This is a genomic window from Streptomyces sp. NPDC102259 (genome assembly GCF_044766465.1).
Classification (GTDB): domain Bacteria; phylum Actinomycetota; class Actinomycetes; order Streptomycetales; family Streptomycetaceae; genus Streptomyces.
This window is the reverse complement of record NZ_JBIWMA010000035.1, coordinates 1-56041: the sequence shown is the minus strand read 5'-3', so window position 1 is coordinate 56041 and position 56041 is coordinate 1. Positions and strand designations below refer to the sequence as shown.

The window sequence follows — 56041 nt, the reverse complement described above, 5'->3', positions numbered from 1 at the left end:
ACAACACAGCCCACTCGGCATCCGAAAGCTCATGACGACGCACCACGACAAACATGATGCCTCATTACCTGACCACCTTTGAAGACGATCTCTAGAACCGGGCAGGAACCCGCCATGCGCCACTGGAGCCGGGAAGGCCCCGGTGCTGCGGGAAGGCCCCGGACCGTGGCCGGACGCTGTCGGCGAATCGTCTCGACGTGCGGGAACGGGCCGACGCCGAGCGGTGAAGCCGCAGGTAGCCGTCCGTGACCGGTCCGGGGCATGGTGGTATCCCGCCAGGTGGTGCAGCTGGTCGGCCTTAACGGCTTCGCAGGTCGCGGCGGACTCGGCCCGGCGGCCGGGGTTTTCGCCGCCTGGCCGGCTCGTGGAGCGGCGCGGAGCTTCGGCTGAGCCGACGGATGACAGGCGCACCGGACCGTCGTGGCCCGCCCGTGCCTGCGCTGATGGTCCGCAGGCGTCCGTGGTTGTCCGCCGCTGTCGTCCGTCGGCGGGTGGCGGTCTGCTGATGTGAGAGCAGTGCGGCAACGGCTTGGACGATGTCGCTCATGTGCTCGCGGCGGCCAAGGTGCCGGGCGAGAGCCCGCCAGTTCTTGAGGTGTGCGATGCCGTGCTCGACCCGGATGCGTCGTGAGGAATGTGCCTTGCGCTGCTGCTCGTGCCTTTCCTCGTACCAGGCGGGAGGGTTCTTCTTGAACTTGCGACGTGGTGGTGTCAGCACGCGCCCGCCGGTCTGCGCGCCCATACCCTGGTAGCCAGCGTCCGCGAGGATCTCGAGGAACGGGCCGTCCGCCAGGAGCTGGGCCAGTCCCAGCTGCCGGGCCTGGGTGATGTCGGCGCAACTGCCGGGTCGAACCGGGCTGCAGAACAGCACGCGCCCCTCGGCGTCCGTGAGGACCATGGACTTCACGGCGTTCTGTTTGGTCTTGCCGGAGATGAATTTCTCCCGGTCCTTTCGGACTGCGGCGGGGCGTCGCACGCGGACCTCCGTGCCGTCGATGATGCCGGTCCCGCCGGCGCCCAAGTACTCGATGACCTCGGCGAGAGTGCGCAGCCGGATGCCCCGGGCGACGGTGCAGCCCCGTCGTGCCAGCAGGGGCCGCACCTCGCCGATGGCGCGGGTGATGGTGGAGCGGTCCACGCCGAACCAGCAGGCCAGCACGTCATGCGTGGTGCCGTGGCGCAGACTCACCAGCGTGGCCAGCAGCCGATCGATGAAGACGAACTTGTGCTTCGCTCCGGCTCCTACCCCCCGTTGCCGTGCTCGAGCAGTGAGGCGAGCCTGATGCAGCTCGTGCCACAACGGTCCTACCTCAGCAACGAGTTCAGCGATCACCGTCGGCGACAGCCCGGTGGCCCGGTACTCCGCCACGATCAACGCACGCGCTCCAGCCCCCACCATGCGCTGCTCAACGAGCTACCTGAACGCTGAGCCACGGCTAACTGTGCACGAGGTCGTTAGGGGGCCGCTTTTGATCGAGGCCGGGGTGCCGCTGCGGGTCGACGGTGGGGGGTGCTGCCGACCCGGTCAGCGTTTGACGCGGTTGCGGATGGCGAGGACGGCGAGGCGTGAGCAGGTCACTCATCCATTGGATGACGTGGTTCTAGTCCCAGCAGCAGGCACGCTTCACGAGCCAGCCCCGGGTGGAATCGCGGTTGCTGGCGACGAGTTGGTCCCACGTGGTGCCACTGAGCAGCTGGCGTCGACTTTGCCACGGCCGTCTGTGAGGTAGATCAGGTTGTTGTGGACCTCGGGCCTTCTCCCAGTTCCAATGGCGGACCTGGCTTGTGGGCCGGTCACGGGTTTCTCACTTGGTGGGGCACGGCACTCACATCGAGGCAGGAAACGGCAGGAATCCGGCTCGGACGCGGCCGCCCCGACCGCCGTTCTTCGCCGGACGGCCACTGTTGTGGACGTTCGCGTTATTCCCCAGGCGTAAGTTCACGTAATTCCCCAGGCCCCGGCCTCGCGAGGGCATTACGTTGGCCAGCGTGAACTTGCTGGGATGGAGCTATCGATATGTGGGACCGCCTGATCTGCGGGCCCTTGTTCGGCCAGAGGCTGAGGGCCGACGCATCCACTCGGCGGCGGACTTCGACGACTGGCTTTCGACTCTGACAGCGGCGGACTTGGCTGAGCCCTTCACGTTCGTCATCGACTCGGCAGGTGTGCTGCGGCTGGCGCCGCGCCGGAGCGAGCATGTGGTGTGTGCTGGCGGTGGCCCCGTTCTGGGTGCCGGGGAGATGAGCTTCCGCAAGGAGTCCGGGCAGTGGGTGGTCGGTGAGGTGAGCAATCAGTCGACCGGATACTGCCCGGACGTCAGCTCGTGGCCGACTGTCGCGAGGGCTCTGGACACAGCTGGGATTGATCATCCTGCCAGTTTCACCCACGAGGTGGTGTTCCGGCACTGTCCCGTCTGCGGTCAGCTGAACATCGTTCGGGGGGAGTGCTTCGTCTGCGTCTTCTGTGACGAGGAACTGCCGCAGGAATGGAACGTGGACGGGGCCGGGCGTTAGCGGACCGGGGACTTGGCGGACTTGTCGCTGGGGTTCTTGGGCCGCTTGTTCGGGCGGTAGCTGGGCCCGTTCATGATCACCTGGTGGCTGGTGTTGATCAGCCGGTCCAGGAGTGACTCGGCGACGACTGGGTTGGGGAAGAGGGGATACCAGTCGCTGGGTGCCCGGTTGCTGGTGATGATCAGTGACCGGCCCTGCCGCTCGGAGACGAGTTCGTAGAGGTCGTCGGCATGGGCGGCGGAGAGCTGACGCATGGCGAAGTCGTCGAGGATGAGCACGTCGGGCCGCACCAGTTCACGGATCCGCTTCTCCCAGGTGCGGTCCGCGTGGCCGTCGGCGAGTTCGGCGAGGACCCGGCTGGTCTTCGCGAAGCGGACGTGGGCACCCTGGCGGACGGCGAGGTGGCCCAGCGCCTGGGCGATGTGCGTCTTGCCGACCCCGACCGGGCCGAAGAGGATGACGGACTCGCCCGCGTGGAGCCAGCGCAGGGCGCCGAGGTCGCGGATCTGGGCTGCGGGCAGCTTCGAGGAGGCGGTGAAGTCGAACTCCTCCAGGGTGACCTGCTGCTCGAACTTGGCGCGCTGGAGCCTGCGTTGGAAGGCGACGGTCTCGCGGCGGGTGATCTCGTCCTGGCAGAGGACCTGGAGGAAGTCGAGGTGGCCGAGTTCGCCGCCATGGGCCTGGGCGAGGCGGGCGTCGAGGGTCTCCAGCATCCCGGACAGCCGCAGGGACTTCAGGGACTCGCGCAGGGCGGTGTCCATCACGCTCATCGTGCCGCCACCTCGTCTTCGCCGTGGACCTGGTCGTCGTGGGCGCCGTCCGGGGTGTCCGGGGGCATGACGGAGCCGAAGAGCCCTTGCGGGCCGTGGAGGAAGGCCGCGGCGCCCGCGTCTCCGCTGGTCTCGGGCTCGGGATCGGTCTCGGTGCCGGAACTCGAAAGGCGCGGTGTTCGTAGCGCTGACGAGTTCCTTCCGCCGTACAGGAAGGCAGCCGAACGGCTCGGTCTGACGAACGTGGACCCTGCCCCGAAGACCTTCGAGGGTTGGATCTACGAAGGGCGCAAGCCCCAGAAGACCTTCCGCCGGGTCATCGTCGAAATGCTCGGCTACAGCATCGATGACCTGTGGGCCGAAGTCCCCGAGGGGGCCGCCCCGGACTTCGTTCCCCTGGTCGGCACGTCTCCCATTGCACACCATGCCGAACCCGGCATGGACCTGAGCGAGATGAAAAGGAGCGGCGCAATGGCCGTTCGCCGTGCGCGGAACTACGTCCTCGAAGCGGACCGCGAAAGGGTGGGGGACAACCCGCTCCCGCTGCTGCACGACCAGGTCGCTCGGCTCGTTCGCGACTACCCGCGTGTACCACTGGCGTCGATCTGGGATGACCTGCTGGATGCCCAGGATCAGGTCATCTTCAATCTGGAGACCGGCAAACACCGTCCGTCCCAGCTCAGCGACCTCAACTTCATGGCCGGTGTGCTGGCGTTCCTGGTGGACAAGGGCTCAAACGACATGGAGGACCGCGAGCAGGCCAGGACGATGAGCCTGCTCGCCGGCGCGTTCGCCAAGGACACCGAACACCCGGGCCTGATGGCTCTGGTCAACGGTCTGCAATCGCTCATCGAACACTGGGCAGACCGGCCCGGGGACGCCCTGTTCTACGCCCAGAAGGGAACGGCCCTCTCCTCCGACCTCAACGGCACCGTCGGCCTGTGGCTTCTGGGCCTGCAGGCTCGCGCCGCGGCCGTCCTCGGCGACGAGGAGACCGTCCGGTCGGCGAACCTGCAGGCGGTCGATCGTCGTGGGAGCGTCGTCCTGGACGACCTCGATCAGCTCGGCGGCCTCCTCACCTACTCACCGGAGAAGCAGACGTACTACTCCGTGGAGTCCGAGGCGCTCCTTGGCCACGGCGATGCGGAACTCACGGTGCAGGCGGAACGGGCCGTGCAGGGGTTCAGCGACCGCGAAGACCCGAACTGGGCGTTCGGGGACCTGGCCGGAGCCCAGTGCAACCAGGCTCTCGTCCTCCTCTACAGCGGAGATGTGGACGGTGCCGCACACACCATCCGACCGGTCCTGGACCTCCCGCCCACGTACCGCAACAACGGCATCATCGTCTCCGCCCAACGTGTCCGGCAGGCACTCATGACCACCAATGTCCGTACCGCTGTTGTGGCCAGCGACCTGCGGGAGGAGATCGCGGTCTTCCCGCCTCGTCGGCCGGCGCTCCCCTCGGGAACGCAGCGCTAAGGTTCCCGGCATGTACCCGGTCCAGCGTTCCAGCCAGCGCCTCAACCTCCGCGAGCTCACCGTCGACGACGTCGATGCGGTGTTCGCTATCTACGGCGACCCAGAGGCAACGGAACACCTGTCGTTCGAGCCCCGTACCCGCGAGCAGGTTGGCCAGATCGTCGCCCGGTCCGTCGCCTCAGCGACGGCAGAACCGCGCAGCGAGTACGCACTCGCCATCGCCGAGCGGGACACGAACGCGCTGATCGGGTACGGACGTCTCGCCATGGACCCCCACCAGCAGCGCGCAGCCACGTTCGGCTTCGCGCTGCGCCCAGACGCTTGGGGAGTCGGCTACGGCCTGGAGACCGTCCGCCTGCTGTTGGGCCTCGGGTTCGAAGACCTGGGCCTGCATCGCGTCTGGGGCGCGCGCTCCCCGCTGAACGAAGCGTCAGCGAAGACCATGACAGCGGCGGGCATGGTCCAGGAAGGCACCATTCGCGCCCACATCCAGAAGGCAGACCGATGGCGTGACTCGGTGGTGCACTCGATGCTCGACGACGAGTGGAAGCCCTAGTGTCTGAGACTCCGCACCGCAGGGACCGGCTGTCGCAAGGTCCCCACCTTCTGTTCTGCTACGGCACCCTGCAGTTCGATGACGTCCTCAAGGGGCTGTTGGGGCGGATACCTCATCGAACTCCGGCGTCCGCTCCCGGATATCGGACGACCGCGCTCGAGGGCCGCGTCTACCCGGCAAGCGGGACGCGAAGCCGGTGCAGTAGTGGGAAGGCTCCCGCCCCGGCAGCGGCCGCAGCGGCTTGAAGCGGATGTACTCACGGTTGGTGGCCCTGCGGATCAGGCCTGCCGGACGCGAGAGCCGCAAGAACATCGACAGACCGGAACTGCCCGTGCGCTGGCTGCTGGCCGAATGGCCCGCCACCGAGCCCGAGCCTGTCCAGTTCTGGCTGTCCAACCTGCCCGCCGACATCCCGCTCGCCACCCTCGTGCGCACCGCGAAACTACGCTGGCGCATCGAGCACGACTACCGCGAGATGAAGCAGGTCCTGGGCCTGGCTCACTTCGAGGGCCGCACCTGGCGAGGCTGGCACCACCATGTCACCCTCGTCTCCGTCGCGCACGCCTTCTGCACTCTCCAGCGCATCACCCGGTGGCCTGGATCGGCGCCTGCCCCACCTGTTATCGCAACATGCCAGAACGTTGCCGGCCATGAGAGGCAGGGGTGGTGCGTTCAGGTCGTAGTGGTCAGCGCTGGCCGACAGCGGCGGGACTATCGGCCTGGTTTCAGCGGGCGCCCACCGGCCCGACTCCGTCCTGCTCGGGCCGACCATCGGCGCGGCCTGGCCGGTCCGGGGCACCCGTCGACGCGTCTGCTGGATGCCCGTATCGCCGGAATCTACGCTGCTGCGGTCCCGATCCGGGCTTCCCAACATGCGGATGTGCTGTCTTGAGTCCACTATGAATTGGGCGGGCGACGTGGCGGTGAAAGCACTCATCTTGCGTGCCCTACTCTGACTCCGTCTCTAAGATTCCCCTGCAGGATTGCTGCCAGGGACCCTCACGATCGTCCCACCACTTGAATTCCGGGAAGCGCAAAACAACCAGCGCGGGGAGCCAGACCGACATGGTGGGGAAACGGCCCGGGTGCATCCCCGAGTACGTCTGGGCTAAATTTGACAGTGCATTGCAACATGAAACTATCGCCGCTCGATGGGATCCTAACGTCGAACTGCCAGTAATGATGGTCATCGAATCGAGCAGGCCATCGGGGAGCAGCGGATCGCCAGCCGAGAATGTCGACCGCGACGCCGCTGTCGACGAGCTGCATGCCGCATTCTCCCGCAAAACCGAGCCCGTTGTGAATAGCCTTGTCGAGGCAGGCGCGAGTGACGTCCGTCTTTTCTGGATCAATCACACGATCGCTGCCACCATATCGTTGTCACCTTTGATCAAGGTCGCAGGCCTGCCGGAGATTCGGTACGTACTGCTGGATTCACGCCGAGCGATACAGCTGTAGGACGCGCGAAGGGGAATCGAGATGGCGATGCCACCGGCAGCCGGCGGCGGCTGGAGAGCCGCCGATATGAGCCGTGAGCAGGTCGACTGGTTCCTGAAGAAGCGGCGGCCTAAGCAGCAGCAGGAGTTGGCAGCTGCGATCGGTCCCGACACGATGCGCAAACTGCACCCATGGGTCGTGGGACGAATCCTCGACGAGCGAGAGGAAGCGAAGTTCGCTTCATGGACTGGCGCTGAAATCCCGGCAGAAGAGCCCGCACACGACGTAATGATCAACATGGAATCCGGCAAGGTGGCAAGAGCTGCGACTTCGGTCTCGAAAGCGGACAGGAGCGATGCCGTCAGTTCGCGCCAAGTTGAGGCCGATTTTGCACTGACGGGTCTGCGGGCAGATCTTGAACGGCAAGGAATTGAGATCCAGCAGGAATTTTGGCTCACCCACAGTGCATTGGCGACGCTTACCACATCCGAGGTCACGGCGGTCGCAGCTCGGGCAGACGTCAGCACAATCAGCAGCAATAAACTCCAGAATGTTCTCGGTCTGGATGTCAGCCGAGGTCACATCCGGGCAAATGTTGTTCCGCCGGGGCTTACTGGGGCCGGCATCAGCGTGGCGGTTATCGACACAGGCGTCGATGCCAGTCACCCAGCCCTCGCTGGGGCAGTAGGCGCACAGCAGGACATGACAGGCGCTGCCGTGATGCGGGACGATCACGGCCATGGCACGCATGTCGCGGGTATTGTCGCGAGTCGCGATCCGACCTACCGCGGCATTGCTCCCGGCGCCAGCATCATCGACATCCGTATCATGAATGCAGCTCCTCCGTTCACAAAGCCGTCCTGGTGCACGAACGGATTGACCGCAGCGGTGACTTCCGGTGCTGACATTGCGAACAACAGCTGGTGGTTTCCACATAAGGACGGCGGTTGGGTGTGCCCCAACGGAACATGCGTACTGTGCACAGCCGCCGACCAGGCCGTCGCGTTGGGTGTGGTGGTCGTCGTCATCGCCGGCAACGCGGGCGATGACATCTGTGGAACTTACGACACCTTTATCGGCTGCCCAGGAAATGCTCGCAATGTCATCACGGTGGGAGCCACCGATGATGTCGACTTCCTGGCGACCTTCTCCAGTAACGGCCCGACCCCGGACGGTCGGCTGAAGCCTGACGTCGCAGCTCCGGGCGTTGGAATCGCCTCGCTGCAGGCTAAGGGGACACTGCTTGGGACCGTGGTTGTACCGGGCATCGTCAGCGCGGACGGCACGAGCCAGTCCGCGCCACATGTGGCAGGCGTTGCCGCTCTCATGCTGAGCAAGAACGGCAGTCTGACTCCAGCTAGCGTCAAACAAATCATCGATAGCTTTGCCAATACGGTGCCCATTCAAAACGTACCCCTCGCCAGTTTCCATCGAATCGACGCACTCGCCGCTGTGAATGCAACGCCGTCAGCGCCATGACGGATCATCGATATTTGCTGATCGTCGCCGCAGGTCGATCACCGGAGGAGACTTTCCATGCCAGACGCCAACGCGCCCCGAGCCAGGAGTGTCACCCCGGGTGACCAGGCCCTGGCGACCCGAGCACGGCAAGTGATCAACACCTTCCGCGCAGAACATCCTGCCGAATATCAGGAACTGGTCCACGAATTCGATAGTCGCGACGGAAACTTGGCGGTGTTCGGGTTCGGGAGGATTAACGTGCGCATCACGAACGGCGAGGTGTCGGTTGAGCCGGGACTAGGACCAGGTGAGATGGCGCGCGGTATGATTTACATGGAGGCTCTTCAGGCAATCACGCAAGGTGTCCTTACGCCGTTGCAGGCCTACTTCCGGGGAGACGTCATTGTACGTGCGCCCTCTGGCGACCTGCACACCGCCTACGGCTTCTTTGTCCGGTTCGCTGAACTTGCCTTCGGGTCGGAAACGATGCGCACGCATTTCGACGAATTCCGCACCGAATTCCTCTGACGTCATGACCTCTTCAATCGAGTGGATTCAGACACGCGGGCTCGACCGCGTGATGCTCAATTCCGTAACGGCAGGTGATGCACGCCTCGACCGGATGTCCGCGGAGTTGATACAGCGGGGCGGAAAACGAATCCGCCCGACATTGTTGTTCCTTTCAGCTCGCATGGGCAAAGTACCCGATGCGCTGCTTCTGCCGGTTGCCGCAGCGATCGAACTCCTGCACGTAGCGTCGCTGTATCACGACGACATCATGGATTCCGCCGCAACCAGACGTGGTGCACCCAGTGCAAACAGCTTGTGGGGGAACACGAGTGCGGCGACCACGGGAACGCACATACTCGCGCGTGCGATGGCCCTGCTGGCCCCGCTGCCTCCGCAGGTGGTTTCACTCGTTTCAGAAGCCACGTTCACCCTGTGCACGGGTCAACTCCGCGAGACCGAACATGCCTTCGATCTGGAGCTGGATGAGGACGAACATCTGCAGATCATCGGGATGAAGACGGCGACGTTGTTCGAGTTGCCGTGTCGGCTCGGCGGTCAGCTGTCGGGAGTGGATCCGTCCCATGTGCAAGCGCTTGGCCGGTACGGGCGGAACCTGGGGATCGCGTTCCAGCTCACCGACGACATGCTCGATCTTATGGGAGACGCGACCGAGTTGGGTAAGCCGACGGGCACCGATCTGAGGGAGGGTGTGTTCTCACATTCGGTGCTCGTTGCTGTTCGGCAAAACCCGAAGGGCACGTTGGCGAGGCTGCTGGGTCGCGCGAGTCTGACTGCTGAGGAGGCCGCCCAAGCAGTCGCGCTCGTGCGGGAAAGTGGTGCCCTTGAGGTAACCGGTACAGTCGCTCGCGGGTATGCTGACCGGGCCGCAAAAGCGCTTGCCTCACTTCCGGAAGGCCCTGCCCGCACCTCCCTCCTCGCACTGACGAACCATGCTGTCGCCCGCACCCGTTGAGGCCCGGTTGCATATGAACGGCCCATACGATGCGATTGTTGTGGGAGCCGGACCAGCCGGCTCCACGGCGGCTTACCACCTGGCGATCAAGAGGCGAAGGGTGTTGCTCGTCGAAGCATGCCGCTTTCCCCGGGACAAGAGCTGCGGCGATCTTCTCACTGGGCGCGCCGTGCGAACCCTCGCCGAAATGGGCGTTCTTGCCTTGCTGCCGAATGCAAATGACCGAATACGCGGAGTGCGCGTACATATGCGTGGGCATGGATCTCGCGACCTCGACTACTCCGTGCATGTCGGCAGGGACCGCTGCGGGCTCGTCCTGCCGCGCTACGTCCTGGACGAGGCGGTTTGCCAGAGGGCAGTCGCAGCTGGTGCCACCTTGTGGGACGAGGCCACGGTTACCACGCCGGTGATCGAGCATGGGCGCGTAGTCGGCGTCCAGTTGCGCCACGCCGGCCAGCTGTTCGAAGTCCGTGCACCTGTCGTCGTGGCAGCGGATGGTGCACGCTCGGGGCTGGCGCAAGCTGTCGGCCTCTGTGCACCGGATTCGCCGGGATCCGGCGTCGCGATTCGGGGCTATATGGCCGAGGTTGATGATCTGTCGGACATCCAGGAGATCTTCCTCCCGCTCACGGACGTGACCGAGAGGAACCTATTGCCGTCGTACGGCTGGATCCACCCCATGGGAACGAGTAAGGCCAATATAGGCGTCGCGCTGTTCGAACCTTCACAGGAAGGGCACCTGCACGAGTTGCTCGACCGGTTCGTAGCGCGACTGCGGGAAGAGCGTGGTGGCCTCGCCTCCAGTCGTCTGGTGGGGGACTGGAAGTCCGCACCACTGCGCTTCGACTTCTCGCCGCATCGCTGCGTCGGTACCGGCATCATGCTTGTGGGAGACGCGGCCGGGCTCGTGAGTCCCTTCACCGGCGAGGGCATCAGTTATGCCCTCGAGTCCGGAAAGACAGCCGCAGAGGTCATCGACCGTGGTTTGAAGATCAGCCGTAGGAATATCGATCTGCTCGACTACTCCATGTTGCTGAAGGACTCGTATTCGGGCTACTTCGAGACCGGACAGCGTTCGACCCACAGGTACAAGCTTGCGTGGCGCGTGCTTGAAGGCACGTTTGGCAGCGAGAGACCACCCTTTGTCCTGTTCCGTCGAGCTGTCCTTTTGCCAGAAGGGGCGGGCGAACTCAAGACGAGTCGTCTCGTCGACGATGTTGATCCAATACTAGCGCCGGGTGTGGATGTGCGTAGCGCATTGTTGGGCGTTGGTGAGGTCATGACCACGGCGGTTCGTGACGAATGGCCCTTCCTGGGACGGCTCGCGTTGTCAAGTTGGGGAGATCCTGGCGTTCCGTTTCGACCGGCACTCCTCCTGTTGTTGGCGAGTTCCCTCGAAGGGCCGGATATCCGTTGTCTGATCGACGTGGCCGCTGCCGTCGAGTTGGGATGCTTGGCTGCGCTTGTACAACTGGGCGTGGAGAACAACCCAACCGTCCACGAGGCCGCACAGTCAGACCAAGAGCCGTCCCCGCATTCGAACTGGGGTAACAAATTCTCGATCCTGGTCGGCGACCTACTGTTGGCCAAGGCGCTGCAGCTTGCCGCTCACGGTGGCCCTACAGTTCTTGAGCTGATGTCTTCCGCGATCACGAGCGCCTGCACCGGGCAACTTCGCGGTACTGAGCATGCCTTCGATCTGGAGCTGGATGAGGACGAACATCTGCAGATCATCGGGATGAAGACGGCGACGTTGTTCGAGTTGCCGTGTCGGCTCGGCGGTCAGCTGTCGGGAGTGGATCCGTCCCATGTGCAAGCGCTTGGCCGGTACGGGCGGAACCTGGGGATCGCGTTCCAGCTCACCGACGACATGCTCGATCTTATGGGAGACGCGACCGAGTTGGGTAAGCCGACGGGCACCGATCTGAGGGAGGGTGTGTTCTCACATTCGGTGCTCGTTGCTGTTCGGCAAAACCCGAAGGGCACGTTGGCGAGGCTGCTGGGTCGCGCGAGTCTGACTGCTGAGGAGGCCGCCCAAGCAGTCGCGCTCGTGCGGGAAAGTGGTGCCCTTGAGGTAACCGGTACAGTCGCTCGCGGGTATGCCGACCGGGCCGCAAAAGCGCTTGCCTCACTTCCGGAAGGCCCTGCCCGCACCTCCCTCCTCGCACTGACTTCTTATGCGGTGACACGGAAGGTTCCGGAACGACCCGACCTCCTCACATTGCTCGACTGACTGCCTGTTCTCTATCCGCTCGCGCGGCCGGACAGGTTCGAACGGGCGCCTGTTTCGGGCGAGCTGGGCGCGGTAGCCGTCCCACTTCGGCTCCGCCGCCCAGCCCGGCGGCAGGTCGGGGTCGGCGGTCGGTGCGGTCAGCATGGGCTGGGGCAGGTGCCACGTCACCGGAGATCTCTTCCACCGGACGGCCGTGGCGTTCGGGTGCACTCCGCAACGGCTTGGCATGCGGCGCCAGGTGCTGACCGTCAGGCGCGGGTGCTGGTGAAGCGGGCGTTCGGTCCCCAGCCCTCCAGGACCGGCGTCATGCACCACTGGCAGAGAGGGCTGCCGCCGTGGCCGTATTTGTGTGTCTTGCGCTGGCAGACGGCGCAGGGTCCGACTTGGCTGCCCAGGCAGACGAACGCCGACGGATCAGGGTCTGCGACCGGAGGCGAGGGCGGAAGAGTGCTCATCGCGGGGGATGTCCTTGCGGCAGGGGACGGTGGCGGGGGCCGGGGTGGTGCCGCGGGGTAAGTCGATGTCGAGCTGGGTGTCGGGGCGGCAGTGGGTGCAGGATCGCAGGCCGCAGGCGAGGAGGCGGCGTGCTTCGTCCCGGCCGACCGGCCGTCGCCGCTTGCCCGCATGTGGCAGTCGCCGGCGTGGATCTGCACGGGCGGGCGTCTGGCGCCGATGCCGAGCTCGACCGTCCAGTCGGGTGGGGCGGGGCGGTGGCGCCGGCCGCGCTCGGTTTCTGCCTGCCGCTGCTGCACGGCGGCGATCTTCGCATCGATGCGGGTCAGCCACAGGGTGTGCCACACCCGCAGCGTCTCCAGACGCGGTAGATCTTCCGGCAGGTCATCGAACACATATTTGATTCTAGGCGGGCGAGGGCCTGCCGTCCCGGGCGGGGCGTCACGGTGGGGGAGTCGGAGGTTCGGCTGACTGTGGTGTCTGTGGCGGGGGTTCGGGTGGTGGGGGTTCGGGTGGTGGGGGAGGGGCGGCGTGCAGGGTGCGGGCGAGGTGGTCCAGGCCCGTCGTGTAGTCCGCTGCTTCGGTGGCCCTGGTGAGGAGGGCGTTGAGGTGGCGTCGTCGCATGGCGTCGGTCCGGGCGGTGGAGTAGGTGGTGACGAGGGCGTTGATGGCTGCGGCGGTGGTCGGGAGCAGGAGCGGCAGCACGATCCACCACGGGGCGTGGGCGAGGGCCGATCCTCCGGCGGTGAGGCCGGAGAGGGCGTGGCTGGGCAGTGTCGGGGTGTTCATGGTCGGCTCCTGGGTGGGGTGGTCGGTGGTGCGTCACCCCTTGTGTGCGGAGCCGCGGGCAGGGACAGCGGTGCGGGCGCCGGGGATGTGGCAGGCATGGTGGCGGGGGCGGCGGTTACCCGCGCAACCCCCGCTGGACGGGCAGCACTCTTGCCTGCCGGGCAGGCGTATTCGATACCTGTGAGCTGCGACTTCCTGACTTGGTGCAGCCTTGAATCCGTGTTGATGGGATGGATAAGGGGGAGTCGGTGACCCGCTGGCGGGGCTGATGGCGAATGCGATGCGGCCAGGCGGCGATGTGTCGGCGAACTCGTCGACCAGACGTCCTCCGGTCCCGCCAGCAGCCTCGCCAGGATCTCGGAATGCCTAGGAGCCGACGGCCGCCGCATCGGCTGGGAGGTACAGCTGTCCTCCGCCGGCACCGACGGTCCGCGCAGCGTCCGCGCCCGCGCCTCCAAAGCCGAGAAGAACGGGATCACTCCCGCCTGGCACACCGACCGCGCCGACTACGCCCACCGCAACGACACGCACTGGACCCGAAGCGACAACCTCCCCGCCTACGTCATCGCCAAGACCGGTGACCTCCGCGTCATCTCCGGCTACCGCGCACTGGGGTTCTGGCAGTGCGACCTCCGCGCCCTCTACCCCTGCCCTCACGGCGTGCGACGCTGCGGCAAAGCACATGTCACACCCAAGCCCCGTGACGTCCTCTTCGACGACCTGGTCCGCCAGACTGCCGCCGGCACGATGGTGCCGGTCCAGCTCCGCATCACCACCGCCGCCAAAGCGCACCGGTTCTGGGTCACCCGAAGCGACCAGGAACGGCTGAACGACCTCCTCAGCGACGACACCGCTCTCCCGCCCGACAGGGAGGAAGCCGGTACACCAACCAGCGCGAGTCGCAACCAACCCACGTGCAGACCTGCCGCCACGACGACGAACCTGGGAACAGCGCTGACGACACCGGGCGGCCTCAGCGTGTGGCCCGTGGTCCCAGCACAATCGGCGCCACCTGCGCGCGAAGCGATCATGGCTCCCCCGAGCCCGACCGCCGCACCTCACCTGGAACCGGATCACCGGTACGACCCGCGCCCTCCAGCAGAGCGCATCGGCCTGCCCGACGAGCTCATCGCCCTCCAGCAGGCCGCCGACCGTGAGCGCAGCCAGCTGGAGCGACTGAGCGACAACGAAGAGCGCCAGCACCAACGCGCGGTGTGGTTCGAGTCAGCAGCAACTGCCCAGGAAGCGATCACCCAGCACGCGCTCCGGAACCGCTTCAACCGTCACGAGGTCGAACAGGAGGTGCGGCCGATCGCCCGCACACCGCGCGGCTAGCCATGCGGCGTTGCAAGCGGCCGCTGCTGATGCGCCGCTGGTTTTCGGGCAGCCGCGTGGCCTCCCATGGGGAGCCGGGAGGCGCGGCCGGCCCCGCCGTCGACGGGACGGCAGGGCCGGACAAGGGGGACCGCTTCCGCCTAGATGATCAATTCCAAGGGGGCGCGTGTCCGTCCCCGGCTCGACGAGGTCTGGTTCTGCGAGATCGACGAGACGGAGCGCGTGCAGCGGCTCGTGGCCCGCCACGAGGAGTTCGGCGGCCGCGGCTACTCCGGACGCCGCGTCCGGCGCCACTGACCGAACCGGACCGGGCATGAGGGGTGATCTGCGGTCACTGGTTCTGCCGTGCATCGAAGTGGGCCGTGGCCAGTACGGAGCCGTCCCCGGCCAGCAGCCGGACACCGGACACCGTGTCCGGGTCGACACGCGTGGGCGCTCCCCAGTAACCCCGGCCGGCGTCGTCGAGGGAGAACTCCCCGATGTGGACCGACGTGCCGTCCGTACGCTCCAGTCGGCAGCTGACCTTTCCGGCCTCTGGGTATCCGTCGCGCGAGCCTGCGGCTTCGGACTCGTCTCCGGCCTGGGAGTCGGATGCGGACCCGGCCCGGCCGAGGTGGACCGACATGTAGACCCAGCCCGGAGATGCGGTATAGGCGAAGATCCGGCCCACCGGGCGGTGGTCGGGGGCCAGCAGAGACGCTGTGAGCAGGTCGTGCTCCGAGCCGGAGGGCTGCGAACTCCGCGAGGAGGGAGCCGACGCTCCCTCGATGGCCGTTCCGACGGCCCAGCCACCGAAGCCGAACCCGAGGGCGATCGCGGCGGCGGCCGCGATCGCCACGCCGGCCCGTGGTCGCGGCCGTCGCGCCGGCCGGTTCAGGCCCAGCCCGTCCGTCACCCGTGTCTCGAAGCCGGCGGGCGGCTCGCTGCCCGGCAGGAGAGAGAGCAGTCCGTCTCCGACGAGCGTCAGCTGCTCGACGTGCTCCCGGCAGGTGGGGCAGCGGTCCAGGTGGGCGATGGCTTCGGCGCGTTCCTGACCGGGGAGGATGCCCAGCGCCAGTTCGTCGGCGACGGCCCTCAGCCACTCGCAGTCCCTGTCAGTCATGATCGGCTCGCTCGGGTCCCAGAACCGTCCGCAGGTTCCCCATCGCCGACCTGATCCGTGTCTTCGCCGTGCCCAGGGGGATCCCTTCGAACTCGGAGACCTGCCGTGCGGTCATCCCGTAGATCCCGGCCATGACCACGGCACGCGCCTGCTGGAGCGGCAGGTCCGCTACCGCGGCCCGTACCCGGGATGCCGCCTCGTCGGCCAGTGCCCACTCTTCGGGCGTCCGGGTCACGATGCCGAGCAGAGCGTCGAGGTCCTCGGGGGAGACGGGGGTCGCCTTGCGCGCGCGGACGGCGTCGATCGCCAGGTTGTGCGTGATGGCCCCCAGCCAGGTCTTCACCGATCCACGCCTGGTGTCGTAGACCTGCGCGTGACGCCAAGCCCTCTCGAAGGTCTGCTGAGCGATGTCCTCGGCGAGCTGGAGGTCGCCGACGACAGCGATGGCGATACCGAATACCATGCGCTGGAACCGGCGGACGAACGCGAGGGCGACCTCCGGGTCGCCGGTCGCCATTCCCGCCAGCAGCGCCTCGTCCGAGAGCCGCCCGAGTGGTAGGCCCAGTCTCCGCATACCAGTGGATACGGCGAACCTCGCCGAACGGATTCCCCCAGTTCCACGCGGGACCACAGCCCCATTCTCCCGCTTGCCGGAAATCCCCTGGGGGCGGTCCGTCCGTATCTCTGGTCAGGAACGACTTCTCATGGAGGGCCGAGACATGACGGCGACACTCATGACGCTCATGACCTTCGCGCGCAGGAACGTCGGGCCCGGGCTGGCCGCCGGGGCACTGGCGGGCATCCTCGTGGCGTGCGGGGGCGGAAACGACAACGGTGGCGGCTCGTCACCGTCAGCCCCCGAAAAAAGTGGCAAGCCGGGAACCACCCAGGTGGACGTGAAGCTGGTCGACTTCAAGATGCAGCTGTCCGCGAAGACGTTGAAGGCGGGTGCCTACACCTTCGTCGTCAAGAACGACGGCCATCACGACCACGCCATGGAGATCGAGGGCTCCGGAACGGAACAGAAGACGCGGACGCTGGCCCCCGGGGAGTCGGCGAACCTCACCGTCTCGCTGAAGGACGGCAAGTACGAGGTCTACTGCCCTGTCGACGGCCACAAGGACCTGGGCATGAAGACCGAACTCACCGTGGGCGGCAGCGCCTCAACGGGCACCGGCACCAACACGACCAACGGCAATGGCTACTGAGCGCACGGTCGCGCTCCTCGCCCTCCGGCTGGCCGCGGCGGGAACGGTCGTGGCCATGGGCGCGATCCACCTCCACCTCTGATACGACGGCTACCGATATCTGGACACGGTCGGCACGCTGTTCCTGCTCAACGCGATCGGGGCCGGGCTGCTCGCGTTGTCGCTGCTGATCACACCCACTCGCCTCCTGCCCGTCCTCGCCACGCTGGGAACACTCTTCGCGGCCGGCACACTGGTGGCCCTGATCGTCAGCCTCACCTCCGGTCTCTTCGGGTTCCAGGAGACTCTCGACGCGAACCTGGTCAAGCCCACCCTCGCCGTCGAAGCCGCAGGGTGCGTTCTGTTGGTGGCGCTGGCCTTGCTGAGCAGACGCGGACGGATGTGACCGATGAGTTTCCGGCCGCTGCGCGGTCCTGGATGATCGATCGGCTGCACGCATAAAGGGAGGGAGCCCAACGTCATTATGTGAAGACAGAGTTGGACTCCCTCGCCACCGCACTCTATGTGAAGACCGATGACCTGCTGAAGGCATCACGGCATCTGATGCCCTGGCGCCCGGCGGTCGGGATCGCTCCGCTACTGACCGATGCCGAGCTGGTCACTCTCGCGATGATGCAGGCCATGCTGGGCTTCACCTCCGAGGCCAAGTGGCTTCGCCACGCCCGTTCCCATCTGCGGCATCTCTTTCCTTACCTGCCGAAGCAGCCCGGCTACAACAAGCGCCTGCGCAAGGCCGCCGAGCTACTACGGCGAGTCACCCGGCTGCTGGCCACCGGCACCTCCGTATGGAGCGACGACGTGTGGATCGTGGATTCCACGCCGGTGGAGTGCGGACGCTCCCGCGAGACCGTCAAACGCTCCGACCTGGCCGGATGGGCCGAGTACGGGTACTGCGCCAGCCACGGCCGCTTCTTTTGGGGCCTGCGCCTGCACATGGTGTGCACCTTGCAGGGTCTGCCGATCGCGTTTGCCCTGACCGGGGCCAAGGCCGACGAACGCGAGACCTTGCTGGACCTGCTCGCCGCCGAACCGGAACTGGTGGCCGCCCGGCCCGGACAGACACTGATCGGCGACAAGAACTACTTCGGCCGCGACTTCGAGAACCAGGTGGCCGAGCAGGACATCTGGCTGCTGCGGCCCGCCCGCAAGGGCGAGCCGGAACGGCCCGGCGCCTCGCTGTTCAAGCCGTTGCGGCAGGTGATCGAGTCGGTCAACGAGACCTTCAAGGGCCAGCTCAACCTCGAACAGCACCGAGGCCGCACACCGGGCGGTGTGATCGCCCGCGTCATGCAGCGCATCCTGGCGCTGACCGCCGCGATCTGGCACAACGACCCCGGCCAGCCCGTCCTTCGCCTAGGGGGTTGGAGGCCTGCCCGTGTGGACACCATGCAGCACAAAGCAGCCACAGCGATAGATACCGGCCGCGACTGATCCACACGACAAGCATGGGCCGTGAGCTGGCGGTCCCTGTTTCCTGCGGTCAGTTGAGGACTTGGAGTTCCGCGAGTGGGACTTGGATCTGGGTTTGTCGGGTTTCGGTGAGTTGGCCGGCCTGTCCACCGCCGCCGGTGGTGACGTGCCAGTCGATGGTCCAGGTGGAGGTCGCGGTGACCTGGTAGCGGCCTGCGGCCTGGTCGGCGGAGGTGCGGTTGTAGGTGTGCCCGCACGTAGGGGAGTCCGTCTTGCCCGCAGCCGCCGTGTACGGCGTGCCCGGTCCGGTGCATGTCACGACAGCGCCGTCGCCCATCGCCCATACGATCGTCGAGACCTTCGCGGTCGCGGTGACTGTCACGCCGCCGGCCGACGCGCTCGCCGTGTTCGGCCCGTACGTGGTCGGGCTCTGGTTGACCCACATCCACATCGGCATCCCCACGAGGTACTTGCCCGCGGCCCTGGGGCTGGCGATGTCGGGGCCTGCGAGCCATTGGTTGCGGATTACGGAGTTGATGCTGTCGAGGTAATGGCACCTCTGCTCGTAGACCGCGCCGTCGCCGGGCGTGTGCCCTTCCCAGTCCAGAGAGGTCGCTGGCGGCTGCGGTGAGAGCAGCTGGTACGTGCACGTCCACGGGTTGCTGCTCGTGCCGCTCCCGCCGCTGCCCTGGGGTGCGCTTCCCCCGTTTCCCGTGCTGCCGCTGGCGCCGCTGCCTGTCTGGCCGGGGTCGTCGGCTTCCACCTCGCAGATGTAGTCACCACAGCTCACGCCGCCGCCGGGCCCGACGGCGAGGGCGGTGGGCGCTGCGCCGAGGACGGCCAGGACGGCGACGCCGGCGGCGGCCGCCGTGCGCATGCGGGTCAGCACTTCTTGCCCTGCGGCTCGTCGCGGACCAACCGCCAGCCCTGCGGCCACTTCTCCAGCGTGGTGCGCACCTGGTATTTCGTGATCCGGTCGGCGGGCAGCGTGACGGGCTCACGGGTCGTGGCGTCGACCGGCTGCCACTGCGAGACGTCCAGGCAGCTGGAGAGCGTCACCCTGGGCGTCTTGTTGTCCAGCTCGGCCTTGGTGACCACCGCATCGGAGAAGGTGACCTTCCCCGGATAGATCCGGCCCTGCGCGTGCGCGCGCTGCGCATCGCTCTCGGCCTTCGACAACGTCTCGGACGCCGCGAACTGCTCCAGGCCTTTCGTGGTGCCGTTGCGGTCGGCGTAGAGGACCTGCATCTCCCGCCAGAAGCGTCTGATGGTGGCCTGACGGTCCGGCGTCACTTCAGGTGTCGGGTGAAGAACTGGGCCGCGCGCCTGTCCCGCCCTCCAGCGTGATCCAGTAGCTGGGGCAGGGCATCGCGGCGGCTATCCCGATCCCTGCTACCACCCCGGCCACCGGCACCTCATGCACCCGGTTCGAGCTCGGTGCGGTCTTCCACCCGCTGCTTGAGGCCGGTGTTGAACGCGGCGTACCCATCTTTTTTGGGTGTTCTGAGGAAGGGCCGGATCAGGGTGACCAGGGCGCCAGAGAATTCCTCGTGGTTGGTCAGGCGGGTGGTGCCGTCGTGGTTGGGGGAAAGGACGAAGGAGTGCTGGCCGTGGAACAGCTGCTTGATGCCGAGCGTGCCGACCCACCGCAGTTCCTGGCCAGGCGTCGCTACGGTGACCGTGGGCCTGAAGGTCATGCCCGGCATGCGCATCGTGAGCCGGCTTCCCACTTGAGCGGTTCCCTCGGCTGCGGAGAAGGTGCTCCACTCGCCGTAGGCGGCGAAGTCGGTGAGGACGTCCCACACCGCTTGCGGGGTGGCGTCGATGTCAATAACGGCGGTGAGGACCGGCTTCATGGTGGTTTCCACTTCTGGCTGGTGCGGAAGGGAGGGGCGGAGGTTCGGCGAGGGGGTGGACCACCGGTGCTCGGTGGGGCCGGGGACTGGGGACTGGCGTGGAGCGCAGTCCACGGCGGTCAGAGCGCCACGCCCGGCGCGGCTCTGTGGGAGGGGGTGCTGTTGGTGCTGGTGACCGTGGGCTCCTGCAGGCCGTGGTCGATGAAGTCGATCATCCAGGTGAAGCTGTCGTCGATGTCGGTGGCGAACTGGAACCCGCCCGCTGCTTCCAGGGATGCGTATCCGTGCAGGACGGTGCGCAGCATCCGCAGCGCGTGGATCTGCTGGTCGGGGTCGATCCGGTAGCCGTGGAGCATGGCCGCCCAGGAGTCGACCACCCGGTTGAGGGCGTCGATGAGGGGGTCGTCGGGTCCGGTCGGGCGGGCGGCGTTGGCTGCGGCGTATCGGCCGTGGTGGTCTTTGACGAACGTCCGCATCGCCTGTGCGCCGCGGGCCAGGGCTTCGGTGCCGGACCGGCCCTGGATGGCGTCGCGGATGGCGTCGGCGCACTGGTTCATGGCCAGGATGGCGATCCGGTGGGCGAGGTCGGTCTGGCCGGTGACGTGCTTGTACAGCGAGGGGGTTTTGACCCCGAGCCGTTCGGCGACCAGGCCCATGCCGAGCTGGTCGAACCCGACCTCGTCGACCAGGGCGGCGGCGGCTTCGGTGACCGTTGCGGCGGTGAGTCCGGCCCTAGGCACGGCCGGCCGCCTTGGCCAGGAACGGCAGGGCCAGCGCGAGGACCTGGTCGGGGGTCTGGGCGTGCGGGTAGTGGCCGGCGCCGTCGATCACGGCCAGCTCGCCGAGGCCGGCGGGCAGGTCAGCGATGATCTTCGCCCCTTCGGCGCGGGGGTCGGCCCAGTCGGGGTCCAGGCTGCCTTCGACGATCAGGACCGGGCAGGTGACGTGGGCGAGCTGGGCGCCGGCGTCGGTGGGCTTGGACTTGCACATGTCCTGCAGGGCCTTCATCCGGCCGGGTTCACTCAGCGTGGCCTCTATGCGGGCCAGTTCGCTGTTCCAGTCGGCGGGCTTGGCCGGGTAGGCCACGTCGAGGTACTTCTTCCAGTCCGCCAGGCGTCCCCGGACGATGACCTGCGCCATCCGCGTGTACCCGGTCCGGAAGCGCTTGACCCGCATCAGCCCGCCCAGGTCGACCGGCTGCGCACGGGTGAACGGAGCCAGCTCGATCACTCCGCTGATCACGTCGGGCGCAGTGGCGGCCGCGATGGTCGCGGCGCCGCCGCTGATCGACTGCCCGATGATCACGGCCGGGCCGCCGAGGTGACGCACGACGGCGACCAGATCTCCGGCGATGTCGGTGCGGCTGTAACCGTCCCAGCCGAGGCTGGACTCACCGCACCCGCGGATGTCGACGTTCGCGACCCGGTAACCGGCGGCCACCAGGCCGGGAACGAGGAAGCGGTAGGAGTGCCGGCTGTCGCCGATGCCGTGCGCCAGCACGACCAGGGGGCCTCCCCCGGTCACGTCGAAGGCGATGGTGTTCTTGCCGATTCTCAGGTGCTCGGTCATGCCGTCCTCCATCAAAGTAGCTAATGCCGTTAGCTATAGACTAGGCATATTAGCTATGAGGGTCAACGCCACACCCAGCCGCGCTCGATCGGGGGCCGAGCTCAGAGCAATGGGCTGCCGCACGGCGTATTGCTGTTTTTCCGCGAGAACTACTGGGACCCTCGTCACCGCAACGTTCCAGATCGGAGTGCCCAAGCACCTCACATCCCTACAGCTTGTGCTGCTCAGGACGTGATCGGGTCGCTCTGGCTGCGGTGCGGGTGCGCGGCGTGGATGTACTTCATGGCGGTGCGGGGCGAGAGGCCGAAGAGGCGGATGAGGTGGAGGGGGTCGTCGGTGTGCTGGGCCTCGTTGAGGATGCGGTCCACGTGCAGGCGGCCGGCCTGGTGGCCGTGGGCGCGCAGGGGCTTGTTGATCCCGTGACCTGCTGGACTGCCGCCCACGCCGACCTGCACTGGGCGAACGTCACAGCGCCGCTGAAGGTGCAGGACTGGGAGGGCTGGGGGCAAGCCCCAGAGGGGTTCGACGGCGCCACGCTCTACGCCTACTCGCTGCTCCAGCCGGACACCGCCGCCCGCGTCCGCGACGCCTTCCCCGTGCTCGGCAGCCCGGCCGGCCTCGCCGCCGAAGCGACCGTGTGCGCCCAGCTGCTCCAGACCGTGGCCCGCGGCGACAACCTGGTCCTCGAGGACCGGCTCCGGCACTGGGCTGAGGAACTCCGCCACCGCTGAGCAAGCCCCTGCCCTCACGCGGCCGTGGTTTCCCTCCCGGATGCGAGGGGAGACACGGCCGCCGACGCTGGAGGCATGAGGGCCACCGCTACATGGTCGGGCACCATCGCCTTCGGGATGGTCTCGATTCCGGTTCAGCTCTACGCGGCTACCGAAGAGCACACCGCGCGGCTCCATGAGATCGACACCGCTGACGGCAGCCGTGTCCAGCACCGCCGCTTCTGTGCTGCGGAGGGGCGCGAGATCCCCTATTCCGAGGTCGGGCGCGGGGTCGCCGTCCCTGACGGCCGCATGCTGCCGCTGTCCGAGGACGACCTGGCCCGCCTGCCCCTGCCGACCAAGCACACGATCACTGTGGCGGGCTTCATCGAGCCGACGGGTGTGGTCCCGCTCAGCTACGACCGGCCGTACTACGTCGCTCCCGCAGCGCCGGAGGCGGAGCGCCCGTACGCGCTGCTGGTGGAGGTCCTCTCCCGGACCGGGCTCGTGGCCATGGCCAAGGTTGCGATCCGCAGCCGCGAACGCCGGGCGGTGGTCCGGCCGTACGCTGGGATGCTGCTGTTGCAGACCCTGCGCTGGCGCGATGAGATCCGTGACCCTGGGGACCTGGCCCACCTGGTCCCTGCCGTCCCGCTCAGCGACCGTGAGCGGCGCCTGGCGGAGGTGCTGGTGCAGGAGATTCTTGTCCGGGTCTCCGGGTTCTACGTGGCGGGTGTGCCCCTGCCACCGGATTCCCTCCATATAGACCCCGGAGGGTTTTGCCGGAATTCTGCACTCGCTCGGGTGATGTGGTGGCACGGAGCGTCTCGCCTCGGACGGCCTGTGGGTGTGGACGCCCGGCCGACCGCAACTACTGGACCTATCTGTTGCTCGGCCTGATCCTCAACGGCATCGGCCAGGGCCTCGCCTTCCCGGCCATGACCATCTCATTGCTGAGCGGAGTGGATCAGCGGCGGCACGGGGCGGCCGGCGCTGTGAACGTGACCGCCCAGCAGATCGGCTCCAGCGTCGTGTGGCCATCCTGGTCGGGGTGGCCACCGCCACGGCAGACGGCGGGGACGCGGCCGGCCGGCTTGCCGGCACTCGTCGGTCCGGTGCTCGCCAACACCACTTACTAGCCGCCGACCTCCGCAGGCGATCGTCGCGGACTGGTACGAGCGGCGCGGAGGTCACGGCCGCAGCAGGAGATGCAGAGCGTGACCACACCGACGCCCACCAGGAGGACGGTACCGAAGGTGGGGAGGATGAAGGCGATGTAGGCAGTGCCGCATCCGGCGAGCAGCAACAGAGCCGTGCGCAGTATGAGCTGGCCGCTCGTTAGCTCTGCCCTCCAGGGGGACTCTGCTGCGCAGTTCACGAGTCAGGCAAGGGCGTGAGTGAGGCCAGCGCGCTGGGCTGCACCGCGCCGGCGGCGGCCGAGCCGAGTAGCAGTTCGGCCAGGTCATGGGGCGGCGCTTGCTCACCGGTTGGAGCCGCTGCTGCGATCCGGTCCAGCCGGAAGCCTCGGCCAGCCCGCCGTGTGCGGCACCAGGCGATGAGGTACCAGCGGCCGTTGGCGGTGAGCAGTCCGGCCGGTTCCACTACGCGGTCGCTTTCGTGTCCTGCCCCGTCGATGTAGGACAGCCGCAGCACCATGGTGTGAGTGAGGGCCTGTTCCACTGTGGTGCGGACCGCGGAGTCGGTCCGCGACGGCAGCGCCACGATCCGTGCGGCCAGTTCCCGGGCCGCCGCCGAGGCGGGACCGGTCATCGATATCGCGATCTTCTGGTACGCCGTGCGGCCCGCCCCTGAGTAGGGGGCGGAGGCATCGGCCGCGGCCAGCGCGGCGGCCAACGCCGAGGCTTCATCGGCGGTGAAGTGGATCGGGGGCAGCGTCATCGCCGGGTCGATCGTCCAGCCCCCGCCGCGTCCCGGTGTGGTGCGCACCGGGACACCGGACTCCAACAGCGCCTGCAGGTCACGCTGCACGGTGCGCGTGCTGACCTCGAAGCGTGCGGCGAGCGCCGCGACTGTCAGCGGCCGCGGCGCTGCCGCGCGCAACTCTTCCACCAGCGCATAGAGCCGGGCAGTGCGGTTCATCAGGCCGACGTTACCGTCGCGCCGTGGCCAGGAACTCCCGCTCACGCTCCTGTTCCCGCTCGGTGATGGTCAGCGGGAACAGAGTGAAGCCGTGCATCGCGCCGGCGACGACGCCGAGCTGCACGGGCGTACCCGCCGCCTGCCATCGCTGGGCCAGAAAGAGTGAGTCGTCCAGCAGCGGGTCCTCGGTGCCGACGGCGATGCGGGCGGGGGGCAGGCCGGTCAGGTCGGCGAAGAGCGGCGAGACCTCAGGGGCCCGGCGCTGCTCCGCCCCCATCCCGGGTGTGAACAGCTCATAGCTGCCGCGCACCGAGTCGGTATTGCTCAGCAGCCGCCTGGCACCGAACGACCGTTGGCTCGGTGTCATCGACAGGTCGTAGGGACCGAAGAGCAGGTTGGCCGCCCGGAACGCGCCAGTGATGCCGTGCCGGTCACGAAGACGCAGCAGTGTCACGACGCTCAGGTGGGCGCCGGCCGATTCGCCACCGATCAGCAGCCGCCGGGTGCCGAACTCGGCTGCAGCGTTCTCCACCAGCCAGCGGGCGGCCGCTTCGCAGTCGTCGGGTCCGGCGGGGAACGGGTGCTCCGGCGCCAGGCGGTACTCCACGCTCACTACGGCCAGCCGTGCCTGCACGGCAAGCTGCCACAACTTCTCGTCCTGCCCGTCCGCAGAGCCAAACGCCCAGCCACCCCCGTGTATGTGCAGGTAAACGCCGTCGACGTGGTCGGGCACGAACGCCCGGACCTTCACCCCGCCTGCTACGACGCGGTCTTGGCCGTGCGACAGTCTCACCGGTGGTGTGTGACCACCTAGCCGGTTACGCCGCAGGAGCACCAGCACGGTGGCGTCCGGAGCTTCCCCGCGGGTGGGACGGCTCGCGGCAGCAGCCTCGAATTGCTCGTTGAATGCCAGGGTCTCGGCGAGGCAGTCCTCATCGGTGATCGTCATGGCGTCGACAGTCGCAGCTGTCCGCGACATCACCCTGTCACCGTTTCGTCGTGAGCTGCGTCACAGTCTGTCGTACTGCCCGTCCTCTGAAGATGCCGAAAGTCCTAACCAATTCCCGGTGGGGGGGATAGCGGGCACGGGGTGATCCTTCCTGTGACCGTTGTCCTGGCGTGCGGCCATGGGGGTGGTGTGGGTGTCGATGTGGCCGAAGGGGCTGCCGGAGATCCCTGAGCAGACGGTGACGGTGGCCCGAGCAGCGTGTCCGCTGGGGAGCCTGGCGATGCGAGTACGGTCGGGCCGTGACACGAACAGACACCCCACGTTCGACGGGATCGGGCGGGTGTGCGAGGGCGGTAGTCGTCGACGCACGCCCCGTCGGGCGGCGTGGGTGCTCCCGCCCGGGCACCCCGCCCGGTGTGCGCGATTCCTGGTAGGGCAGCATCTGCTCAGTTGACGCCTGCCCGTGAGGGGTCGTCATGAGTTCCAATGGCCGCGCTGTTGTGTCTGCGCTGCTGACTTGTCTGTCTCTTGCGGGCTGTTCGTCCGTCCCGCTGGGCATGCCGGGCTCGTCGTCGTCCGGCGCTGCGGCGTCTTCGTCGGGTGCCGCGGGCGGGGCCCGGTCGATCGTGGTGGGGGCCGGCCCGCAGAAGAAGTACACGGTGCAGCAGTAGCCCGCGAAGGGCGGCTGCCACTGCGGTATGAGAAGGGGGAGCCGCTGGAGGACCCGACGTGCACGCCGGGCGCGATATCCCCGGCCGTCACGCAGGCGAACCTGAAGTCGACGATCTGCCGCAAGGGCGCCTACACCTCCGGCGCGAGGCACTCCGCGTACGTGACCGGCAAGGAGAAGAGGCTCAACGCCGCCTCCTACGGCTATGCCGGGAACATGGGCGACGCCGAGTACGACCACTTGATCAGCCTGCAGCTGGGCGGCGACCCCAACGACTACCGCAACTTGTGGGTGGAACCGGTCGACCCGGCCACAAGAGGGGCAACGGGGTCAACAACGGGAAGGACCCCGTGGCGGCGGCAGGCCTCCGCGACCTAGCCGGGGTGGTGCAGCGTCCCGTCCGGGTTCGCGCTCAGGTCGACCAGCAGGCCGCGGTCGACGAACCGGCGCACCACGAACGCCGCCGTGCCAGCAGGACCGAACTGAAGTAGTAGCCCTGCTCTTCCTCTGGCTCGTCGTCGGCCGCGAACGGACGCCAGAAGCTCAGGAGCAGGTCAGAGGCGACGAAAGACGCCGGGTCGTCGGGGTCTGCCTCGATCGAGGTGTACTCGCCCATGCGTTGCACCAGCTCGCGGGCCGGGATCGCGAACACGTCCAGGCCCCGGAAGATGACTCGGTCTGTCTGAGGCGACGGCCTCCCAAGCTCATGGCTTCGAGCGTGTCTCGCATGCAGTGGATGCTGATCATCAGTCCTCTGGGACGGAAGATGTGCTGACCCGGCCGGTCGGACTCCGAGACCGTGGAGAGATCGCGGAACGATTCCAACGCCGCGTTGGCCGATTGCCGAGTCATACCGATCCGCAACGGGCCAACGCCCTTTGGTGGGGCGAGGTCGAAGTCCATGCGGGCATGATCCCAAACCGGTCTGTCAACAACCCACGAAGGGTGCGGTTCCTCTGGAGTGAAGGGCTGATCGAGAGCGGGTGTCAGAGGCGGGTGCCAAGATCGCCGCATGGGAGTTATCTATGGCTACTTCGCTGCTGCTGACGATGACGACGCGGTCCGGGCCGTGATACGCGAAGACGACGAACCGACCGCGACGGGCTATGACGGGTTTGACGTCAACGGTATGGATCCGACCCTCGACCTGCTGCCAGCGGAGGTGATCCTTTCGGGTCGGTCGGCTGAGACCATCCAGGCGGACCCGCGGCATGGCCAGCTGCTGGCGACGGCCGAGGAGGGGCAATTGGTGTGTTTGTCGCTCACAGATGCCCTGCGTGACGCACTTGCCGACGTTGATCAAGGTTCACTGCACGACGTGGCCCGGGCATGGGCCGCATCGGACGTGTTTCCCACGCCGCCGGATCCGGACGGCCTTGCGGAGTTCCTCGAGCAGGCCGCCGACCTGGCGAGCCGGGCGGTCGAGCGAGGGCATCGCCTCTACTGCTGGATCTGTGTCTGACGGAAGCCTGCAACCCTTGCCCTGCCAGGGCCAGGGCCAGGGGGAGGTCGAGACGGGGGACCGTTGTGTGGCCGGTTCATCCTTCGCGACGCGCCGACTTCGGAAGATTCTCCGAACCGATCGTGATCGAGGACAAGGTGTGGATCGGCAGCAACGTGGTGGTCCTGCCCGGCGTCCGTATCGGATACGGGTCGGTCATCGGCGCGGGCAGCGTCGTCAGCCGCGACATTCCCCCGATGTCCGTCGCGCTCGGAACACCCTGCCGAGTGGTCCGCCCCATCACGGACGAGGACCTCACGACACGTGCTGCGGGACGCTGAAGGGAATGCGCGGGAATGCGTCTGGCTGAGCGGGCGGACCGGAAGGGAAAGACCCGCGACGCACTCGGCTCCGACGTCCTGGGCCGGGCCCGGAACGACGGGACGGTCGGTCCCGTCGTTCCGGGCCCGGTGACAGCGACGAGCCGCTCTCGCCCCTGACCCGGTCCCGGAACTGCGCCCGGGCGCTTCCGATCAGTAGCCGTAGATCATCTTGTAGGCGACCTCGGGAAGGAACTGTCCGGCCGAGGAGCCGCTTCCGGCACCGCAGTTGCCGTCGGACTCGCCCGGGACCTTGATCCACAGGAGCATCTCGGCGCCTCCCCCCAGCTGCGTGGGAGTGCCGATACGGCGGCCCGAGGGGTTGCACCACTGGCCGTTTGAGCCGTTGCCGTTGCGGCTGGTGTCCACGACGAACGGCTTGGTGTAGCCGTACCGGGCCCCCAGTTCACTGTTGACGGCGTTGCCGTACGCGGTGTTCTCGGCCGTGGTCAGGTAGTTGGAGACGTTGAGCGAGAAGCCGTGGGCCTGTCGGAGGCCGGCTTCGTGGAGGCGCCGGGCCATGGTCGCCGCGCTCACCCAGGCCGGGTTGCCGGCGTCGAGATAGACCCAGGTCTGGGGAGCCTGGCGGTTGAACTCAGCGAGCGCGCCGGTGAGCATGGCCTCGCGTTCGTCGATCTGGGCCTGGGTCATGCAGCCGTAGTCCCCGAGGGAGTCCGGTTCGAGGACGACGACGGCCGGGCGGCCCGCGATCCCGCCCGCGAACTGGGCGATCCAGTTTCTGTAGGCGGACGGCGAGGAGGCTCCGCCCGCGGAGTGCCCGCCGCAGTAGTCGCGGTTGTAGATGTTGTAGGCGACCAGGACGGGCAGCTTGTCCCGGGCGTCCGCGGCGCCCACGTACGCGCCGGTGGCGGTGCCGATGGTGCCGCTCCAGGAGCCGAACCAGCGGGCCGTCGGGGTGTTGGCGATGGAGGCGTTGACCGCGGGCGCCCGGCCGTCACCGGGGTTGGCGGCCACCCACCGCTTCGCGCTGGAGTCGGGGTCCACGTAGAACCCGTTGGTCATGGTCGTCGGGTCCGCCGCGTGGGCGGACGGTGCGGCGGCGAGCGCCAGCGGCAGCGAGGAGAGCGCTGCTGCCAGGGCGAGCAGTCTGCGGCGCATGACGGTACCTCGGTTCTCTGGCAGGGATGCGTCCGATGGCCGGCGGTGAGCGTGGGGAGCGCCCCCGTCGGAAGCGCTCCCCACGGACAGGCCGGTCAGCAGGCCGAGTTGGTCTGGGTCAGGAGGCCGAGCCGCCACGGGAGGAGGTTGTAGTCGCCGCCCGCGCCGGGATTCAGGCCCTGGTACAGGTACTGGAGCCGGCATGCCGGAATGGTGAGTGTCTGGTCGTACCCTGCTCGGATCATCTCGCCGTGGCTGACGTCCCGGGTCCACGCGCCCGCGGGGAAGCTCACGTTGTTCGCCCGGGCGAAGGGATTGCTCTCGGATGCGGCGAGCTGCGTCCAGGAGCCGGCGAGACTGGCGGCGGTCCAGGAGCGGAAGTAGCGCCGCCCGTCGGAACCGATGGCCTCGACCAGGAGCAGGTACTGGTTGCTGCCCTGCACCTTGTACACGTTGCTCGCTTCGAACAACGCGTTCTTGGAGTCCTGCAGTGCGATGACGGTGTTCGTGAAGCCGTTCGGGAACTGACCGACGGTCGTCTGCGAGCGGTAGAGGTGACCGTTGTCGTCGGAGGAGAACAGGTAGCAGTTGGCGCTGTCGCAGATCACCCACATGTCGACCCAGTAGCCGTTGCCGATGTTCTGCCGGATGATGTCGGGCATCGAGGAGTAGAAGTTGCGGGGTGCGCTCCACCCGTTGGGGTTGCTGATGTCGGGGTTGGTGGAGTACGAGGCGTTGCCGGTCTGGTAGACGAGGTACCACAGGCGCTGCGGGGCGTTGTAGAAGACCTGCGGCGCGGCCCGGTAGCCCGAGCCGATGGCGGTGCGGTCCAGGTAGTGGTGGGTGGCCGAGCCTGCCTGGGACCAGTCGCTGAAGTTCAGGTAGACCAGGTTGTAGCCGGAGGAGCTCGCGGTACTGGCGAACACGTGGTACTTGCCGTTGTACTGGACGACCGTCGGGTCCTTGATGCCGGCGATGTTGTGGGTCGAGTCCGGCTTCGGTGCGATCAGCTGGCCGCTGGAGCTCCACGAGTACCTGCTGGGCAGGGCGGTGGCGTCGGGAGTGCCGCGCGTGGTGGCGGGCGTGCCGCCCAGCGTCGTCAGCGCCGCGTTGTACGCCGACTTCTTGTTGCCGTTGCGGTCGAACAGCAGCGGGTTCTCGTTGCTGCGCCAGGAGTCGCTGTCGCGGATGCCCCAGACCGTGATGCCGGTGCAGCGCGCCACGTTCATGCAGGCCCTGACGGTGTTCGCGTACGCGGTCGGCGACGCCTGCGCGATGTCCAGTTCGGTGATCTGGACGTCCACGCCGAGGGCGGCGAAGCTCGACAGCGTCGTCTGGAAGCTGCCGGGGGGACCGCCGGCGCCGAAGTGGGCCTGGAGGCCGACGCAGTCGATGGGCACGCCGCGTGCCTTGAAGTCGCGCACCATGCGGTAGACGCCCTGGGTCTTGGCGGCGTTCCAGTCGTCGATGCTGTAGTCGTTGTAGCAGAGCTTGGCCCCTGGGTCGGCCGTCCGGGCCGTGCGGAACGCCTCTTCGACGAAGCCGTTGCCCAGCACGTCCCGGAAGACCGAGCTGCGGAGCTGGCCGCTGCCGCCGTCGGCGAAGGCCTCGTTCACCACGTCCCAGGCGTAGATCTTACCCCTGTAGTGGTTCGCCACGGTGTTGATGTGGTTGTTCATCACGGAGCGCAGGGTGTTCGCGTCCCTGATGGAGCCGACCCAGCCGGGCAGTTGGGAGTGCCACACCAGGGTGTGGCCACGCATGCGCTGACCGTGGGACGTCGCGCGGTTGACGATCTGGTCGCCGGGGCCGAAGTTGAACGAGCCACGGGACGGTTCGGTGGCGTCCCACTTCATCTCGTTCTCGGGCGTGACCATGTTGAACTCACGGTCGAGGATGCCGGTGTACGTACGGTCGCCGAGCCGGCCTGCTGCCACGGCGGTTCCGAAGTACCGGCCGGACTGGGCCGCCTGGGCGCCCAGGGTGGAGGCCCGGACGGCGTCGGGCGCGCCGGCCGCGGTCCCCGGTGTCGCCAGGAGGGTCGCGGCCAGCAGGCCCAGGATCGAGGCTCGGCGACAGCCGAACCGTTTGAGCGGGTTCATGGTTCTCCTCGTGGGGCGGGTGGGGGGTTGCTTGGTGCGATCGGTGGATCTCTTCAGGGCGTGGTCAGCTCGAACCGTGTGAAGCGGACCGCGCCGCCGAGCGCCTGAGTGGCGTGGTTGAAGAGGGCGAATCGGTGGCCCATGAAGAACCGCCAGTCGTTGCCCAGGGAGAAGGCGGGTCCGAGGCGGGTGAAGGTCGTGCCGTCGGTGCTGTAGGAGAAGGTGCCCAGGCGTCCGGTGCCGGGACGGATGTCGGCGCTCGCGCGCAGCCGGACGCGGCTGCCCGGGACGGCCGCGCTCGCGATCTCGGTGCCGGTGCCGGTGGTGTTCCAGTTGGTGTCCATGGTCAGCCCGTTGACCATCACCACCCGGGTCGTACCGCCGTCGCGCTTGACGCCGATCCAGGCGGAGGAGTCACGCAGCAGCGCGAGTCCGGCCCGGTCGCCGTCCCGCATCGCGGTGTGGTCGAGCTGGACCGTGGCGGTGGAGGTAGGGCCCTGGATGCGGTGCGTGAGGGTGTTGCGGGCCCAGTAGAGATCGTTGGTGACCGTCGCGGTCCGCAGGGTCAGGCCGTTGTCCACCGACCATTTGGTGTCGTCCGGGTTGTGGTTCCACTCCCACCTCGGCTTGAGGGCCGTGCCGTCGAAGGTGTCGACGCCGGTCATGGGGGTGACCTGGCGGGGCGGGGTGGGCACGGCCGGACTCGGATACGAGGTGCCCCATGCGCCGTTGACGAGTTGCACGACCGGCCAGCCGTCCGCGGTCCAGGTGACAGGCGCCAGGGCGGGCGTCCGGCCACCGGGGTACGCGTCGACGAAGGCCAGGTAGTACCAGGCGCCGTTCTGGGTCTGCACCAGCCCGCCCTGGTGCGGGACGCCACCGCCGGGGATCGGCCCGCGCAGGTCGAGGAGGACCTGCCGCATCGTGTAGGGACCGAAGGGGCCGCTCGACGACTTGAGGATGTACTGGCCGTTCGCGGGGCGGGTCAGGAAGATGTAGTACTGCCCGTTGATCTTGTAGAAGCGGGAGCCCTCGAGGGTGCCGACACTCGACGGAGCGGTGAACACCTGCTGCGTGCGGACCTGGTTGCGGCCGTCGGGCGAGAGCTGGGCCACGCTGATCGTGGTGTTCCCGTACGCCACGTAGAGGGTGTCGTCACTGTCGACGAGCAGCCCGGCGTCGTAGTAGGGGGTGCTGATCGTGGTCAGCCTGTTCCACGGCCCCTCGGCGGCGGTGGCGGTGTAGACGTACGTGCGGGCGAAGTCGATCTGGCCGAGCCAGTAGAACGTTCTGTTGCTCGGCCGGTAGGCCAGCGACGACGCCCAGATCCCTCTGACGTAGCCGCGGGCACCGTTCAGGTCGTACTTGGCGCCGAAGTCGAGCACGGGCACCGAGTGACCGGCGATCTCCCAGTTGACCAGGTCGTACGAACGCAGGACGGGCGCGCCCGGCGAGTAGTGCATGGTCGAGGCCGAGGCGTAGAAGGTGTCACCGACGCGGATGACGTCGATGTCCGCGAAGTCCTGCCAGATCACCGGGTTCGTGAAGGCCGCCGCGGTCGCGAGGACCGGCCCCTGTGCGGAGGCGGTGCCGTGGGCCGCCGTCGGACGAAGCAGGGCGCCGGCGGCCACGCCGGTGGCGGTCGTCAGTGCGCGGCGACGGGACAGGATGTGATGAGTCCATGACATCTGCACGAGTGGCGTTCTCCTTCTGTGGCCCAGCCGTTGGCGGTGGGAGTTGTCCGGAGTTGCCCTGCTGGTTCGCGCGGAGCGGCTGCTCCGCATACGAGATTTCGAACATGTTTCGGCTTGTCGAGCATTTTGGATGATAGAGGGCCGGTGAATCCCGTCAACTCCTCGCGCATGAATCGTCAGAAGCTTCGAAACATTCGAGATATTCGATTCGGTGTCGCCGCAGGCCAATTGCCCAGATGGTGCGGATCGGCCACCTTCGGCAGGCCCGTATGGCTGAATCATGGAGGCGCTTCGGCGTTGGGGTTGACATGTTCAATCGCCTCTTTAGTATCCGTGAGGCCTTGAGTTTCCGAATGACTATCGAAATTTCGAACCGACCTTCTCTGCTCTGCAGTGTCATGGACGTGACATCGATATTCGCGTCACCCGCCCATGGCACCCTTCCGCGAAAGGGAGCACTTGGTGCCCAGACGATCAGGTGGACGACTGCTCCGCCTCCTCGCGGCGGCCGCGCTGACGGTCACCGCGGCCGTGACCGCATCCGCTCACTCCACCGCCTCGGCCGCGCCCGGCAGCCCCGCGCTCACCCCGCCACTGGGCTGGAACAGCTGGAACAGCTTCGGGTGCGGGATCACCGAGGCGCAGGTTCGCCAGGCTGCCGACGCGATGGCGTCCTCGGGCATGCGGGATGCCGGCTACCGGTACGTGGTGGTCGACGACTGCTGGTTCGACCCGCAGCGTGACGCGGCCGGCAACCTGCGGGCCAACGCGGCCAAGTTCCCGAGCGGGATGAAGGCGCTCGGGGACTACATCCACGGCAAGGGGCTGAAGTTCGGCATCTACCAGGTGCCGGGCGAACGCACCTGCGCTCAGGCCACGGGCGGCTACCCGGGGTCCACGGGCAGCAGGGGGCACGAGAGCCAGGACGCCACCGCGTTCGCCTCGTGGGGTGTCGACTACCTGAAGTACGACTGGTGTTCCTCCAGCGGTACCCGCGACGAGCAGGTCGCGCGGTTCACGCTCATGCGCGACGCCCTGCGGGCCACCGGGCGGCCGATCGTCTACAGCATCAACCCCAACAGCCTGCACGCCATCACCGGCGCCACCTACAACTGGGGCGAGGTCGCCGACCTGTGGCGGACGACCGAGGACCTGCTCGACATCTGGCAGAACGGCAACACCAACAGCTATCCGATGGGCGTCGGCAACGTCCTGGACGTCACCGCGCCGCTGGCGGCGCAGTCGGGCCCGGGGCACTGGAACGACCCCGACATGCTGGTCGTCGGCCGCCCCGGCCTGTCACTGACCGAGTCCCGCTCGCACTTCGCCCTGTGGGCGCTGCTGGGCGCACCGCTCATGGCCGGCAACGACATCCGCACGATGTCCGCCGACGTGAGCGCGATCCTGCGCAACCCGCGGCTGCTGGCGGTGAACCAGGATCCGCTGGGCGCGGGCGGGCGCAGGGTGCGCGACGACGGCAGCACCGAGGTGTTCGCCAAGCAGATGTCCGACGGCTCGGTCGCGGTGGGCCTGTTCAACCGGGGAGGCGACCCGGCGACGGTCGCCACGACGGCCGCTCAAGTCGGTCTGTCCGGCGGGCCTTTCACCCTCGCCGACCTGTGGACCGGTGGTACGTCGAGCACGTCCGGGCAGATCTCGGCGAGCGTCCCCGCGCACGGCGTGGCGGTGTTCCGGGTGAGCGGTGGCAGCCCGTCGGCCGCCACCACCTCGCGGCTGCGCGGCAACGCCTCCGGCCGCTGCCTGGACGTGGACAACGCCTCCACCGCTTCCGGCGCCACGGCACTGATCTGGGACTGCCACACGGCCGCCAACCAGTCGTGGACCACATGGGCGGGCGGCGAGATCCGCGTCTTCGGCGACAAGTGCCTGGACGCCTACGACCAGGGCACCGCCAACGGCACCCGGGTCATCACCTGGCCCTGCAACGGACAGGACAACCAGAAGTGGACCGTCGGCTCCGACGGGTCGATCCGCAATGTCCACGCCGGGCTGTGCCTCGACGCCGACCGGGCCGGCACCGCCAACGGAACCCCGCTGGTCCTGTGGAGCTGCACTGGCCAGGCCAACCAGAAGTGGACCCGCGCGTGAGCAACCACGGCTTCAGAAGGAGAGTTTCACGATGACGAGGACAAGATCCCTCTTATGTTCCGCCGTGATCGCGGTGCTGGTCGTCCTGAGCCTGGGAGGCACCGCCCTGGGCCGCGCCCAGGGCGAGAGGACCCCGCGCACGGCCTCCGGCACGGCAGCCGCATCCGCAGGCACCGCCGCCCCGAGCTCCGGTTGCGGCAAGACACCCGCACTGACGAGCGGAACGCACACGATCCAGAGCGGCGGCAAGAACCGGAACTTCATCCTGCGCATCCCCGCCGGCTACGACCGCAACCGAGCCCACCGGCTGGTCTTCGGGTTCCACTGGCTGGGCGGCACCTCCACCGACGTTGCTACGGGCCGCACCGTGGAAACGGGCACCTGGGCCTACTACGGACTCCAGCGACTGGCGAACGACAGCACCATCTTCGTAGCGCCCCAAGGCCTCGACAACGGCTGGGCCAATGCCGGTGGGGAGGACGTCACCTTCGTCGACGACATGCTCAGGCGGATCGAGGCGGATCTGTGCGTCGACACGACACAGCGCTTCGCCCTGGGGTTCAGCTACGGCGCCGCCATGTCGTACGCGCTCGCCTGTTCCCGCGCGACGGTCTTCCGCGCGGTCGCGGTCCAGAGCGGCGGCCAGCTCAGCGGCTGCAGCGGAGGCACCCAGCCCATCGCCTACCTCGGGGTGCACGGCCTCAGGGACAACGTCCTCGGCATCTCCGGCGGACGGGCGTTGCGGGACAGGTTCGTCCGGAACAACGGCTGCGCCACCCAGAACCCGCCGGAGCCGGCCCAGGGCAGCCTGACGCACCGGGTCACCGCCTATGCGGGCTGCTCGGCCGGGCATCCGGTCGTCTGGGCCGCGTTCGACGAAGGACACATCGCCGCTCCGCAGGACGGGGCCGGGGGTGACAGCGGAGCCAGGACCTGGCTGCCGGCCGAGGTGTGGAAGTTCTTCACGCAGTTCCAGACCTCCACCCCGCCGCCCGGGACGGCGACCTGCCGGGTCACCACCACCGTCAGCGCCTGGAACACCGGCCTGTCGTCGAACATCTATCACCAACACCAGCACCACCACGATCGACGGCTGGTCCCTCGTCTTCACCCTGTCCGCCGGCCAGACCGTCACCGCCGGCTGGAACGCGGACTACTCGCCCGCCTCCGGCCAGGTGACGGCCAGGAACGTCGCCCACAACGCCACGATCGCTCCAGGCGCGTCCGTCGACATCGGATTCCAGGCGACCCACACCGGCAACGCCGCTCCGCCGAGTTCCTACGCTCTCAACGGCAGGGCCTGCGCCATGACGGTGACCGCGCAGAGCTGGTTCTGACTCCTTCAGTAACGGCGTCCGACCACAGGCGGTGAAGCGGCCGTCGTCCGCGTCGCGCAGCGCGCGGGGCGACGGCCGTCTTCTCCGCCCGAAGCCACGGCCGGACCAACTGGGCTACGTGGTACCGGCGTAGGCGAGGGCACGCACCTGGGTGCCCTGCCCGGACGGCGCCCGACTCGAGCCTCACCGCAGCCCAGCGTGCTACTGCGGTGTGCCGTCACCGTCGAGGCATTCCGCCAGTGCCTCGGCGGCCGCGGTGAGGCTCCTGCGGATCGTCCGCTCCTGGGGCAACAGGTCCTGCCGTCTGCCGACGACCGAGACAGCGGCCCGGATGTGTGCGTTCTTGTCACGCACGGGTACGGCGTACTCGGTGACGCCGTGTTCGAACTCGCCGTGCGCCGCGACGAAGCCACGCAGGCGGTCGCGGTCGTTGGCGGCGGCGAGTTCCCCGGCGGAGTGGGCCGCGTCGGGGCCGCCGACGCCGATCAGCTCGTAGCCGTCGAGCAGCGCGGTGATCTCCTCGGTGGTGTGGTCCAGGAGGAGGGCGCGGCCGGCGCCGGTGCACCAGCACGGGGTGACGAGACTCGCCCGGCCCTGCCACTCCTGGGTGTGACCCGCGGCGGACGCGGCGCGCAGCAGCCGGACCTGGACGCCGTCGCGGACGGAGAGCCGTGCGCCTGCGCCGTGCGCGACGGCGATGCGGCGCAGGAGCGGGCGGCTGCGGCGGAGCAGGCCGGGGTGCAAGGACGCGGCCGTGACGAAGAAGGCTTTGCCGGCGCGCAGCGTCGCGTCGTCGCGGCGTTCGAGGAAGCCCGTGTCGCACAGGTCCTGGGTGGTGCGTGACGCCTTGCTGCGCTCGACGCCGACCTCTTCGGCGAGCCTGCTGACGTTGAAGCCGGTCCGGGCAGAGGCTTCGCGGTCCAGCACGGTGTTGACCATCCGCAGAGCCATACGCAGCGAGGAGGCCGTTCCCGGGCCCGACTGTCCGGGTGCGGGACCGTTCGTCGTCACCTCTGCACTATAGCGAGCCGGTGATCTGCCGGTCGGCACCGCGTTCAGCCCTCGTGGTGCAGGGCGAAGACACGGGCGGGGAAGCCGGAACCACCTTGCGGCTTGGGCCAGGTGGCGACGATCAGTGCCCCCGCCTCCGGTACCTCGTCGAGGTTGGCCATCAGCTCGATCTGCCAGCGGTCCCGGCGCAGGACGTAGCTCTCCAGGCCGAAGTCACCCGCCGAGGTGGCCAGTCCGGGGTCGGTGTCGGTCTGCTCGTGCCCGATCGCGGTGACACCGGCCTCCTCGAAGAGGTAGCGCAGCACCTCGGCGGACCAGCCCGGGTAGTGACTCAGGCCTGCCTCGTCCTTGTTGGCCATGGCGGCCGGGTCGGGCCAGCGGCGGCTCCAGCCGGTGCGCAGCGCGACGAACGACCCTTGCGGAATCCGGCCGTGACGCGCCTCCCAGGCCGCCACGTCGTCCAGCGTCGGTACGGCGTCCGGGTCCGCGGCGACGCGCCCGGCGATGTCGAGGACGACGAGCGGCAGGATCATCTCGTCGACGGGTATCTCGTCCAGGGGACGGGCGCCGGCGACGAAGTGCACGGGCGGGTCGACATGGGTGCCCCACTGTCCGACGATCGTGTACCGGTGCACGTTGAACCCGTCGCCGCGGGACATGTCGAAGGGCATCTCACGCTTCTCGTCCGGGAAGGCCGGAAAGTGCGGCTGACCGGGACGGAAAGCGTGCGTGAGGTCGGTGCGGACCGTCATGCCGATCAGTTTCCGGTGCAGGGCCCACAGCGGCGGTTCGGTGACCGTGGCCGGTTCGGGTGTCATGCGTGCTCGTGTCATGCGTGCTGGTCCTCTTTCTCGGTGTTGTTCAACTGCACGGCCGGTTCGGCCGGTTCGGCGGCGGAAGCGACCGTGCCGGCCGACTCCGCCGGGCGGCCGTATCCCCACCGCACCTGGACGGCGGGGATACAGCCGTGGGGCGATCGCAACGGCATGCGGCGGGGTGAGGCCACTTTCGAGGGGTGAGGAATGCGCGTCGGGCTGGTCGCGCACCAGCTGCAGCGCGTGCAGGGCGCCGGGTGCCGCTTGCCTGCGACGGGCTCGGGGGAGGCGGGTCAGGCCCGGGAGACGAGGTCCAGCGGGGCGGAGAGCTCGATCACCGGAGTCTCCCAGGGATGGGCGTCGGCGAGGCGGGCGAGGATCCGCGCCAGGTCGTCGTCGTCCGCCGTGGCGTCGACGTAGGTGGTGACGGCGAGGGTCGAGGAGAGGAACCGTCCGCCGACCGAGCCGAGGGAGGGACGGGCGCCGGGCCGGACGGTGAAGCCCTCCGCGCCCAGGGCCACCTCGAAGACGTCGCCGTACACGCCGAAGTCCCCGAGCTCGGGGGAGCTCTCCAGGACCCGCAGCAGCGAGGCGAAGGACTCGTCGGCGCGCAGCGCCTCGAGGCCGCCCGCCGCGCACGCGGCCAGCGTCGCCGTCCCGACCGGCCAGTACACCTTGATCGTCCGGACCGTCCGACGCCGGACCGGTGCCCGGGCGGGCTCCCGGTCCACTCCGGCTTTCGGCGTGATCGTCGTCGTGGCCAGCAGATGGCGGAGCTGTCCCCGGTCGTGCAGGCTCTCCCGCCCACCGCAGCGCTCGTCGACCTGAAGGGCGCCCTGCGCTATCACGGTCCCGATGCCCGCCGTCTCGGAGAAATCTTGCGTGTGCGAGCGCTGACCCGGCACGGCGTCGACCTGCGCATCGGAATCGGTCCAGTGATCAGCACGGCCACAACCGCCTCCGCCCAGGTTCCCACGCCCGGCGGCGTGCTGGTCATCGCTCCCGACGAAGCTGTCGACTGGCTGGCCGAGTTGCCTGTCGACGCCCTGCACGGCGTCGGTCCTCGCCAGGCGGACGCACTCCACGACTACGGCGTCCACACCGGGCGCTTGCTCGCCGCCGTGCCCATGGCCACGGTCCAGCGCCTCTTGGGAGGCCGCGCCGGCCGCCTGGCGTCCGAACGGGCCCGAGGTATCGACCCCCGCCCCGTCGTCTCCCGCAACCTTGCCTGCCTCCGCGACTGTCCGTTACACCTTTGCCCGGCATACCCTGGACGGCGCTCAAGCCCGTGCGGCATTGCTCGAGCTTGTCGTCCGTCTGGGACGGCTGCTGCGCCGCCGCGGCCAGGCCCCTCAGGCGCTGACTCTGAGTCTGACGTTCGCCGGAACCGCCCGCTGGGAGAAGAGCCGTCGTCTGTCCGAGCCCTCCGCGCACGATGACGACCTGCGTACCGTCGCCTACCAGCTGATGGACGCCGCCGGACTGCAACGCGGACGCCTGACCGGTCTTGCGCTCAGAGGCGACGACCTCCTCGACGCCGATACCGTTCCTCAGCAGATTTCCTTCGACCCCTCGCGTGAGGCCCGCGGCCTTGTCGCCTCACAGCTCCGGCAGCCCATCCTGATCAAGCGCTCAGGGAGTTGACGGGCCGTAGGCCGTGGAGCACGGTGTCGACGATCTGCTCGGCCAGTCCGTCAGGGAGGTCTGGGTGGTCGGGGCCGGCGAACGAGCGGATGAGCAGCGGACCGACGACCATTTCGACTGCCAGTTCCAGGTCGACGTCCGTACGAAGTTCCCCGTTCTCCCGGCCTCGACGGAGGATCGCCAGTCCGAGGTCACGCCGGGGAGTGATCACGCCGGCGTGGTAGGCGGCCCATATCTTCGGGCTGCTCCTCGTCTGGGCGTGGGCGTTGCGCAGGATCGCCAACAATCGGCCGACCAGGCTGCGTTGCCGCAGCGACTCCAGCAGAACGACGAGGTCGTCGCGCATCGAGGTGCCGGGGAGTTCGGGTTCGGCGGAATCGGCGGCGCGTATGACGTCGACGAACAGATCCTCTTTGTCGCTCCAGCGGCGGTAGATGGCCGCTTTGCCGACGCCGGCGGTGCGGGCGATGCGCTCGACGGAGAGATCGCCCAGTGGAACGCCGTCCTCCAGGAGGTTCATCACTCCCTCCAGGATGGCCTGTTCCACGGCTTCGCTGCGAGGGCGACCGCGGGTGGGTCCGTTCGACGGCGGACGGCTTCTGGCACGGTTCATGGCTCTCCGTTGCTCAGCCTCGCCCTGTCTCTTGTCTCTTGCTCACATCGAGGCGGCGGAGCCGACAGCTGCATCGGCCGGACAGTCAGTGCTCCAGGGCTAGTTCAAGGGGCGACCGTCGATGGCGAGGGCATCGGGGTTCAGTTCCTCGACCAAGCGGTAGAGCAGACGGTGAATGCTGTCCTTGTCGTCCGGGGAGAGAGGTGAGGTCGTCTCCCGTTCGATCCGCCGGGCGATCGAAGCGGCACGAGCGGCAGTCGCCTCTCCCTCGCTGGTCGCGAACAGGCGCACGCTGCGGCGGCTGGTCGGGTGCGGCTCACGTCGTAGTAGTCCTCTCTCGACGAGCTGACTCACTGCGGCTCCCATGGACTGGGCCGTGATGCCCGAGCGGCGCGCGATCTCGGCGGAGGACACGCCTGGCGTCCAGAGGGCCTGCTGCAGAGCGTTGTGCTGCGCCAGTGTGAGGTCTTCCGCGCGCAGTGCCCGCTCCAGCCGTCCGGCGATGATCTGGGAGAACTGCCAGGCGAGGTATCCGGTGGTGGGGAACGCGGCGTCGGTCACGGCCGCAGTCTACGAGAGCGAGGTGTGTTGCTCGCCGGGGCGTTACCGGGTAGCCGGGTCAGTCGATGGCTGCGCGGCGGGGTCCGCGGGCATCGAGCCAGAAGAGCACCACGGCGGCAACGAGGATCCATGCCACCAGGACGGTGATACCCGCGGTGAGACCGTCGTTGTTGAAGTGGGACAACCCCTGGACGGCTCGTACGCCGACTCCCACCGGGAGGACCTCCGAGAGCGGATGCAGCCAGTCCGGCAGGTAGGGGGTGGGCAGCGTGCCACCGCTCGTGCTGTTGCCGAAGGTCAGCAGGACCACGGCGGCCAGCGACATCCCGGCGCGGCCGAAGAGACGCATGAACAACATGGTCGCGCTGCCGACGGCCGCGGCCATCAGGGCGATGATCCCCGCGATGCCAAGGAAGGAGCCGGGCAGTGCCGCGAAGCCGAGGTCGCCGGCCATCCCCGCCACGAGGACGCCGGCGAGGACGCTGAAGGAGGCCAGGCTGGCCAGTCTCCACCGGTACTCCAGTCGCGGAGCCATCTGGTAGGTCATCATGCCGAACAGGAATCCGGCCAGCACGACGCCGAACCCGGCGTAGAACACCGACAGACCGCGGGTGTCGCCCGCCGAGGCCGGCACGAGGTCCCGCACGGTCAGTCGGTCATTGTTCGCCTTGGCGACACCGGAGAAGGCGCCGGTGACCGTCGAGGTCACCGAAGGGCCGTTGGCTCCGGCATACAGCAGTGTGGAGGACTTCTCGGGGCCGGTGACATAGGCGGCGTACACCTTGCGGTCCTGCAGTGCGTGGCGGGCCGTGTTCTCGTCGGCGTAGCGCTTCACCTCGAAGCCGCCGGACAGCCCGAGCTCCAGCCCTCCGGTGACCTGTTCGACCTGCTGGGTCGTCCCGACGACGGCGACCGGAAGGTTATGAGGCCGGGGGGCGTGGAAGGCGGCCAGGAACACGCTGACGAAGATCGAGCCGATGACCAGCACGATCGCGACCGGTAGCAGCACTCCCTTCGCTCCGGTGGCACCCAGCGGCGCTGGAGCGGTGTCCATCGCGTGGTGGTGGGGCGCAGGGCGCGCCTCGGGGGAAGCGGTGGGTGATGTGGACATGGGGAAGGTTCTCCATCGCCAATTAGAAGGTACCTTATAGTTGTATCACAGAAATATCAGGTACCTTACTGTCGGAGCCGCTCGTGAGCCGCACGTACGCAGATCCGTCCACGCGCGTGGGCTACCTGGCATGGCAGGTGGTCCACGTGATGGGAACGCGGCTCGAGAGAGCGTTGCGTTCGCTCGACCTCACGGCGGCGCAGCACAACGCGTTGCAGCATGTCGGCTGGACGCCGGGAACCTCCGTGGCGGAGATCGCGCGTCGGACCGGCTTGACGCCCCAGTCCATGGGCGCCGCCGTCAACGCGCTGGTCGACCGCGGCCTTCTGGCGCGCCGCGAGCATCCTTCGAACCGGAGAACCGTGCAACTGACCATCACCGACAGCGGCGCGAAGCTCGCCGATCGGGCGCGGGAGCTGGTGGAGCGACTGGACACGGAGGCGCTCGCGGTCCTCGCCCCCGCCGAGCAGACGGCAATTCATTCCTTGCTGCTCCGTGTGCTTGCCGAGCTCAATCCTGATGCCCTGCCGCCGCCATTGGATCCGCGTGGTGCGGACTCCGGGGTGGCGTGATCCGGGTGGCTTCGCAGAGAGGCCTTGATGTGCCTTCTCCTGCGGTTGTCCCACGGCCCCGTTGGAAGTGATGGTGCGTGGGGCCGGGGCCGACCCACAGGTCAGGGGGGCGGCGTCTGGTGGTCGCGTACGAGTCCGCTGTCCCGGGCCCAGGCGGCGATCTCCACGCGGTTGCGCACGCCGAGCTTGTCCTTGATGTTGGCCAGGTGTGTCTTGACCGTGCCCAGGGAGACGAACAGTTCGCCGCAGACCTCCTGGTTGGTGCGGCCCACCGCCATCAGGCGTACGACGTCGAGTTCCCGCTCGGAGAGCGGATGCCGGACCACTTCCGGCGGCTGCTGTCCGGCGAGGTGCTTGAGCAGCCGGACGGTGACGGCGGGGGAGATCAGTGCATCCCCGCGGGCGGCGGAACGCACGGCCTCGATCAGCAGGGTGGAGCCGGCGTCCTTGAGGAGGAAGCCGCAGGCGCCGTTGCGCACGGCGGTGTAGGCGTAGTCGTCCTGGTCGAAGGTGGTCACCACGACCACGCGCATCGGGTCGGTGACGCCCGGCCCGGCCAGGGCCGGGTGACCTCCAGACCGTCCAGCCTGGGCATACGGATGTCGACGAGACACGCGTCGGGGCGCATCCTGCGGGCGAGTTCGACGCACTCGGCGCCGTCGGCGGCCTCGCCGATCACTTCGAGGTCGGGCTGGGTGCCGAGGATCAGCCGGAAGCCGGTGCGGACCATCTCCTGATCGTCCGCGATCCCGTCCGCACTGTGGGCGTGGCGGCGCACGTTCGTCAGCGCCTCCTGCACCACGCGGTGGACGGACGTCTCCACCTCGGGGGCCAGCCGGATCCCGCGCACCTCGGGCGCGACGTACAGCGCCGCGTCGGTTCCGTTCTCGGCGAACGCGGAGACCAAGCAGTCCAGTTCGGTCAGTAGCTCACCCGGACGGGTGGCCTGGTGGTCGTCCTCGCGCAGCACCCGCACCAGGCGGCGCATGGAGTCCAGGGTCTCCCCGCCGACTCGGGAGATGCCCTCCAGCAGCGGCTTGATCTGCTCCGGAGAGGTCTCCTGGATCGTCAGTGCGGCGTTGGCGTGCACGACGATGCCGGTGACGTGGTGGGCGACGAAGTCGTGCAGGTCCCGGGCGAGTTCCATGCGCTCACTCTGGCGTACGGAGGCCACGGCCCGGGCCCGGCGGGCGTCCAGGAGGCGCAGATAGCAACCGAGGCCCACGGCGGCGCCGACGGCGAATGTCAGCACGAAGGAGTATCTGAAGAAGCCGTGCTCCGCGCCATAGCGCAGCGGCAGGGTGATCACCGCGACAGCCAGCGCCGCGGACAGCGTCACGGCGGTGGCCGGGCGCTCCACCCGCCGCGCGGTCCGGGGGAGCAGCGCGAGCAGGGCGACCGTTTCCAGCAGGCTCCACGTGCCGCTGGCGAGCGGGGCATACACACCCAGGCCCAGGGTCAGGGCCAGGGAGCCCAGCGCGGCGGCGCCGGCCCGCCATTCGGGACCCGGCCGGCGCGCGGGAAGGAGCAGTACGGCGGCGAGGGGTCCGGAAACCAGGGGCAGCCAGTTCGACCAGCGGTCCTGTGGGTTGTAGTAGGTCACCAGGTCGAACAGCCACATCATGGCCAGGCCTGCGCAGAGGGGGACTGTGATGGCGCGCCGGACGGCCGGGCGGAGCGGAGTATCAGGTTCCACGCCGCAAAGGGTACGTAGATACGGCCGGGCAGTGGGTCGGCCCGCGGGCCGATGCCGGCCGCCTCGGACCGGCCCGGCGGCCGAGGGTGGGCGCGTGTGTCCGGCGGGATCGTCGACGGCATGCAGATGCTCACCGTTCTCGAATGGGCCCTGGCGGCGCTCGCCGGGCTGTGCCTCGTCCTGTGCGCCCTCATCACCGTCGATTCCGCCCGATGAAGTCGCTCCATACGGTCACCGCCCCCTGCCCTGGTATGTGCGGTCCGAAGAAATCCTGGCGGCCGGACCTGGGCCGTGGACGGTGCCGACGTGGCCGTCCCGGCCCTGTGCCCCCGCCTGAGCGACTCCCGTCCCGGACACGCTCGTCCAGTCATTCACTCATGGAGTTGTAAAGGTGGTTGATACACCCACGCTTGTTTGATTTGAATCAGGAGGTTAATGCTTGGCCTGTGTCCAGAACCCTGGCCTTGATCACCGGTGACTCCTCGGTCGGCGGTGTCGCCCGTGCCGTGCCCTCGGCCACCGACACGCCCCCCCCACCCACCACCCGCACCCCATCGAGGGAGAGTGGACATGTCCACCCAACATCCCGCTGAAGCAGAGACTTCCTCCGTCGGGCCCCCGTTCGCGCCCACCCGGCGTACGTTCATCGCCACGACCGCCGCCGCAGGAGGAGCTGCCGTGGTGGGCGGCCTGGTCGCGGGACCGCCCGCGCTCGCCGACGAGGAAAGCGTGGCCGACGAGGTGTCGCCCGGCAGCCGGGTCTCCTTGGCCGTCAACGGCGTCCGGCACACCGTCACGATCGACAACCGCACCTCGCTGCTGGACCTCCTGCGCGAGCATCTCGACCTGACCGGCTCCAAGAAGGGCTGCAACGCCGGTGCCTGCGGCGCCTGTACGGTCCTGGTCGACGGCCGCCGGGTCAACTCCTGTCTGACGCTGGCGGTGCGCCTGGAGGGCGCCGAGGTCACCACGATCGAGGGCCTGGCGAAGGGCGACCGACTTCACCCACTGCAGCAGGCGTTCATCGATCAGGACGCCTTCCAGTGCGGCTTCTGCACGTCGGGCCAGATCGTGTCGGGCGTCGGATGCATCCAGGAGGGTCACACCGGCTCCAGGGCGGAGATCCGGGAGTGGATGAGCGGCAACCTCTGCCGCTGCGGCTGCTACGTGAAGATCGAGCGCGCGGTCGAGCAGGCCGCCGCCGGCCGGAAGGGCTGATCCCCATGCATCCCTTCACCTACGCCAAGGCCGCGGACATGCGCGAGGCCCTCAGCGCCGGTTGGCGCGGCGGGCGTTACCTCGCCGGCGGCACCACGCTCGTCGACCTGATGCGGGAGACCGTAGAGCGCCCCGGCGTGCTGGTCGACATCAGCTCCCTGCCGCTGCGCGAGGTCATCGTCACCGAGCGCGGGGGCCTGCGCATCGGCGCCCTGGTCCGCATGGCCGAGGCCGCCGCCCACCCGAAGGTGCGTGTCCTGTACCCCGTCGTCTCCGAGGCGCTGGAGCTGAGCGCGTCGGCCCAGCTGCGGAACATGGCGACCATCGGCGGCAACATCATGCAGCGCACCCGGTGCACGTACTTCCGGGACGTGACCGCCGCCTGCAACAAGCGTGAGCCCGGCTCCGGGTGCGCCGCGCTGCACGGCTACAACCGCAGCCACGCGATCCTCGGCACCTCCGACGCCTGCGTGGCCACCCATCCCTCCGACGTCGCCGTGGCCTTCGCGGCACTGGACGCGACGGTGCACGTGCTGGGCCAGGACGGGGAACGCCGTATTGCCTTCGCCGACTTCCTGCTGCGGCCTGGCAGCACCCCGAACCGCGAACAGGCCCTGCGCAAGGGTGAGTTGATCACCGCTGTGGAGATCCCCGCCTTTCCGCGCCCACTGAGGTCCGGCTACCTGAAAGTGCGCGACCGGCAGTCCTACGAGTTCGCGCTCACGTCGGCCGCGGTCGCGCTGCACATCCGTGGCGGCGTCATCCGAGAGGCGAAGGTCGCCGCCGGCGGCGTGGGCACCGTGCCCTGGAAACTGCCCGCCGTCGAGCGCCACCTCATCGGCGAACGCCCCTCCGACCGGCTGTGGGCGGAGGCCGCCGAGCACGCGGCCGAGGGAGCGCGCCCCCTCGCCCACAACGGCTTCAAGGCCGAGCTGCTCAAACGTACCGTCGAACGCCAGCTGCGCATCGTAGGAGGCACCAAGTGAGCCAGCCGCAGGCAGCCGTCGGTGCGGCTGTGCCCCGGGTCGACGCACGGCTGAGGGTGACAGGGGGAGCCAAGTACGCCGCCGACAACAGTCCCGACGGGGTCGTGCACGCGGTCATCGTGGAAAGCAGCATCGGTCGGGGCCGGGTCATCGGCATCGACACCCGCGCGGCCCAAGCCCAGCCCGGCGTCCTGAAGGTGATCAGCCACCTCAACGCGCCAAAGCTGCCGCCGGTGGAAGGGCGGTTCCCGCCGGGCAAACCGCTGCGTGCTTTTCAGGACGACCGGGTCCAGTTCTTCGGACAGCCCGTCGCGGTCGCGGTGGCGACCACGCTGGAGACCGCGCAGCACGCCGCGAGCCTGGTGAAGGTCTCCTACGATGCCGAGACGTCCTCGACCGACATCAGCGTCGCCGACGCCGCCGGCGAAACCCAGACCTATGCACGCGGCGACGCCGACCGGGCCCTGGACTCCGCCCCCGTCCGGCTGGAGACGACGTACCGGACTGCCCGCAACCACCACAACCCGATGGAACCGGCCGGCATCGTCGCCCGCTGGGACGGCGACCGGCTGACCGTCTGGGAGAAGACCCAGTACGTGCTGGGCACCGTGTTCACCCTGTCCGGCGAGTTCGGCATCCCGCCGGACCACATCCGCGTCATCTCGCCGTTCATCGGCGGCGCCTTCGGCAACGCCGCCCGCGCCTGGGTGCACTCCGTCATCGCGGCCATGGCCGCGCGCGAGGTGAAACGCCCCGTGAAACTCGTACTCACCCGCAGGCAGATGTACTTCACCGTGGGATACCGGCCCGCGTACGAGTACGGACTGCGACTGGGCGCCGACCGGCGGGGCCGGCTGACCGCGTCGACGCACGACGTCCGCGCCGAGTCCTCCCGCTACGAGACGTACAGCGAGAGCGTTCTCGTCCCGGGCCGGATGCTCTACAGCACCCCCAACGTCCGCCAGGCGTATCACCACGTCCCGCTGGACGTGAGCACGCCGTGGTTCATGCGTGGCCCCGGCTACGCCAGCGGTGCCTACCCCGTCGAGTCGGCCATGGACGAACTCGCCCACGAGCTGGGCATCGACCCGATCGAACTGCGGCTGCGCAACGAACCGGCTGCCGACGAGTCCAGCGGACTGCCGTTCTCCACCCGCCGTCTGCGCGAGTGCTACCGCACCGGCGCCCGCGAGTTCGGCTGGCACCGGCGCAGTCCCGAGCCGCGCTCGACGCGTGACGGTGACTGGCTCATCGGGATGGGCATGGCCGCCGGTGTCTACGACACCATGCGCAGCGAGGCCCAGGCCTCGGTCCGGCTCGACGCCGACGGCACCGCCCTGGTGCAGTCCGCGACCAGCGACATGGGCCCGGGCACGGCCACGTCCATGTCCCAGGTCGCCGCCGACGCCCTCGGCCTGACGATGCGCCAGGTGACCTTCCGGCTCGGTGACTCCCTCATGCCTCCGGCCCCCGTCCACGCCGGTTCGCAGACCATGGCCAGCGTCGGATCCGCCGTCCAGGACGGCTGCGACAAGCTGCGCAGGCAGGCGATCGCACTCGCGGTCAACGATGAGGGATCACCGCTGCACGGCGTCGACGCCGCCGACATCGTCGTACGAGGCGGTCGGCTGTACGCGAAGGACGAGCCCACCCGCGGGGAGACGTACCAGCGGCTCCTGGCCCGCAACGACCGCACCCATCTCGAAGTGCTCGGTTCGTACGCCGGGCCGTCGGAGCCGGAGAAGTTCTCCCTCTACGCCTACGCCGCGCTCTTCGCCGAGGTGGCTGTCGACGCCCGGCTCGGCCTGGTGCGGGTCCGGCGCATGCTCGGCGTGTACGACGCCGCCCGGATCGTCAACCCGAGACTCGCCGACAGCCAGGCCATCGGAGCCATGACGGGCGGGATCGGGCAAGCCCTCCTCGAACACACGGTCACCGATCACCGCGATGGCCTGATCGTCAACGCCAACTTCGCCGACTACCTCGTGCCGACCCACGCCGACATGCCCGACCTGAAGGCGATCTTCATCGACGGGCAGGACTACGAAGCCGACCCCATCGGCGTCAAAGGACTCGGTGAGGTGGTCATCGTCGGAGTGGCGCCCGCCATCGCCAACGCGGTGTTCAACGCCACCGGCCGCCGCGTCCGCGAACTGCCCATCACCGCGGAAGCACTGCTCTGAGCTCCCGGGCGGCCGGTGTACCCCACAACACGCGGCCACCCGGGTACCAGGGCCGTCGTCGCGGTTTCCTCCCCTAGGGCGCGACGACGGCCCGTCAACCCACACCTCACGGAAAGCCCCCCATGCTGAACATCACGGACACACTGCACGACTGGTGCCACGAGGGCCGGCCGTTCGCCCTCGCCACCGTCATCGACGTCAGAGGCAGCGCACCTCTGCCGGTCGGCACCGCACTGGCCGTGGACGCCGACGGCAACGCGGTCGGTGGCGTCTCCGGCGGCTGCGTCGAAGCAGCGGTGTACGAACTGGCCCGCCAAGTGCTGGCAGACCGCTCTGCCCCCGCACGTGTTGCCTTCGGGTACTCCGACTCGGATGCCTTCGCCGCCGGCCTGACCTGCGGCGGAGAGATCGGTGTCCTGGTACAGCGCGTGGAGCCCGGCGCCCAACCCCTTCTCGCCGCCGCCCTCGACGCCGTGACCGCGGGGCGTCCGTCGGCCGTCGCCCACGTCGTCGACGGTCCCGGTGACCTTGTCGGCCGTATGCTCCACATCCCCGCCGAGGGCACCCACGACGGCACACTTGGGGTCGAGAGCGAGGACCGGGCGGTCGTAGCGCATGCGCGTGCGATTCTGCGGGCGGGCCGTACCGCCTCGATCGAGGTCGGCGGCGGTGAGGGAGAAGCAGAGAACCCGGACAACGGCACCTGCCCGCGCAAGCTCACCGTCCTCGTCCACGTGCACGCGTCCCGCCCCCGCATGCTGATCTTCGGCGCCGTCGACTTCGCCGCCGCTCTCAGCCGGGCGGGGAGCTTCCTCGGCTACCGGGTGACCGTCTGCGACGCGCGCCCGGTCTTCGCCACCCCGGCCCGCTTCCCGCACGCCCACGAGGTCGTCACCGAGTGGCCCCACCGCTACCTCGAGGCCACCGAGACCGACGCCCGCACCGCCGTCTGCGTCCTCACCCACGACGCCAAGTTCGACATCCCCCTGCTGTCTCTGGCACTGACCCTCCCCGTCGGCTACGTCGGCGCCATGGGCTCGCGACGCACCCACGAGCGTCGCGTCGACCTGCTCAGGGAAGCCGGCGTCTCCCAGGACCAACTGGCGCGTCTGCACTCACCTATCGGCCTGGACATCGGAGCCCTGACGCCCGAGGAGACAGCGATCTCCATCACGTCGGAGATCATCGCGCACACCAACCGCGGCACGGGACGGCCGCTTTCACGCGGCACCGGCCCCATACACGTTCCCCCCGCAGCCTCCGCCCGGCCTGGTGACGGCGCCGTAACCCCCGCACAAGCGCTTCCAGCAGCCGCAGGGTCCCCGGCGCACCGAGTGGTGAGCGGCCGGTCCCACACCGGGGTGGGCACGGCCGACGAAGCTCCCGCCGCGTAGCAGTGCACCAGCCCGCCCGGCGACGAGGCGCGCGGCGGCCGCCGACGGCGGTACCGTCTCACGCCTCCCGGACCACGTCGGCCACCTCGTCCAGCAGTGCCCTCAGCTGTGCGGCCTTCTTCGCACCGAGCTTCTCGGCGATCTGCTGTTCGATGTCCATCATCACGGCCTCGGCATCCCGCAGGGAGTCGCGGCCGGCGTCGGTGAGGTGCAACTCCTGCACGTGGCGGTGGCGCGGGTGCGATCGGCGTTCCAGTTGACCCCGCTCCTCCAGGCGGGCCACCTGGGAGGCCACTGCTTGCGGAGTGACGTTCAGGCGGCGGGCCAGTTCCGCGCCGGTCAGGCCGGGATCGGTGTGGACGGAGATCAGCAGGGTGTACTGCGCGGCCGCTATGCCCAGCGGTCGTAGCCGTTGCTCTTTGCGGGCCTGCACGGCCCACTCCGCCCGCCGCAGTGCCCAGGTCACCCGGGTCAGGTGCTCGGCAGGGATCGACCGTTCATCATCCTTTGTCACCCGGCGAGAATACGGCACCTGGTGCTTGTCAAGTGGTTGATTGTCATCAAGTGCGTGAATCTCTCTCGATCGGACCGTCGGCCGAGACCTCGCGAACCGCCTCGGCCACTCGGTCGAGCAGCGCTCGCAGTTGAGCTGTCTCCGAGCCAAGACCATCGGTGACCTGCCGCTCGATGTCGGCGATCACCGCGTCGGCCGCGCGCAACGCCTCCCGACCGGCGTCGGTGAGGTGCAGCTCCTGGATGTGCCGGTGGCGCGAATGCTCACGTCTCTCCAACTGTCCGCGACCCTCCAGGCGGGCCACCAGTGAGGCGATGGCCTGTGGGGTCACGTTGAGGCGGCGGGCAAGTTCGGCGCCGGTCAACCCCGGCTCGTCGTGCACGGAGATCAGGAGCGTGTAGTGCGCCGCCAGCATGCCCAGCGGGCGCAACCGCTGCTCCTTGAGGCTCTGCACCGCCAGCTCCGCGCGGCGCAACGCCCAGGTCACTCGGTCAAGCGCGCCGAGCCCGACCGGCTCCTCGTCATTGCGTATCACGCGAGAAGGATACGACACTTCAGAGGCATCAAATGTTTGACATGTGCCTAGAGGTTGATGAACCCTGATTCCATGACTCGCCCCCTCGCTTTGATCACTGGCGCCTCCTCCGGCATCGGCGCCGCCTACGCCCGCCTCCTGGCGGACGATCACGACCTCGTCCTGGTCGCGCGACGCGCCGACCGGCTCGCCGATCTTGCCCAGGAACTCCGCGCCCATGGAGCGGCCGTCGAGGTACTGCCCGCCGACCTCATGACCCACGACGGCATCGCCGCTGTCACCGACCGGCTGGCCGCCGGGGACGTGCGCATGCTGATCAGCAATGCCGGCGCCGGCGGCTACGCCCCGCTCGTCGACGTCGACGCTGCCGACATCGACCGCCTGCTCACCCTCAACGCCGTCGCCCCCGTCCGGCTGGTCCACGCCGCACTCCCCGGAATGTTCGCGGCGGGCGAAGGTGTGATCGTCACCGTAGCCTCGCTCCTCGCCTTCAGTGCGGGCCTCGCTGACTCGCGAGCACCCCGGCGCACTCTGTATGTCGCCGCGAAGGCCGCCACCTTGGGCTTCACGCGCACCCTCGCCGGTGAGCTCGCCGACACCCCGGTTCGCGTCCAGGTGGTGTGCCCCGGCGTTGTGGCAACAGAGTGGAACAGCGGCGCCGGCCGCAGCATCCCTTGGGCGATGTCGCCCGAGGACGTCGCAGCGGCCAGCCTGGCCGGGCTGCGTCTCGGTGAGACCGTCTGTGCCCCTGGTCTTGAGGGCCAGGACTCGGCCCTGGATGCCTTGCTCGCCGCAGAGGCCGCTTTCCTCAGGGGTGGCAACCAGTCGACACCCGCGGCCCGCTACACGGAGCCGCGGGACTAGGGCGGTGAACTGGGCGAGGTGCTCCGGGTTGTTGGTCTGAACCGGCAATCCCCGGACCAGGTGGTGCCCGGCATGAGAAACCGAGGGGCGTGTTCACCCGCCGCCGGCTCGCGAGTCACAAGAATCCTGCTAGCTATCAAACGCTTGACATCACACAGCCGGTTGATAGTCTAATTCTTGTCAGGCTCGTCAGCCTTCGCTGAAGTCATTCATGTCGGCGCGCCCCCGCCCCCGCTGTCACGCGGCGGCCCTTCATCGCGCCGAAGACCGCGCCCCCCATCTGCCACCACCCGCAGGGTGCTGCTCGGGTGTCGGCGGTCGCAAGAAAGTGGGACATTTCATGATCAACAACACTCCGACGATCACGCGTGACGGAGTCATCGGCCAGAACGGGGACCAGGTGGTCACCGTCGATCAGGCCACCGGGGCGGAGTTCGCCCGGTACCCCGTGGCCGGCAAGGAAGAGGCGGTCGCGGCTGTCGCTGCCGCACGCTCGTCCGCAGGGCCCTGGTGGGACCTCGGATTCGAGGGCCGCGCGGAGCGACTGCGCGCGTGGCGGCGGGAGATAGCCGTAGGCGGCGAGGAGGGGGCCGCCCTCATCCACACCGAGAACGGCAAGCCTCTGGACGACGCCCGCGTCGAGGTGCTCGGGATTCTGGAGCATGTGCAGTACGCCATCGAGAACGCCGAGCGCGTACTGGGACGCCGGGAGCTCCCCGCCAGCCCCACCGTGCCCAACCAGCGAGCGTGGATCGAATACCAGCCCTACGGCGTCGTCGGTGTCATCGGCCCGTGGAACTTCCCTCTCCTGACGCCGGGGGCCATCCTGATCGAGGCGATCGCGGCCGGAAACGCCGCCATCCTCAAGCCCAGCCAGATCACGCCCGGCGTCGGGGAGTGGATCGTCCGGACCTGGCAGCGTGCGGTCCCCGACTTCCCGAACGTTCTCCAGTGCCTCAACGGGTTCGGGGCCACCGGCGGAGCGCTCATCGAGGCCGGCCTGAACAAGCTCGCGTTCACCGGCAGCGTCACCACGGGCAAGACGGTGGCCGCCCAGTGCGCGCAGACGCTGACCCCCGTACTGCTGGAACTCGGGGGCAAGGACGGCGTCATCGTGGCTGAGGACGCCGACCTGGACGAAGCCGCCACGCACGTCGTCTGGGGCGCCATCCAGAACACCGGCCACGGCTGCATCAGCCTCGAAGTGGCCTACGTCGCCGAGTCGGTTCACGACGAGTTCGTCGAGAAGATCAGCGACCTCGCCAAGCAGGTACGCGTCGGCAGCGGCGAGGACGCGGAGATCGGGCCGGTTCCCCTGCCCACCCAGATCCCGATCATCCGGGAGCACATCCAGGACGCTCTCGATCGCGGCGCGACAGCCACTGTCGGTGGCACCGAGGCGGTGGGGGAACGCTATGTCACTCCCACCATCCTCGTCGGCGTGAGCCCCGACGCTCTGGCGGTGACGGAGGAGACGTTCGGGCCCACGCTGGCCGTCGTCAAGGTCACCGACACGGCGGAGGCCGTCGCGCACATCAACGCAGGGCGGTACGGACTGGGCAGCGCCGTCTTCAGCCGCGACCGCGGCGAAGCCATCGCCCGTCAACTCCGCGTCGGAATGACCAGCATCAACGACGCCCTGGTGTTCTCCATGAACCCCGCCGTGCCCTTCGGCGGTCGCGGCGACAGCGGCTACGGGCGCAAGCAGGGCGAGGAAGGACTCCGGGAGTTCGCCTACCCGCACTCCTTCACGGCCAAGACCGGCCCCGCCCAGTTCTCGGCGTCCACCTTCGGCAGGCCCGCGGGCGCGATAGCGGGAGCCCTCGCCGGCGTACGCAACAGGATCCTGGCCGAAGACGGCCAGTAGACCGACTGATCAGCTGACCTGAAGACGGCGAGACAGTCGTCGTCTCCGGGGCCCGTGGGCGGAGTGGGTTCTCTCGTCGTGCAACTCGCTCCGCACGCCGGGGCCACCGTCATCGCTCTGGCGAGCGAGTCGTCCCCCCACGGCAAATCCTTGAACGGAGCAGAACCATGGCAAGGTCGTCACAACCCGAAGGCACGATCCGCACCCGGTGGTCGTCCGAGGACGCCGCCGATCAGTTCACCGTCGACAACCCCGCGACCGGCGCGCCGCTCGCCGTCGTGCAGGGCGCAGGCGACAAGGAAGTCGACCAGGCTGTTCAGACGGCGTACGACGCGCACTTCTCCTGGAAGGCCCGCACCGCCCGTGAACGCGGCAGCTGGCTGCGGAAGGTCGCCCAGGCGGTGCGCGAGCACGCCGACGAGATCGCGGTCCTGGAGTGCAGTGACAACGGCAAAACCCTTTCCCAGGCGCGCAATTGGGACGTGAATGCGGCGATCGGGATCTTCGAGTACTTCGCGAGCCTGTGCGACTCCATGCCCGGCCAGGTCAACGACGGCGGAAGTCTGCTGGACATCACGGTGCTCGAGCCCTACGGGGTCATCGGCGCGATAGTGCCGTTCAACTGGCCGCCGATCCACACCGCGAGCAAGCTGGCCCCGGCGCTGGCCGTCGGCAACGCGGTGGTGATCAAGCCGCCGGAGCAGGCCCCGCTGTCGGCCCTGCGCATGGTGGAGATCATCCAGTCCGTCCTGCCCGACGACGTGGTGCACATCATTCCTGGCACCGGCCCGATCGGGTCGCAGCTCGCGGGGCACCCGCTCGTCGGCAAGGTCTCGTTCACCGGGTCGCCCACCACCGGCGTCTCCGTCATCAAGACGGCGGCCGACAACCTGACCCCGACCCTGATGGAGCTTGGCGGCAAGGACCCGTTCATCATCTTCGAGGACGCGGACCTCGACCTCGCGCTGCCGTGGGCGATCGAGGGAGGTCTCTTCAACCAGGGTGAGGCCTGCACTTCGGCGTCCCGCGTCCTGGTACACGCCGACATCTACGACGAGGTCGCGCGCCGCTACGGCAACGCGGTGACGCGGCTGCGTGTCGGCAACGGCGCCGACCCCGGCACGCACATCGGACCGATGGTGTCCGCCGCCCAGCGCAAGCGGGTGCTCGACTACATCGACATCGGCGTCCAGGAGGGGGCCACGATCGCCGCACAGGCGCCGCTCCCCGACGACCCGGAGCTGGCAGGAGGCTTCTATGTCGCACCGACGCTGTTCACCGGCGTCAGCCCGGACATGCGCATCGCGAAGGAGGAGATCTTCGGCCCGGTCATCTCGATGATCCCGTTCCGCGACGAGGACGAGGCCGTCAGGATCGCCAACGGCACCGACTTCGGCCTGGTCGCCGCGGTGTTCACGCCGAACTCAGAGCGCGCGCTGCGGGTCAGCCGCGCCCTGCACACCGGGTTCGTCTTCGTGAACAACTACAACCGGAACTTCACGGGCGTGCCGTTCGGCGGTGTCGGTGCGAGCGGCTTCGGCCGGGAGACCGCGGCGGAAACCCTGCGCGAGTACGGCTACAGCAAGAACATCCGTCTGGTCTCCGGGACGGGCGAAATCCCGCGCTGGGCGCCGGCCCTCGAGGTGACCGGACACGAGGAATGAACAACCCGGCCTTAGAGGCGGCGTAACCGCCTCGCCGGTGCGGCGCGTGGGTGAGTCGGCTTCGCGGTGGTCGGATGCCCGCCGCGAAGCCTGCTGCAACCACTGCGGAGCCCGCGAAAACGGACATCGGCGCCCCTGTGCGCCACGGTGCGCGCGGCCGGACTGGAGGTCGTCTACCGGACCTCCGGCGACGTCGACGCCCTGGACGGCGGGGTGCAGCTGACGGTGTACCGCATCGTCCAGGAAGCCCTCACCAACACCCTGAAGCACGCCGACACCGACACCCGGGTGCACCTGGCGATCCTCGTCGAGGACAGCCGGCTGACCATCCGGGTCCAGGACACCGGCTCGGACACATCGCCCGGGCCGCCGAACGAGGAAGGACATGGCCTGGTGGGCATGCGGGAGAGAGCGGCTCTGTACGGCGGCGATGTCAGCGCGGGACCGACGGCCGGCGGAGGATGGAGCGTCGAGGCCGTCCTCGACCTCACGCCGGGAAGCGGCGGTGACCGATGACCACCGTGCTC

At 68.5% G+C, this 56041-nt stretch carries 54 protein-coding genes and 7 pseudogenes; 33 read left to right on the top strand and 28 right to left on the bottom strand.

Going from position 1 to position 56041, the window contains the following annotated elements; all coding sequences use genetic code 11:
• Positions 1 to 298 precede the first annotated feature (298 nt).
• Entirely contained in the window at positions 299 to 1369 is a 1071-nt protein-coding gene (locus tag ACIRPU_RS41185) for a transposase family protein (protein ID WP_403877391.1), read from the bottom strand.
• Between the two features lie 620 nt (positions 1370 to 1989).
• Here ACIRPU_RS41185 and ACIRPU_RS41180 point away from each other — a divergent pair.
• On the top strand, positions 1990 to 2514 hold the full coding sequence (locus tag ACIRPU_RS41180; RefSeq protein WP_403877385.1) for a hypothetical protein: 525 nt from the start codon (positions 1990 to 1992) through the stop codon (positions 2512 to 2514).
• Here the strand turns inward: ACIRPU_RS41180 and istB are convergent.
• On the bottom strand, positions 2511 to 3284 hold the full coding sequence (gene istB, locus ACIRPU_RS41175) for an IS21-like element helper ATPase IstB (RefSeq protein WP_403877382.1): 774 nt from the start codon (positions 3282 to 3284) through the stop codon (positions 2511 to 2513). The two genes, ACIRPU_RS41180 and istB, sit on opposite strands and share 4 nt — an antisense overlap.
• A 471-nt stretch (positions 3285 to 3755) precedes the next feature.
• Here istB and ACIRPU_RS41170 point away from each other — a divergent pair, with 471 nt between their 5' ends.
• From ACIRPU_RS41170 to ACIRPU_RS41130, 9 genes and pseudogenes are all read left to right on the top strand, one after another.
• On the top strand, positions 3756 to 4763 hold the full coding sequence (locus tag ACIRPU_RS41170; protein ID WP_403877379.1) for a hypothetical protein: 1008 nt from the start codon (positions 3756 to 3758) through the stop codon (positions 4761 to 4763).
• Between the two features lie 10 nt (positions 4764 to 4773).
• Entirely contained in the window at positions 4774 to 5319 is a 546-nt protein-coding gene (locus ACIRPU_RS41165; protein WP_403877376.1) for a GNAT family N-acetyltransferase, read from the top strand.
• Positions 5307 to 5438 (top strand): annotated as a pseudogene (locus tag ACIRPU_RS41160) (hypothetical protein); the annotation flags it as partial. The gene ACIRPU_RS41165 and the pseudogene ACIRPU_RS41160, both read left to right, overlap by 13 nt.
• Positions 5439 to 5494: 56 nt before the next feature.
• A pseudogene (locus ACIRPU_RS41155) lies at positions 5495 to 5932 on the top strand (transposase); the annotation flags it as partial.
• Between the two features lie 566 nt (positions 5933 to 6498).
• Positions 6499 to 6777 carry a hypothetical protein gene (locus ACIRPU_RS41150; protein WP_403877374.1) on the top strand — a complete coding sequence of 93 codons (279 nt, stop codon included), beginning with the start codon at positions 6499 to 6501 and terminating at the stop codon, positions 6775 to 6777.
• A gap of 21 nt (positions 6778 to 6798) precedes the next feature.
• A complete protein-coding gene (locus tag ACIRPU_RS41145) occupies positions 6799 to 8235 on the top strand; it encodes a S8 family serine peptidase (protein ID WP_403877372.1) in 1437 nt (478 codons plus the stop codon).
• Between the two features lie 57 nt (positions 8236 to 8292).
• On the top strand, positions 8293 to 8745 hold the full coding sequence (locus ACIRPU_RS41140) for a hypothetical protein (protein WP_403877369.1): 453 nt from the start codon (positions 8293 to 8295) through the stop codon (positions 8743 to 8745).
• A 4-nt stretch (positions 8746 to 8749) separates the two neighbouring features.
• Positions 8750 to 9700 carry a polyprenyl synthetase family protein gene (locus ACIRPU_RS41135; protein ID WP_403877366.1) on the top strand — a complete coding sequence of 317 codons (951 nt, stop codon included), beginning with the start codon at positions 8750 to 8752 and terminating at the stop codon, positions 9698 to 9700.
• Complete coding sequence (locus tag ACIRPU_RS41130) at positions 9678 to 11933, top strand: geranylgeranyl reductase family protein (RefSeq protein ID WP_403877363.1); 2256 nt, start codon at positions 9678 to 9680, stop codon at positions 11931 to 11933. Before ACIRPU_RS41135 ends, ACIRPU_RS41130 begins: the two co-directional genes overlap by 23 nt.
• Before the next feature lie 414 nt (positions 11934 to 12347).
• Here the strand turns inward: ACIRPU_RS41130 and ACIRPU_RS41125 are convergent, their stop codons facing one another.
• Positions 12348 to 12719: a DUF6233 domain-containing protein gene (locus tag ACIRPU_RS41125; RefSeq protein ID WP_403877361.1), complete on the bottom strand. Its 372-nt coding sequence runs from the start codon at positions 12717 to 12719 to the stop codon at positions 12348 to 12350.
• 108 nt (positions 12720 to 12827) lie between these two features.
• The gene (locus tag ACIRPU_RS41120; RefSeq protein WP_403877359.1) at positions 12828 to 13175 is read right to left on the bottom strand and encodes a hypothetical protein; all 348 of its coding nucleotides are present in this window, start codon (positions 13173 to 13175) and stop codon (positions 12828 to 12830) included.
• Between the two features lie 1029 nt (positions 13176 to 14204).
• Here ACIRPU_RS41120 and ACIRPU_RS41115 point away from each other — a divergent pair.
• Both ACIRPU_RS41115 and ACIRPU_RS41110 read left to right on the top strand, forming a co-directional pair.
• Positions 14205 to 14510, top strand: coding sequence for a hypothetical protein (locus ACIRPU_RS41115; RefSeq protein ID WP_403877356.1), 306 nt, complete (start codon positions 14205 to 14207; stop codon positions 14508 to 14510).
• Positions 14511 to 14672: 162 nt separating this feature from the next.
• A pseudogene (locus ACIRPU_RS41110) lies at positions 14673 to 14768 on the top strand (nucleoside/nucleotide kinase family protein); the annotation flags it as partial.
• 73 nt (positions 14769 to 14841) lie between these two features.
• Here the strand turns inward: ACIRPU_RS41110 and ACIRPU_RS41105 are convergent.
• Positions 14842 to 15612, bottom strand: a complete 771-nt coding sequence (locus ACIRPU_RS41105; protein ID WP_403877353.1) for a hypothetical protein — start codon at positions 15610 to 15612, stop codon at positions 14842 to 14844.
• Positions 15605 to 16186 (bottom strand): RNA polymerase sigma factor, encoded by a 582-nt coding sequence (locus ACIRPU_RS41100; RefSeq protein WP_403877350.1) that lies wholly within the window; start codon positions 16184 to 16186, stop codon positions 15605 to 15607. The genes ACIRPU_RS41105 and ACIRPU_RS41100 overlap by 8 nt, the downstream gene beginning before the upstream one ends.
• Before the next feature lie 145 nt (positions 16187 to 16331).
• Between ACIRPU_RS41100 and ACIRPU_RS41095 the strand changes: the two genes are divergently transcribed.
• The 3 genes from ACIRPU_RS41095 to ACIRPU_RS41085 all read left to right on the top strand — a co-directional run bounded on the left by ACIRPU_RS41095 (position 16332) and on the right by ACIRPU_RS41085 (position 18251).
• On the top strand, positions 16332 to 16820 hold the full coding sequence (locus ACIRPU_RS41095; protein ID WP_403877348.1) for a cupredoxin domain-containing protein: 489 nt from the start codon (positions 16332 to 16334) through the stop codon (positions 16818 to 16820).
• A gap of 157 nt (positions 16821 to 16977) precedes the next feature.
• Positions 16978 to 17205, top strand: coding sequence for a hypothetical protein (locus ACIRPU_RS41090; RefSeq protein ID WP_403877345.1), 228 nt, complete (start codon positions 16978 to 16980; stop codon positions 17203 to 17205).
• Between the two features lie 80 nt (positions 17206 to 17285).
• A complete protein-coding gene (locus tag ACIRPU_RS41085; RefSeq protein ID WP_403877342.1) occupies positions 17286 to 18251 on the top strand; it encodes an IS982 family transposase in 966 nt (321 codons plus the stop codon).
• 49 nt (positions 18252 to 18300) lie between these two features.
• Here ACIRPU_RS41085 and ACIRPU_RS41080 read toward each other — a convergent pair whose 3' ends face one another.
• From ACIRPU_RS41080 to ACIRPU_RS41055, 6 genes are all read right to left on the bottom strand, one after another.
• Positions 18301 to 19107 carry an ATP/GTP-binding protein gene (locus ACIRPU_RS41080; protein WP_403877339.1) on the bottom strand — a complete coding sequence of 269 codons (807 nt, stop codon included), beginning with the start codon at positions 19105 to 19107 and terminating at the stop codon, positions 18301 to 18303.
• A 5-nt stretch (positions 19108 to 19112) separates the two neighbouring features.
• A complete protein-coding gene (locus ACIRPU_RS41075) occupies positions 19113 to 19523 on the bottom strand; it encodes a secreted protein/lipoprotein (RefSeq protein WP_403877335.1) in 411 nt (136 codons plus the stop codon).
• A gap of 122 nt (positions 19524 to 19645) precedes the next feature.
• Positions 19646 to 20098, bottom strand: a complete 453-nt coding sequence (locus tag ACIRPU_RS41070) for an SRPBCC family protein (protein WP_403877331.1) — start codon at positions 20096 to 20098, stop codon at positions 19646 to 19648.
• A gap of 107 nt (positions 20099 to 20205) precedes the next feature.
• Positions 20206 to 20826 carry a TetR-like C-terminal domain-containing protein gene (locus ACIRPU_RS41065; RefSeq protein WP_403877328.1) on the bottom strand — a complete coding sequence of 207 codons (621 nt, stop codon included), beginning with the start codon at positions 20824 to 20826 and terminating at the stop codon, positions 20206 to 20208.
• Entirely contained in the window at positions 20819 to 21655 is an 837-nt protein-coding gene (locus ACIRPU_RS41060; RefSeq protein ID WP_403877325.1) for an alpha/beta fold hydrolase, read from the bottom strand. Before ACIRPU_RS41060 ends, ACIRPU_RS41065 begins: the two co-directional genes overlap by 8 nt.
• A 224-nt stretch (positions 21656 to 21879) precedes the next feature.
• Positions 21880 to 22098: a hypothetical protein gene (locus ACIRPU_RS41055; protein WP_403877322.1), complete on the bottom strand. Its 219-nt coding sequence runs from the start codon at positions 22096 to 22098 to the stop codon at positions 21880 to 21882.
• Between ACIRPU_RS41055 and ACIRPU_RS41050 the strand changes: the two genes are divergently transcribed.
• From ACIRPU_RS41050 to ACIRPU_RS41040, 3 genes are all read left to right on the top strand, one after another.
• Complete coding sequence (locus tag ACIRPU_RS41050; RefSeq protein ID WP_403877319.1) at positions 22075 to 22386, top strand: hypothetical protein; 312 nt, start codon at positions 22075 to 22077, stop codon at positions 22384 to 22386. The genes ACIRPU_RS41055 and ACIRPU_RS41050 overlap by 24 nt on opposite strands.
• Positions 22387 to 22461: 75 nt before the next feature.
• Positions 22462 to 23265: a Ku protein gene (locus ACIRPU_RS41045; RefSeq protein ID WP_403877316.1), complete on the top strand. Its 804-nt coding sequence runs from the start codon at positions 22462 to 22464 to the stop codon at positions 23263 to 23265.
• On the top strand, positions 23253 to 23504 hold the full coding sequence (locus ACIRPU_RS41040) for a hypothetical protein (protein ID WP_403877314.1): 252 nt from the start codon (positions 23253 to 23255) through the stop codon (positions 23502 to 23504). The genes ACIRPU_RS41045 and ACIRPU_RS41040 overlap by 13 nt, the downstream gene beginning before the upstream one ends.
• 235 nt (positions 23505 to 23739) lie before the next feature.
• Here the strand turns inward: ACIRPU_RS41040 and ACIRPU_RS41035 are convergent, their stop codons facing one another.
• On the bottom strand, positions 23740 to 24465 hold the full coding sequence (locus ACIRPU_RS41035) for a helix-turn-helix transcriptional regulator (protein WP_403877311.1): 726 nt from the start codon (positions 24463 to 24465) through the stop codon (positions 23740 to 23742).
• Between the two features lie 10 nt (positions 24466 to 24475).
• The gene (locus tag ACIRPU_RS41030; RefSeq protein WP_403877308.1) at positions 24476 to 25414 is read right to left on the bottom strand and encodes an alpha/beta hydrolase; all 939 of its coding nucleotides are present in this window, start codon (positions 25412 to 25414) and stop codon (positions 24476 to 24478) included.
• An 832-nt stretch (positions 25415 to 26246) separates the two neighbouring features.
• Between ACIRPU_RS41030 and ACIRPU_RS41025 the strand changes: the two genes are divergently transcribed.
• A complete protein-coding gene (locus ACIRPU_RS41025; protein WP_403877305.1) occupies positions 26247 to 26462 on the top strand; it encodes a hypothetical protein in 216 nt (71 codons plus the stop codon).
• Between the two features lie 34 nt (positions 26463 to 26496).
• Here the strand turns inward: ACIRPU_RS41025 and ACIRPU_RS41020 are convergent, their stop codons facing one another.
• A complete protein-coding gene (locus tag ACIRPU_RS41020; protein ID WP_403877302.1) occupies positions 26497 to 26736 on the bottom strand; it encodes a hypothetical protein in 240 nt (79 codons plus the stop codon).
• Positions 26737 to 27096: 360 nt separating this feature from the next.
• Between ACIRPU_RS41020 and ACIRPU_RS41015 the strand changes: the two genes are divergently transcribed.
• Positions 27097 to 27546 (top strand): hypothetical protein, encoded by a 450-nt coding sequence (locus ACIRPU_RS41015; protein ID WP_403877299.1) that lies wholly within the window; start codon positions 27097 to 27099, stop codon positions 27544 to 27546.
• A gap of 71 nt (positions 27547 to 27617) precedes the next feature.
• A pseudogene (locus ACIRPU_RS41010) lies at positions 27618 to 27866 on the top strand (DapH/DapD/GlmU-related protein); the annotation flags it as partial.
• Between the two features lie 192 nt (positions 27867 to 28058).
• Here ACIRPU_RS41010 and ACIRPU_RS41005 read toward each other — a convergent pair.
• From ACIRPU_RS41005 to ACIRPU_RS40995, 3 genes are all read right to left on the bottom strand, one after another.
• Entirely contained in the window at positions 28059 to 29024 is a 966-nt protein-coding gene (locus tag ACIRPU_RS41005) for a glycoside hydrolase family 6 protein (RefSeq protein WP_403877296.1), read from the bottom strand.
• Positions 29025 to 29119: 95 nt separating this feature from the next.
• On the bottom strand, positions 29120 to 31126 hold the full coding sequence (locus ACIRPU_RS41000) for a non-reducing end alpha-L-arabinofuranosidase family hydrolase (protein ID WP_403877293.1): 2007 nt from the start codon (positions 31124 to 31126) through the stop codon (positions 29120 to 29122).
• 53 nt (positions 31127 to 31179) lie between these two features.
• Positions 31180 to 32814, bottom strand: coding sequence for a glycoside hydrolase 43 family protein (locus ACIRPU_RS40995; protein WP_403877388.1), 1635 nt, complete (start codon positions 32812 to 32814; stop codon positions 31180 to 31182).
• A 468-nt stretch (positions 32815 to 33282) separates the two neighbouring features.
• Between ACIRPU_RS40995 and ACIRPU_RS40990 the strand changes: the two genes are divergently transcribed.
• Together ACIRPU_RS40990 and ACIRPU_RS40985 are read left to right on the top strand one after the other, a co-directional pair.
• Entirely contained in the window at positions 33283 to 34929 is a 1647-nt protein-coding gene (locus ACIRPU_RS40990) for a glycoside hydrolase family 27 protein (protein WP_403877290.1), read from the top strand.
• An 830-nt stretch (positions 34930 to 35759) separates the two neighbouring features.
• Positions 35760 to 36266 (top strand): cellulose binding domain-containing protein, encoded by a 507-nt coding sequence (locus ACIRPU_RS40985; protein ID WP_403877286.1) that lies wholly within the window; start codon positions 35760 to 35762, stop codon positions 36264 to 36266.
• Positions 36267 to 36467: 201 nt separating this feature from the next.
• Here the strand turns inward: ACIRPU_RS40985 and ACIRPU_RS40980 are convergent, their stop codons facing one another.
• From ACIRPU_RS40980 to ACIRPU_RS40970, 3 genes are all read right to left on the bottom strand, one after another.
• Complete coding sequence (locus ACIRPU_RS40980) at positions 36468 to 37277, bottom strand: IclR family transcriptional regulator C-terminal domain-containing protein (protein WP_403877283.1); 810 nt, start codon at positions 37275 to 37277, stop codon at positions 36468 to 36470.
• Positions 37278 to 37321: 44 nt separating this feature from the next.
• Positions 37322 to 38110, bottom strand: coding sequence for a cyclase family protein (locus tag ACIRPU_RS40975; RefSeq protein ID WP_403877280.1), 789 nt, complete (start codon positions 38108 to 38110; stop codon positions 37322 to 37324).
• Between the two features lie 275 nt (positions 38111 to 38385).
• Positions 38386 to 39192, bottom strand: coding sequence for a hypothetical protein (locus ACIRPU_RS40970; protein WP_403877278.1), 807 nt, complete (start codon positions 39190 to 39192; stop codon positions 38386 to 38388).
• A gap of 124 nt (positions 39193 to 39316) precedes the next feature.
• Between ACIRPU_RS40970 and ACIRPU_RS40965 the strand changes: the two genes are divergently transcribed.
• Entirely contained in the window at positions 39317 to 39736 is a 420-nt protein-coding gene (locus ACIRPU_RS40965; RefSeq protein WP_403877276.1) for a hypothetical protein, read from the top strand.
• Here the strand turns inward: ACIRPU_RS40965 and ACIRPU_RS40960 are convergent.
• The 3 genes from ACIRPU_RS40960 to ACIRPU_RS40950 form a co-directional block, all read right to left on the bottom strand.
• Positions 39717 to 40349 (bottom strand): TetR/AcrR family transcriptional regulator, encoded by a 633-nt coding sequence (locus tag ACIRPU_RS40960; protein WP_403877273.1) that lies wholly within the window; start codon positions 40347 to 40349, stop codon positions 39717 to 39719. The genes ACIRPU_RS40965 and ACIRPU_RS40960 overlap by 20 nt on opposite strands.
• A 99-nt stretch (positions 40350 to 40448) precedes the next feature.
• Positions 40449 to 40910 (bottom strand): MarR family winged helix-turn-helix transcriptional regulator, encoded by a 462-nt coding sequence (locus ACIRPU_RS40955; protein ID WP_403877270.1) that lies wholly within the window; start codon positions 40908 to 40910, stop codon positions 40449 to 40451.
• 58 nt (positions 40911 to 40968) lie between these two features.
• A complete protein-coding gene (locus tag ACIRPU_RS40950) occupies positions 40969 to 42021 on the bottom strand; it encodes an ABC transporter permease (RefSeq protein WP_403877267.1) in 1053 nt (350 codons plus the stop codon).
• 83 nt (positions 42022 to 42104) lie between these two features.
• Between ACIRPU_RS40950 and ACIRPU_RS40945 the strand changes: the two genes are divergently transcribed.
• On the top strand, positions 42105 to 42593 hold the full coding sequence (locus tag ACIRPU_RS40945; RefSeq protein WP_403877264.1) for a MarR family winged helix-turn-helix transcriptional regulator: 489 nt from the start codon (positions 42105 to 42107) through the stop codon (positions 42591 to 42593).
• Positions 42594 to 42694: 101 nt separating this feature from the next.
• On the opposite strand, the pseudogene ACIRPU_RS40940 reads toward ACIRPU_RS40945, so the two are convergent.
• Together ACIRPU_RS40940 and ACIRPU_RS40935 are read right to left on the bottom strand one after the other, a co-directional pair.
• Positions 42695 to 43323, bottom strand: a pseudogene (locus ACIRPU_RS40940) (response regulator).
• Between the two features lie 234 nt (positions 43324 to 43557).
• Positions 43558 to 43740: pseudogene (locus tag ACIRPU_RS40935) on the bottom strand (histidine kinase dimerization/phosphoacceptor domain-containing protein); the annotation flags it as partial.
• Positions 43741 to 44859: 1119 nt separating this feature from the next.
• On the opposite strand from ACIRPU_RS40935, the gene ACIRPU_RS40930 reads away from it, so the two are divergent.
• The 4 genes from ACIRPU_RS40930 to ACIRPU_RS40915 all read left to right on the top strand — a co-directional run bounded on the left by ACIRPU_RS40930 (position 44860) and on the right by ACIRPU_RS40915 (position 50070).
• On the top strand, positions 44860 to 45507 hold the full coding sequence (locus ACIRPU_RS40930) for a (2Fe-2S)-binding protein (protein ID WP_403877261.1): 648 nt from the start codon (positions 44860 to 44862) through the stop codon (positions 45505 to 45507).
• Positions 45508 to 45512: 5 nt separating this feature from the next.
• Positions 45513 to 46493 (top strand): FAD binding domain-containing protein, encoded by a 981-nt coding sequence (locus ACIRPU_RS40925; RefSeq protein WP_403877257.1) that lies wholly within the window; start codon positions 45513 to 45515, stop codon positions 46491 to 46493.
• Positions 46490 to 48676: a xanthine dehydrogenase family protein molybdopterin-binding subunit gene (locus tag ACIRPU_RS40920; RefSeq protein WP_403877254.1), complete on the top strand. Its 2187-nt coding sequence runs from the start codon at positions 46490 to 46492 to the stop codon at positions 48674 to 48676. The genes ACIRPU_RS40925 and ACIRPU_RS40920 overlap by 4 nt, the downstream gene beginning before the upstream one ends.
• Positions 48677 to 48798: 122 nt before the next feature.
• On the top strand, positions 48799 to 50070 hold the full coding sequence (locus ACIRPU_RS40915; protein ID WP_403877252.1) for an XdhC family protein: 1272 nt from the start codon (positions 48799 to 48801) through the stop codon (positions 50068 to 50070).
• 58 nt (positions 50071 to 50128) lie between these two features.
• Here the strand turns inward: ACIRPU_RS40915 and ACIRPU_RS40910 are convergent, their stop codons facing one another.
• Together ACIRPU_RS40910 and ACIRPU_RS40905 are read right to left on the bottom strand one after the other, a co-directional pair.
• On the bottom strand, positions 50129 to 50584 hold the full coding sequence (locus ACIRPU_RS40910; protein ID WP_403877250.1) for a MarR family winged helix-turn-helix transcriptional regulator: 456 nt from the start codon (positions 50582 to 50584) through the stop codon (positions 50129 to 50131).
• 46 nt (positions 50585 to 50630) lie between these two features.
• Entirely contained in the window at positions 50631 to 51119 is a 489-nt protein-coding gene (locus ACIRPU_RS40905) for a MarR family winged helix-turn-helix transcriptional regulator (RefSeq protein ID WP_403877247.1), read from the bottom strand.
• A 72-nt stretch (positions 51120 to 51191) separates the two neighbouring features.
• Here ACIRPU_RS40905 and ACIRPU_RS40900 point away from each other — a divergent pair, with 72 nt between their 5' ends.
• The 4 genes and pseudogenes from ACIRPU_RS40900 to ACIRPU_RS40885 form a co-directional block, all read left to right on the top strand.
• Positions 51192 to 51983, top strand: coding sequence for an SDR family NAD(P)-dependent oxidoreductase (locus ACIRPU_RS40900; protein ID WP_403877244.1), 792 nt, complete (start codon positions 51192 to 51194; stop codon positions 51981 to 51983).
• 340 nt (positions 51984 to 52323) lie between these two features.
• Entirely contained in the window at positions 52324 to 53850 is a 1527-nt protein-coding gene (locus tag ACIRPU_RS40895; RefSeq protein WP_403877241.1) for an aldehyde dehydrogenase family protein, read from the top strand.
• A gap of 167 nt (positions 53851 to 54017) precedes the next feature.
• A complete protein-coding gene (locus tag ACIRPU_RS40890; RefSeq protein ID WP_403877238.1) occupies positions 54018 to 55514 on the top strand; it encodes an aldehyde dehydrogenase family protein in 1497 nt (498 codons plus the stop codon).
• A 135-nt stretch (positions 55515 to 55649) separates the two neighbouring features.
• A pseudogene (locus ACIRPU_RS40885) lies at positions 55650 to 56030 on the top strand (sensor histidine kinase); the annotation flags it as partial.
• Positions 56031 to 56041: the final 11 nt, after the last annotated feature.

Bases quoted from the DNA above. Each gene is read 5' to 3' on its own strand.
- istB (WP_403877382.1), bottom strand. From the start codon at position 3,284: ATGAGCGTGATGGACACCGCCCTGCGCGAGTCCCTGAAGTCCCTGCGG.
- ACIRPU_RS41170 (WP_403877379.1), top strand. From the start codon at position 3,756: ATGGCCGTTCGCCGTGCGCGGAACTACGTCCTCGAAGCGGACCGCGAA.
- ACIRPU_RS41165 (WP_403877376.1), top strand. From the start codon at position 4,774: ATGTACCCGGTCCAGCGTTCCAGCCAGCGCCTCAACCTCCGCGAGCTC.
- ACIRPU_RS41150 (WP_403877374.1), top strand. From the start codon at position 6,499: ATGATGGTCATCGAATCGAGCAGGCCATCGGGGAGCAGCGGATCGCCA.
- ACIRPU_RS41145 (WP_403877372.1), top strand. From the start codon at position 6,799: ATGGCGATGCCACCGGCAGCCGGCGGCGGCTGGAGAGCCGCCGATATG.
- ACIRPU_RS41140 (WP_403877369.1), top strand. From the start codon at position 8,293: ATGCCAGACGCCAACGCGCCCCGAGCCAGGAGTGTCACCCCGGGTGAC.
- ACIRPU_RS41135 (WP_403877366.1), top strand. From the start codon at position 8,750: ATGACCTCTTCAATCGAGTGGATTCAGACACGCGGGCTCGACCGCGTG.
- ACIRPU_RS41130 (WP_403877363.1), top strand. From the start codon at position 9,678: ATGCTGTCGCCCGCACCCGTTGAGGCCCGGTTGCATATGAACGGCCCA.
- ACIRPU_RS41120 (WP_403877359.1), bottom strand. From the start codon at position 13,175: ATGAACACCCCGACACTGCCCAGCCACGCCCTCTCCGGCCTCACCGCC.
- ACIRPU_RS41115 (WP_403877356.1), top strand. From the start codon at position 14,205: ATGGCTCCCCCGAGCCCGACCGCCGCACCTCACCTGGAACCGGATCAC.
- ACIRPU_RS41105 (WP_403877353.1), bottom strand. From the start codon at position 15,612: ATGACTGACAGGGACTGCGAGTGGCTGAGGGCCGTCGCCGACGAACTG.
- ACIRPU_RS41100 (WP_403877350.1), bottom strand. From the start codon at position 16,186: ATGCGGAGACTGGGCCTACCACTCGGGCGGCTCTCGGACGAGGCGCTG.
- ACIRPU_RS41095 (WP_403877348.1), top strand. From the start codon at position 16,332: ATGACGGCGACACTCATGACGCTCATGACCTTCGCGCGCAGGAACGTC.
- ACIRPU_RS41080 (WP_403877339.1), bottom strand. From the start codon at position 19,107: ATGCGCACGGCGGCCGCCGCCGGCGTCGCCGTCCTGGCCGTCCTCGGC.
- ACIRPU_RS41060 (WP_403877325.1), bottom strand. From the start codon at position 21,655: ATGACCGAGCACCTGAGAATCGGCAAGAACACCATCGCCTTCGACGTG.
- ACIRPU_RS41045 (WP_403877316.1), top strand. From the start codon at position 22,462: ATGAGGGCCACCGCTACATGGTCGGGCACCATCGCCTTCGGGATGGTC.
- ACIRPU_RS41035 (WP_403877311.1), bottom strand. From the start codon at position 24,465: ATGAACCGCACTGCCCGGCTCTATGCGCTGGTGGAAGAGTTGCGCGCG.
- ACIRPU_RS41030 (WP_403877308.1), bottom strand. From the start codon at position 25,414: ATGACGATCACCGATGAGGACTGCCTCGCCGAGACCCTGGCATTCAAC.
- ACIRPU_RS41015 (WP_403877299.1), top strand. From the start codon at position 27,097: ATGGGAGTTATCTATGGCTACTTCGCTGCTGCTGACGATGACGACGCG.
- ACIRPU_RS41005 (WP_403877296.1), bottom strand. From the start codon at position 29,024: ATGCGCCGCAGACTGCTCGCCCTGGCAGCAGCGCTCTCCTCGCTGCCG.
- ACIRPU_RS41000 (WP_403877293.1), bottom strand. From the start codon at position 31,126: ATGAACCCGCTCAAACGGTTCGGCTGTCGCCGAGCCTCGATCCTGGGC.
- ACIRPU_RS40995 (WP_403877388.1), bottom strand. From the start codon at position 32,814: ATGTCATGGACTCATCACATCCTGTCCCGTCGCCGCGCACTGACGACC.
- ACIRPU_RS40985 (WP_403877286.1), top strand. From the start codon at position 35,760: ATGCGGGCTGCTCGGCCGGGCATCCGGTCGTCTGGGCCGCGTTCGACG.
- ACIRPU_RS40975 (WP_403877280.1), bottom strand. From the start codon at position 38,110: ATGACACGAGCACGCATGACACCCGAACCGGCCACGGTCACCGAACCG.
- ACIRPU_RS40960 (WP_403877273.1), bottom strand. From the start codon at position 40,349: ATGAACCGTGCCAGAAGCCGTCCGCCGTCGAACGGACCCACCCGCGGT.
- ACIRPU_RS40950 (WP_403877267.1), bottom strand. From the start codon at position 42,021: ATGTCCACATCACCCACCGCTTCCCCCGAGGCGCGCCCTGCGCCCCAC.
- ACIRPU_RS40930 (WP_403877261.1), top strand. From the start codon at position 44,860: ATGTCCACCCAACATCCCGCTGAAGCAGAGACTTCCTCCGTCGGGCCC.
- ACIRPU_RS40925 (WP_403877257.1), top strand. From the start codon at position 45,513: ATGCATCCCTTCACCTACGCCAAGGCCGCGGACATGCGCGAGGCCCTC.
- ACIRPU_RS40915 (WP_403877252.1), top strand. From the start codon at position 48,799: ATGCTGAACATCACGGACACACTGCACGACTGGTGCCACGAGGGCCGG.
- ACIRPU_RS40900 (WP_403877244.1), top strand. From the start codon at position 51,192: ATGACTCGCCCCCTCGCTTTGATCACTGGCGCCTCCTCCGGCATCGGC.
- ACIRPU_RS40895 (WP_403877241.1), top strand. From the start codon at position 52,324: ATGATCAACAACACTCCGACGATCACGCGTGACGGAGTCATCGGCCAG.
- ACIRPU_RS40890 (WP_403877238.1), top strand. From the start codon at position 54,018: ATGGCAAGGTCGTCACAACCCGAAGGCACGATCCGCACCCGGTGGTCG.